The organism is Paenibacillus elgii NBRC 100335 (assembly GCF_004000865.1).
GTDB lineage: Bacteria > Bacillota > Bacilli > Paenibacillales > NBRC-103111 > Paenibacillus_G > Paenibacillus_G elgii.
On sequence record NZ_BIMB01000023.1, the window covers coordinates 1 to 57,671 of the forward strand.

A 57,671-nucleotide genomic window follows, 5' to 3' on the forward strand; every position below is an offset into this window, starting at 1 on the left:
TAGCTGCGCTTCGCCTACGGCTTCCGCCGCTAGCTGCTCTGCGCCTACTGCGCCTTCGGACAGATGCCGGCTTCGCACAGCCCCTTCCGCAAGGTGCAGGGACATCACCGCGTCGGTTGCAAGATGTCGGCTTCGCACCGACTCCTCCGCAAGGTGCAGAGGCGTCACCGCTCCTTCCGCTAGCTTCTCCGACGTCACCGCTTGTGCTTGCAATTGCGCTTCGCCTACGGATTCAACCGCTAGCTGCTCCGCACCCACCACGCCTTCGGCCAAATGCCGGCTGTGAACCGCTCCTTCGGCTAGGTGCTGCTCCGTCACCGTGCCTTCTGCAAGATGCCGGCCGTGTACCGCTCCTTCGGACAGGTGCTGATCCGTCACCGCGCCTTCTGCAAGCTTCTCTGACGTCACAGACTCCGCCTGCAAGTGCGCTTCGCCTACGGCTTCCGCCGCCAGCTGTTCCACGCCTACTATGCCTGCGGCCAGATGCCGGTCGTGTACCGCTCCGTCGCGGAGGTGCTGCTCCGTCACTGCGCCTTCCGCCAGCTTCTCCGACGTTACGGACTCCGCTTGCAAGTGCGCTTCGCCTACGGCTTCCGCCGCCAGCTGTTCTGCGCCCACCGCGCCTTCGGACAGATGGCGGCCGTAAACTGCTCCTTCAGCTAGGTGCTGATCCGTCACCGATCCTTCCGCCAGCTTCTCCGTCGTCACCGCTTGCGCCTGCAAGTGAGCTTCGCCTACGGCTTCCGCCGCTAGCTGTTCCACGCCTACCGCGCCTTCGGCCAAATGCCGGCCGTGAACCGCGCCGTCAGCCAGGTGCTGCTCCGTCACCGCTCCTTCTGCAAGCTTCTCCGACGTCACGGACTCCGCTTGCAAGTGCGCTTCGCCTACGGCCTCCGCCGCCAGCTGTTCTGCGCCCACCGCGCCTTCCGACAGATGCCGTCGGTGGATCGCTCCTTCGGCCAAGTGCTGCTCCGTCACCGATCCTTCCGCCAGCTTCTCCGACGTCACCGCCTGCGCCTGCAGCTGCGATTCGCCTACGGCTTCCGCCGCCAGTTGTTCCGTGCCTACCGCGCCTTCGGCCAGCTTCTCCGACGTCACCGCCTCCGCCTGCAATTGCACTGTACCTACGGCCTCCGCCGCGAGCTGCTCCATGCCCACCGCGCCTTCGGCCAGATGTCGGCCATAAACCGCGCCTTCGGCCAAGTGCAGCTCCGTCACTGCTCCTTCCGCAAGCTTCTCCGACGTCACGGACTCTGCCTGCAACTGTACTGCACCTACGGCTTCCGCCGCAAGCTGCTCCGCGCCCACCGCGCCTTCGGCCAGATGCCGGCCGTAAACCGCTCCTTCGGACAGGTGCAGCTCCGTTACCGCGCCTTCCGCAAGCTTCTCCGACGTCACGGACTCCGCTTGCAACTGCACTGCACCTACGGCTTCCGCTGCAAGCTGCTCCGAGCCTACCGCGTTTTCGGCCAAATGCCGGCCGTGTACCGCTCCTTCAGCTAGATGCAGCTCCGTCACCGCGCCTTCCGCCAGCTTCTCCGACGTTACGGCTTGCGCCTGTAGTTGGGCTTCGCCTACGGATTCCTCCGCCAACTGTTCCGAGCCTACCGTGCCCTCGGCCAGATGCTGGCTGCGTATGGCCCCTTCCGCAATGTGCAAGGCCATCACCACGCCTCCTGCAATATGCCGGCTTCGCACCGACTCTTCCGTAAGGTGCAGAGGCGTCACCGTGTTTTCCGCCAAGCGGCTGCCGTCCACGGCCCCTTCGGCAAGGTTCTGCGTCGTGACCGCACCTTCCGCCAGATGCCAGTCGTGAACCGCACCGACCGCGAGGTGCGGCGCCATTACCGCGCCTTCCGCCAGCTTCTCCGACGTCACCGACTCCGCCTGCAGCTGTGCCGGGCCTACGGCTTCCGCCGCCAACTGCTCCACACCCACCGCGCCGGGTGCCAGATGCGCCGTGGTCACGGAGCCCTCCGCCAAGCGGCTCCCGTCGACGACGCCCTCTGCGAGGTGCTCCGTGGTAACCGCTCCTTCCGCCAAATGCCAGCCGCGCACGGCCCTTTCTTCGAGGTGTATCGCCGTCACTGCGCCCTCGGCCAGATGCCGACCGCCAACCGCCTCTTCCGCAAGGTGAAATGCCGTCACTGCGCCTTCCGCCAGCTTTTCCGACGTTACGGCCTCCGCCTGCAATTGCGCTTCGCCTACGGCTTCCGCCGCAAGCTGCTCCGCGCCTACCGCACCTGAGGCCAGATGCGCCGTCGTTACGGCTTCCTCCGCCAGGCTACTTGCGCCTACGGCTCCCGCTGCGAGGTGCCTTGCCGTTACCGCGCCTTCCGCCAGCTTTTCTGACGTTACGGCCTCCGGCTGCAACTGCGCTTCGCCTACGGCCCCCGCCGCCAACTGCTCCGTGCCCACCGATCCCGGCGTTAGATGCGCCGTCGTTACCGATCCGTCCGCCAATCGGCTGCCGTCGACCGCTCCCTCTGCGAGGTGCCTCGTTGTCACTGCGTTTTCTGCCAGCTTTTCTGACGTCACCGCCTGTACTTGCAGCTGCGTTTCGCCCACCGCTTCCGCCGCCAGATGCTCCGTGCCCACCGATCCCGGCGCCAGATGCTGCGACTTCACCGACTCCGCTGCCAGTTTTCCCGACGTCACCGCCTGTGCTTGCAGGTGCGCTTCGCCCACCGCTTCCGCTGCCAGATTCTCCGCGCCCACCGATCCCGGCGTTAGATGCCCCATCGTCACGGAGCCCTCCGCCAAGCGGCTTCCGTCGACCGCGTTTTTTGCGAGATGCTGCGTCATGACTGCGCCTTCTGCCAGCTTTTCCGACGTTACCGCCTGCGCCTGCAGCTGCGTTTCGCCAACGGACTCCGCCGCCAACTGTTCCGAGCCGACGGCGCTCGGCTTCAGATGCAACGACGTCACCGAACGCAGCGCCAGCTTTCCCGACGTCACCGCCTGCGCCTGCAGGTGTGCTTCCCCCACGGCCTCCGCCGCAAGCTGCTCCTCGCCGACAGCGCCCGCCGCGAGATGCAGCGACGTTACGGACTCCTCCGCCAAACGGCTGCCGTCGACCGTACCTTCTGCCAGATGTCGGCCGCGTACTGATCCATCGACAAGGTGTAGCGCCGTCACCGCACCTTCCGCCAGTTTCTCCGACGTCACCACGGCCGCCGCTAAGTGTCTGCCGCTTATTGCGCCATCCGCCACATGCGGACCGTACACCGAGCCTTCCACCAGATGCTGCGTCATGACTGCGCCTTCCGCCAGCTTCTCCGACGTGACCGACTGCGCCTGCAGGTGGTCTTCGCCTACGGCTTCCGCCATCAGATGCTGCGTGCCGATCACATTCGGCGTCAGATGCCAAGTCGTCACAGACCCTGCCGCCAAGCGGCTGCCGTCGACCGCGCTTTCCGCCAAGTGCAGCCCGCGCACCGATCCCTTAGCCAGATGATGGGCCGCGACTGCGCCTTCCGCCAGCTTCTCCGACGTTACCGACTGCGTCTGCAGTTGCGCTTCGCCTACGGCTCCGGTCCGCAAATTCTCCACACCGACCGCACCGGGCGTCAAGTGCACCGTCGTCACGGACCCATCCGCCAGATGGCTGCCGCTCACCGCCCCTTCTGCCAAATGCGGCCCCCGCACCGCTCCTTCCGTCAGATGCAGCGATGTCACCGCGCCAGGTGCCAAATGCTTCGCCGTCACCACACTTGCCGCCAAACGACTGCCGTCGACCGCTCCCTCTATCAAATGAGGACCACGTACCGAACCTTCCGTCAGGTGAAGCGCCGTCACCGCGTTTTCCGCCAGCTTCTCCGACGTTATCGCGCCGTCTTCCAATTTATCGCGGGTGACGGCGCCGGTAGCCAGCTGGTGCGTCTTCACAGACGCTTTGCCGAGATGCGCATGTTGAATTGCACCCAAGGCCACATGCTCCGCCTGTACCGATTCCTTGCCCAGCTTCTCCGATGTTACGCTTGCGGAAGCCAGCTTCGCCGTCGTTACGGCCAAATTGGTCAGCTTGTCGGTCGACACCGATTCACCGGACAGCTTGGAGGTGGTGACACTGTGCTTCGCCAGATGCGTGGTTTGTACCGCCCCCTCCTGCAAATGCTGGGCCTGCACCGCTCCCCCGGCCAGCTTATCGGAGGTGACAGCGCGGTCCTGCAGCTTCTCCGTCGCGATCGAGCGCTCCTGCAGATGATCGGTACCGACCGCCAACGATGCAATGTGCGCGGCTTGCACGGCTTTGTCAGCCAGATGCGACGAATTTATGGCATCTTCCGTCAAATGCTCGCCGGATACCGATTTTTTCGCCAGCTTCCGCGAGGTAACGGCTTGCTCGCCCAATTTCTCGGAGGTGACGGAGGAATCCGCCATCTGCTGCGTGCTGACGCAATAAAGCGCCAATTTATCCGCTGTCACCGCGTGGGCGGACAAGTGACGGCCTTCCACCGCTCCTTGCTGCATATGCCGGCTTTCAATCGCTCTTTCCTGCAGATGGAGCCCCTGTACCGCTTCCTTGGACAATTTGCCGGAAGTCACGGCTCCGTCCTTCAGATGAACGGTCTGCACCGCATCTTCCGTCAGATGGCTGGCGTCGATCTGCTTTGGCGAAATGTTAACGCCCCGGACCAGCCCGGCCGTCAGGTGATCGTGCAGCACCGAATTCAGCTTCAAATGCTCGGAAGCCACACTCCAAGGCGCCAGCTTATCCTCCGTAACCGACTGGGGAGCCAGCTTCTCGGCGCCAATTTCTCCATCGGCCAGTTTGGTGGAGGTTACTGAAAAATCGCGCAGCTTTTCCGTCGTTACCGCGCCTTCCAACAGCTTTGACGAATTGACCACGCCGTTGGCCAAATGAATCGAATGAATGGCGCCGCTTCGGATTTTTTCCGACGTGATCGACTGATGCTGAATCAGCTCGCCGGTAATCGCTTCGTCGGCAAAATGCTTCGTATAAATCGATTTTTCGGCGATTTTCATTCCATCGATCGTCTTATCCGCCAGCTTCTCCGAAGTAATGCTGTTGTCCTGAAGCTTCTCCCCGCTGATCGCCCGATCTTGAATTTTTTCTGTCGAGACCGAGGCCTTGGCAAGATGCTCCGCCGTCACCGACTGTAAAGCGAGCTTTTGCGTCGTGACGCTCCGGTCCGCCAGCTTGGCGCTGTCGACCGCGTAGTCGGTCAGATTGTCCCGACCGACGCTATTGCGTTTGATCCGGGTGCCGTCGACGGCATAACGCGCGATTTTCTCCGTCGTAACAGACTCTTCGGCCAAGTCGTCCGTATACACGGTGGTTCCCTGCGTAAACCGCGGTCTGACCGGCTCTTCAACGGACCGGGTAACCGGTTTTTCAACTGTCCGGGCAACCGGCTCTTCAACGGGCCGGGTGACCGGCTTTTCAACTTCCCGAGTGACCGGCTCTTCAACGGGTCGGGGAGTGTCCGGAACTACATGCGATTCGGCAGCTTCTTGTTCTTCATCTCCTTCCTCAAGCTCTAGATGACCAATGCCGATATCATCATCAAAGTCGGCTTGCGGCTTAAAAATTCGCGGCTTGTCATCCAGCCACTTAAGCTCATTAACGTACGAGTCCATGCGCTTGCTGCGCACCGGTCGTCGCGTACCGGAACCCCGGCGGTTTTCTCGTTTCATGCTAGGTCCTCCCATATGGTGTAGTGCCTAGTTGGCCATGCTGGAAATGATTGCAAGTAGACACTTTTAACATATGCATTTACCCAGGAGGTGGTCATTCGCCCGGTCAAAAATGGGCATACGCACAAGAAAGCCGAAACCGTTTTTCCGTCGAACCGCAAAACGCAAAAAAACAGGCGGTCTCGTTCACCGCCCGTCGTAATACGTAAGCCACCGCTCCGCCATCCGTTCCCATGTAAATAGCCGTTGTACCCGCTCCACGCTTCGTTTCCCCATGCAGTGGGCTACGTCCTCATTTTGCAGCAGGTAGATTATCGCCGGCGCAAGGTTGCTCTCCAGAGCGTCCGGCTCCACGGTCAGTCCGGTAACGCCCTCCTCCACAATTTCCGGCATTCCTCCAGCGCGGGTGGCGACGACCGGGACGCCTGCAGCCATCGCTTCCACGTTGACGAGACCGAACGCCTCGCGGCGGGCGGACGGAACGACGAGGACATCGGCCAAGCGAAACCAATCGTCCACTTCGCCGTGCGGAACATACGGAACGAAGCGCACATGGTTTCTCAGCGGCGCGCTCATTCTCCGAAGCCGTCTCACGTAGGGGGTAAGCCGCTTCGAGCCGTAAAAGGCTCCCCCTACCACAAGCAGCAGCGCTTCCGGCACCTTGCCCACAATTTCGGGCATCGCCGCCAGCAAATGATGCACGCCCTTGATCGGAATCAGGCGGCCGACATACAGAATGATTTTACGGTCCTGCAGGCCAAGTCTGTGGAGCAGCGCCTCCCGCATGGCTGCCCCTTCCGGAGACCATCGGGAAATAAAACGGTCCGGATCGGCCCCAAGATGATTAACGATAATTTTGGCCTCGACACGCGGGTCCCTGCGTACCATTTCGTCCTTCAGGTAATGGCTGTTTACCACGATCCGGTCAACCGCAGCGAGACAACGCTTCAGCTCGGGCCGCTGGATATGGGGCTTGGAGACGAATGTAACGGAATGCAGCGACAACCACACCTGCGCCTCCGGATGCCTTCGCTTGAGAAAGCGGGCGAAGCGCGGGCGGTTCTCCACCTGAATGACCTTCGGCCGCAGCTTTCTCAGCTTGCGACTGACACCCTCCACGTAGCGGCGGGGCGAAGCGGCGGACACGCGTTCGTAGAGGACACCTTGGCGAATTTCGGTCCGGCGGAGCGTCCGGCCCTGCCGCCCGATCACCGCCAGCCGGACGTGCTTCTGCAGGCGGCGGACGACTTGTTCCACGACCAGTTCGACGGAGCTGCTCTTGCCTGAAGGGATGACGAACGAACCCGGCGTCACGAAGACGACATCATGCTCTTTCATGGAGCTGCCTCCCCGCGATCTTTTTTGCATTATATTCTTGGCGCAGCGGATGTGGATAGGCTATAGTTGTCCGGGCCGTAGTTTGGGCCGTTTGAATTTTGTCTTGCAGGGCCTCATAATAAAAGAACAAACTTACGATATCCCGAAAGGAAGTGCAGACCGTGAGCCGATTGGAAACGTATATCGAACATTATGCGGAGCTCGCCGTGAAGGTGGGTGTCAACGTGCAGCAGGGGCAGACGCTTATGGTAACCTCGCCCGTATCGGCTGCGGATTTCGTCCGCATCATCGCGCGCAAAGCGTACGAGGCCGGGGCGAAGCACGTCTATGTCGAATGGGACGACGACGAGCTGAAACGGCTGAAGTACGAGCAGGCCCCCGACGAAGCGTTCCATGAATATCCGCAATGGAAAGCGGACGGCTTCCGTCAATTGGCGGAAGAAGGGGCTGCGTTCCTGCAAGTACACTCCCCGGCGCCCGATTTGCTCAAACGGGCGAAGCCCGAACGGATCGCTGCGGCAAGCAAAGCTTACGGCACCGCCATGCTGGAATACCGCCGCATGCTGCAAGCCGGCCGGTTCAGTTGGACGATCGTATCCGTTCCCTCGGCGGCTTGGGCGTCCAAAGTGTTTCCGGAGGCAAACGAAGAAGAGGCGATTCGTTCGCTGTGGGAACGAATCGTTCAAGCGGCGCGAGCCGACCGGGACCGGCCTGTGGAAGCTTGGCGGGAGCATCTGGCAGCGCTGCGCGCGAAGGTGGAGCGGATGAATGCGAAGAAGTACGCCCGACTGATCTACCGCGCACCGGGAACGGAGCTGAACGTGGAGCTGCCCCCGGAGCATCAGTGGGTCGCAGGCGGGATACATAACGCCCAAGGCGTGTTTTTCGTGCCGAACATTCCGACGGAAGAGATGTTCACGCTGCCTCGCGCCGACGGTGTCAACGGAACCGTACGCAGCACGATGCCGCTGAATTGGAACGGGACGCTGATCGACGGCTTCAGCTTGACGTTCGAGAACGGGAAAGTTGTGAAGTGTACGGCGGAGCAAGGACAAGAGCCGCTGCAGCGGCTCATCGCGACCGACGAGGGCGCGGCCCGGCTTGGCGAAGTGGCACTAGTGCCGCAGAACTCGCCGATTGCCGAGATGAACGTGCTGTTTTACAATACGGGGCTCGACGAGAACGCCTCCTGCCACCTGGCATTAGGCAATGCGTATCCGCTTTGTCTGGAAGGCGGCACCGCCATGACCCGGGAGCAGTTGGCGCAGCACGGAGCCAACCACAGTTTGGTGCACGTCGACTTCATGATCGGGTCGGACGAGCTCGATATCGACGGAGAGCTGCCGGACGGGACGATGGAGCCGGTGTTCCGGCGGGGCTGCTGGGCGGATTAATCCGCCCGGGCTCCGGAAAGCTCTGCAAACCGGAAGCAATCGACCGTATGGTCCATCACCATGCCGGTCGCCTGCATAAACGCATAACAGATCGTCGAGCCGACAAACGTGAAACCGCGCTTCTTCAGCGCTTTGCTCATCGCATCCGATTCCGGCGTGCTGGCCGGCACTTCCTTCAGGCTCTGCCAGCGGTTGCGGATCGTATCGCCGCCGACGAACTGCCAAATGTAGCGGTCGAAGCTGCCGAATTCCTCCTGCACCGCGAGAAAAGCCTTCGCGTTCGTCACGGCGGCGCGCATTTTGAGCCGGTTGCGGATCAGGCCCGGATCACTAAGCAGCTCGTCCAATTTGGCATCGTCGTAAGCGGCTACCGCCTTAGGATCGAAGCCGTCGAACGCCTCCCGGTACCGGTCTCTTTTTTTGAGCACCGTATACCAGCTTAGTCCCGCTTGCGCCCCTTCCAGGATCAGCATCTCGAACAACATCCGGTCGTCATGAACGGGAACTCCCCATTCCTTATCGTGATAGTCGATATATAAAGGGTCTTCGTTACACCAGCCACAGCGGCATTCCATAGGACGCATCCTCTCCTTTTTTCCCTACTATACCACATTATTGCGACACCATTTGTCACTGTTTTACATTTTGACGGATTGAAATCTTTTCGATGCCGGCACGTATCAAGTATAATAGCGGATAATACGCGAGCACAGACGCTTCGCGCAGGCCTATCCGAACCCGGCACTGTCGAGCCGAACGATTCCAAACATCAGGCGGGGATTTTATGAATCATTCATTTACGGTATACGAGCAGCAGATCCGGAAGCAGCTGATCGGGTGGGAAAAGGAACTGTTCAAGCCGCCCGGCATGTTCGAAAAAACGTCCAGAGCGCTGCAAACGCGTATCAACCAAGCCATACCCGAGAAAGTACATACGGCCATTACCGCAGCGGTCAAAGGCATTGTTCAGACAGCGTTGTTCAGCCTGGACTATATTCCGAAAAGCGAACCGCTCCAAGACATGAGCTTGGCGTCGCGCGATCACAAGGCCGAGGAGCTGATCGACTTTTACAAAAAGCTGGCGGCGGCGGAAGGCGCGGGGACGGGAGCCGGAGGAATACTGCTTGGGCTCGCGGATTTTCCGATCCTGATCGGCATCAAGATGAAGTTCTTGTTCGAGCTCGCCCACATTTACGGGCATTCGACGCTCGATTATCGCGAACGTTTGTACATTTTGCATGTATTTCAAGTCGCTTTCTCCAGCCAGAACAAAAAGCCCGAGCTGTACCGCGCCGTCGTGAATTGGCCGCAAACCGCCAAAACGCTGCCTTCTGCGGACTCGTACGCCCAGCATATCGATTGGAGGCAGCTGCAGCAGGAATACCGCGATACGATCGATTTCCGCAAACTGCTGCAGCTTGTCCCCGGCATCGGAGCCGTCGTCGGGGCGTGGGCCAACTACGGCCTGCTTGAGGAGCTGGGGCAAGCCGGCATGAACTGCTACCGCCGGCGCTGGCTGGATGAGGCGGAGGAGAAAAGCGAGACAACTTAAGTCGAGGGAGAGGAACCGTAACCATGAAAATCAGCAAAGCGAATGCACCGCATTATATTTGGGGCGACCAATGCGACGGCTGGCATCTGGTTCAGCAGCCTGAGCTGAGCGTCATTCACGAGCGGATGCCCCCGCATACGGCCGAGGTCCGGCATTACCATGAGCAGGCGCGCCAATTGTTTTTCGTGTTGACGGGAACGGCGGAGCTGGAGGTGGACGGCGAGCTCCATACCCTCGGTCCGCAGGAAGGCTGCGAGGTGCCGCCGGGTGTGCCGCATCAGATGAAGAACGTTTCCTCCGGGGACGTCGAGTTCCTTGTCGTCTCGCACCCTCAGACCCGGGGAGACCGGGTGGAAGCGCCGCCCTTGACGGAGCCGAAGCGGGACTAGCCCACGGCCCACTCTGCGCTTCCCCGTATCACTGCCGGAGGCGCCGGAATACACTATACGACCGATTCCAACATTAGGAGCATGTCGTATGACCATCGCTTCCAACCGGGCCATCCAGTTGGCCGCTATCGTGTATCAGGCCATCCGGCAGTATAACAATAACGGAAAGTTCGAGCTGCCCCCCGGATATAAGCTGGCCGCCGTCCTGGGCAGCAAGGAGGTTCCATACCTCGGATTCATTCTCGAGTCCAGGAACTCGATCATCATCGCGCTCCGCGGCACGGCGGCCGTATCCGAATTGAAGAGAGATTTGCAGTTCGATCAAATTCCGTTCCCTTTTGTCCGCAACGCCGGACTAACGCACCGCGGTTTCACGGAGCTGTACGCATCCGCGCTCCGCGAGCCGATTATGAGCTATTTGAACAAAGCTTCCCCAAAAAAAAGACTGTATTTGGCCGGCCACAGCATCGGCGGCTCGCTCGTTACACTCTGCGCGCTCGACCTCGTCTATCATACGCCCTTCAAGCAGCCCGTAGTCTACACGTTCGGAGCTCCGAAGGTCGGTAATCCTGATTTCGTCCGTCGGTTTAACAGACGAATTAAACACAGCACCCACATTGCCAACCGGTATGATCTCGTGCCGCTGCTGCCCCCCTCCTTCGACAAAACCGTATACCGGCATGTCCGGTACCGCTACGTGATCCGCTTCCAAAACAAAGGCCTAAAGGGAAGCCATTCGATCAAAAGCTATTACAAAGAGCTCGTGCGCCGACGCGCAGGCCGCAGCCGTCCATATTACAACGGCAGTCCGAAAGGCCTTTATTTGGCAGACGCATTAAATAGTTTAGCCCTGTCTTTATCAATCGACTCCAAAACTTGTCGCGGCGTCGAGCCTCCCAGCATCATGTCCTGAATGTATTTGCCGACCGTCGTGTTATCCCAGTACAACACCCCGTACTCCATATCCATGCCGTCACCTCCAGGTGCGTTTTCAAGGAGCGTTTTTCCACTCATTGTCGGTTTGGCCGGCACATCTACGAATGAAGGTGCAGGCTGAATATCAGGTCGCGCATCGTAATACTTTTTCAAATTATCCGGTCTTGCCAGGAAATCAAAAAATGCTTTCACGCTCTCCAAATTTTTGGAATCTTTATACGCTACGCGCATATTGCCGCCTGCAGAATGAGAGAAAATATTGTTTCCCGTCATAGGGATAGGGAACATTCTCCAATCGGTTGCTTTTGAATCCGCAAACTTTTCAGCGACTTCATTTTGATAGGAAGTGTAGCTCAGGAATGTCGCTGCCTGCTCGTTACCCATTGCCTCGTAGCTGGAATCCCAAGTATGCGAAATCGGATTTTCCCCAAAATATTGTTTGTCGTACATTTTCTTAAATTGTGTAAGGAAGGTTTCAAACTCCTTTACCTCCGCAAACTTGATCTGATTCGAATTCAGCTTCTCGTACAGGCCGGGATTGCGTTTTGCAGCAATAGGTCCCATTTGCGATAACCAAATGCCCCAGTGCCAAGATTCTTTTCCTGCTTCGTAAACAGGCGTAATGTTGTTGGCTTTTAAAGTGTCCAACGTTTTCGTAAATTCATCAAAGGTCTTGGGTACCGTTAAGTTATACTTTTCAAACATTTTCGTATTGTAAAGTATCCCCCATCCATCTACGGACCAGGTCATAAAGCCCATTACCTTGCCGTTGATCGTACTGCCTGTTTTGGCATAGGGCACATATCTGGATACCCACTTCTCGTTCGACAAATCTGCAAAGTACTTATCCGGCAGAAATTTTTGCGCGCCTGCTCCGGCGTGGACCATAAAAATATCCGGCGCCTCTCCCGAAGCAAGCTTCGTTTTCAAAATGTTCGCATATTGATCGTCCGGAACGACTTGCATATTTACTTTAATGCCCGTTTCTCTCGTAAAAGCCTCATTCAGCTCCGAATCGATCTTGGACCCTTTGTTTAACCAGTTTTGTGAACCTACGTAGGTGATCGTTTTATCCTTAGCAGCGCCTTGTCCCTTGTTTTCCCTTTCGGTTGTTAGATCCTTTTGTGCAGAGCAGCCGATCAATCCCGAAATGCCGAGGAGTGACATCATACTAACTGCCAATACTTTTTGCCAATTTAGCTGACGCATAAACGAACCCCTTAATTCATATTGTATTTTTTGAGATACACCCTTATTATTAAGGTTATACAAAAATTAGTAAATAAAGGAATCTATTATTGAATGTGTATGAAATTTACTTCCAAGGCAACTCGATCGGATGATCGAAGGAAATGAAACAGATCAGAACGGTGCAATCTAAACTTTTTTTGGTATACGCCAGCCTCATTACCCTGCTTATTGTCATTTTTGTAACTTCATTTTATTTATACGTTTCTAGCGCGTTAGAGAAAAAAGCCTCCGAATCCATTCATCAGCTGTCTCTTAACATTTCGGATAAATTTGATGTTGAGTTAAAAGGCATGGATGCCATTGCCGGGAGAATCATTACATCTGATAGTTTAAGAACCTATTTTTTCGAAAGCACTGACAGCCCTTATAAGGAACTGAATAACGGAAGGAATATATCCAACACTTTATTTTCCATTACCGGTTATCCATTTGAATTTTATCAAATTAATATTTTTCGGACCAACGGCAAGCTTATACAATTTGGCAAAAACTTCAATATGTCTCAACTGTCTCCCTATACGATACAGAGCCAGGTATGGGTCAACCTTACACTCAAAGAGGACGGGCGGAAAACCGTCATTCCTCCGCGCATTAACGACTGGGATCAATCAAATACGATTGTCCTTTCCGTCAGCAGGGCTTTCTCAGAGGTTTTGGGCAAACAGCTTGATAGCATCGTGGAGGTCCAGCAGGATTTCAGCGTTTTTCAAAATTTAGTCAATCGATCGATTACGATTCCTGGCGAAGAAATCTCTCAACCGACCAAGGTATACGTTTATGACAAGAACGGCGCGTTGATTTATCCGTTTTCCGAAGGCATCCCCCCAGACGAGACCTATTGGAATGACGTGAAGGGTCTTGCCAATCCGAGCGGTATTGTGAAGCCGGACGATCCCTGGATTATGCCGGGGAATTCCACCAGGCCTTCGGAAATCATCGCCTATTCGCGATCCGAATTCAGCGGCTGGACCGTGCTGCTCGTCGAATCCGAACCCGCTTTATTGCAGCCGGTAAAAGCATTCCGGAATCAAATCGTTTTGATCGGGATCGCCGCACTTCTGATCACGATGATTTTGACCTACTATATGTCCAAAGGCCTGACCATCCCACTTCAAGCCATACGCAAGTCCATAGCCAACCTGAGCCTGCAAACGTTGCCGCCAGCAACAATGCCTGCCCCTCCCTCCGATCTGAACGAACTGGAGGAACTGAACGCAGCTTTTGTGCAAATGTGTAAAAGACTCGAAGAGTCGCTTCACGAGGCCGTTGAGGCCAGGTCACAGGAAATAAAAGCTCGAATGCTTGCCCTGCAAGCCCAGATGAATCCGCATTTTCTATATAACACGTTAACTATCATTAGTATCAAAGCGGAAAACAATCGTCAAACGGAAATTGTAAAAATGTGTAGCGATCTATCCGGCATGTTAAGATATATTGCTATCGATGGCTCAATTCCCGTCACGATGGAGCAGGAATTGGACTATACCGTGAAGTATCTGGATTTGATGAGGACCCGTCATATCCATCAGTTTTCATGCAGCATCGAAATACCGGCGGAAATGAACCAAGTGCGCGTACCGCGTCTTATCCTGCAGCCCATCGTCGAAAACTGCTTTAAACACGCTTTCAATAAAAGACCTCCTTGGCATATTCAAATTAAGGGTAAAATGTGCGACAACGGCTGGGAAATTATCGTTTCGGATAACGGTATCGGATTTGACGACCAGGTTTTAACAAGTATTTTAACAAAAATCAACAATGCTGAGCCGGGAATTGAAGTTGATGATGATTTTCCTCATATCGGGTTGCTGAATATTTTTCATCGCTTGAAGTTATTTTATGGGGACAAGGCCTTCTTTCAGTTATTAAATAAAACTGAGGAGGGTGCGGAAGTTAAGATTGGGGTATCCGATCCAAGGGAGAATATTTATGCCTAGTGGCTACACATTCAAAGTACTGGTTGCTGAAGACGAGCAAACGATTCTTGAACACATTGTTGAAAAAATAGGATATACCGACCCCAGCTTTCATGTCATTGCCACAGCTACGAACGGGGAAGACGCGCTGGAGCTTGTGGAACAACATAGACCGGATGTATTATTTACTGATGTGAAAATGCCGCTAATGGATGGGATTGAATTAATACGCCTTGTGAAAAAGCTTTTCCCTGAAATTCATGTCGTCATCTTAAGCGGCTTCGACAATTTCACCTTCGTGCAGCAGGCCCTTAAATTGGGAGTGTCTGATTATCTGCTGAAACCGATAATATCGGAAAACCTGCGGGATACGCTGCATGAGATCAAGGGCAAACTTGAACAACGCAATATGATTCTCGAAAGAGCGATCATCACGCAAGATTTGAACGGAATTCACCCGGTTCATTCGGAACATTCCGCCTTGCAAAACGAGATGTTTGTGCTGCACCTTATTTGTCTGGGCAATCTGTACAGGTATGCAGCCAATGAATTGGATACGCATAGCCTAAGCAAAATTTGGGGCATGTTGGAGTGGTCACAGCTACTGAATGACGATCGTCGGTCAACAACAAAATGGTGGGTCATTGACGAGAAAAATGATAACGTCAAGTTCCTTATTACGACGACAAATCCTAACCAAAGCGAATCGACAGTGAATAAGACGCTGGAAATTCAAAAAGGAATCTCTCGATTCATGAAGGACGCTTTTTCGGTAACTTTGTGTACCCATCTTATTCCTGTTCCATTCGGTGAATTGTGGGAAATGTCCCAGTCCCTCAGAAAATGCCTGGGCAAATTTCTTGTGCCTTGCCAATCGTCGATTATTACGTTTGGAGACTTGCCGCAGCATCAAGATATGAACAGTTACCTGGATCAGGTAACTTTGAACGCCATCCAAATGCTTGTTAAACAGCGAAAGTTTGATCAACTCGTACAGGAGCTGGCGCGGCTTTTTGAAGGATGGAAGCAAAACAATTTGACGCAGGAAACATTAGAAAGGGCGTTAGTTCAGATCGTTAGGTTCATTTTTCTGCATTTGGAGGAACATAATCAAACCGCGGTCGAGATTGAAGCGAGGATTTACAGTATTGTGGCGACCACCAATCATATCGACACGTTATACCAAGACATTCTGCAATTGATCGGAGAACACCTGCCTGTACACCAAAAACTTGATTCAGCCAAAGAATTGTACATGCGGCTTGAAGAATATATTCGTCTTAACTTCACCAAGCCAATTAACGTAGAGCATTTAGCCAACAAATTCCAATTCAACGCCTCATACATTAGCCGGGTATTCAAGAAATATCAAGGAGTGCCTCCTTTGCAGCACCTCATTTCAATGCGCATTCAAGAGGCCAAACGTTTAATCAAAGAAAAGCCCGAACTGGATTTTAAAGATATATCCGAAATTATTGGCTTTAACAATCAGCATTACTTCAGCAAAGTATTTCGAAGCCGGGTAGGACTAAATCCGTCCGAGTATCGGGATTTGATGAAAAGCAATAGACCGTGATGCCAAAAAGACAAAGAGCCCCTCATGGAGCGCTTTGTCTTTGTCTTTCTTCATTACTTGATTAACTTCGCTTCCGCCCAATCCGCATGATCATTCGTGATACCGTCTCCGTTGTCGGTTACCACAAGTCTCAACGTATTTTTTCCAGTAACGTTCACAGTGATATTTACCGGTGTATCACCGCTTTTCATCGCTGCTGTGTTCTCAAAAGCCGGCGTGGTATTATTGTCAAGAAAGACTTGGAACTTGACGGTACCATAACCAGTAGCCACTTCATCGTCAACCCCTACGGTTGCAGTAAATGTAGTATACTCCCCATTTAAGTTGTAGCGGATTTCACTATTCGCATGGGTTCCGATTCCTTTGGCATACGTCTTGTTTTTCAGCTTCAAAATATGATTGTCGATACTTCGGTCCAAATTCATTTTTCCATTAACGATTGTCGGATTCATATCACTTAAGTAGTAAGGCGCTTCTACAGTAACACTCGTACCTGCTGGAACCGAAATCGTTACATAAGATACATTCTTACCATTCAAATCTTTATGACCTGCCGCTTGTGTACTGGTTGTCGTACCGTTGATAACTTCCAAATGACTGGAATTCACATAGAATTGAGCCTCCCAGTTAATAGCAGCACCAGAATTGTTTGTTAATGTCGTTTTGTAATTTCCGTCATGACGTACTTTCAGGTCGTTGCCACCGATGCGAACATGATTCGCTTGCACCCAAGGAACTTCACTCGTAAGCCTCGGCACGGTAGCCACTTTTTGATTTGGCGCATCAGGTTGAACGCCCATCATACCGGTGATTGTGTTCGAAACGAACGTGAATGAAACTTCCGGATACGGATTCCGGTCTTGCATGAGATTTTTCATCCATTTCCAAGCCAAATCATTTTTTCCATGTAAGTAGAACATCTCGGGAATATACGTTTTCGCCTCGACATTTAGTTGCTTTGCCGTAATCGATTGATCGATGAAGTTCAAATAAGAATCCGTTCTTGCTCCCTGATCGGTAATCAACTTCAACGGCATAAAGAAGCTGTTTTCGTGACCAAAATCTGTTTTGGGGGTACCGTTTATGGTGAAGCCCCGAACATACCTTTGATCGGTGTTGGAGTACCAGTTGTTTGCGAAATGAGAGCGCAGATTGTTAGCTTTGGTCAAGTAAGTTGTGGCGCCTGTTGCATCTCCGCGCGCCTCCAAAATTTTGGAATAAGCAAGCAGAGCTTGATATTGGCTGCCAATGCCGTCTCCGGATTCAAACAATTTGTCGGGGCCTTGAGGATCAAACTCGTGATAAGTGGCTAGCTGCTTCGTTTCGTCTGCAACGCCGTTATGATTTTGATCCTGATTATTCATAAAATTTGTAAGTGTGTTGGTATAATAAGTGTATAGCTCACTATTGGGGTCTACCGTACCATCGTCTTTAAGTCCTATCCATTTCTTTTGACCTGTCCATAAATACTGCTCGTAGCCTTTCTGTACGATCTCAAAAGGAAAAGGCAGCTCGCGATATTCCTTATCCATATAATAGCCATTGCCGAAGAAGTCGAATGACCAATAGGGCCAATATGGATTTGACGTATTGCTCTTGGTTGATTTGGCAAATGCATTAAACATAGAATAGTTTTGATTATCCATGTTCAGTAAATGTCCTGCTGCTGATTGATGTGCGATATCTCGGACGCAAAAGGCCTCTCTGAAATGAGTAATAGAGTCAGCATAAGATCCCCAGTAGGCAGGAATGAGCGGCGGGGTGTAATTTGCTTTATATACTCCGGCATTCACCCAATCCGCATGATCGTAGTCGATACCGTCTCCGGCATCGGTCACTCTCAACTTCAATACATTTACACCGGTGACGTTTACATCTACTGGTTTCGCTGCATCGCCGCCGATCATCTTACCGCTATCGAAAGCCGGGGTCGTAGCATTGTCGAGAAACACCTGAAAATGGACGGATCCCTTGCCAGCGCCCACTTCATTGTCTACACCTACGTTTGCCGTAAATCTGGTATATTGTCCATTCAAATTGTAAACAATGTCGCCGTTTGCATGGGTCCCGAGACCTTTTCTGACAGCTGGAAATGTAACGCCATTTAACTTCAATTCATTATTTTCCACACTTCTATCTTTACGAACTTCACCCCAACCGCTCCTTGTTGCGTCTTTTACCCAATCTAAATCACTTAGATACACGAAGCCTATGTATAAATTTTTGACTCGGGGATCTTCACATCCATCGGTTGTTGTACAACCGACGCTTTGCCGGGCTGCTTTGATATTATCCAGCGTAGCATCGAGACTAAGAGCTCGGGCTTTCGCCCAATTAAAATAGTCATTCAAGCTTGTGTTACCGGACGTCAGCGTCAAATCACTACTGGCTGCTTGGGCAGGGACAGGAGCTACATTTGACAGCATGCCTGTCACCATCGATGCAATCAAGACAACCTTTTTCACTTCTCTTGCTTTTCGTAACATTAAAACTCCTCCTCGTAATATGAATTTAAGCTGAGTCGTTGAATTCCAGCATGCACCCCCTTTCAATCTTCCACAATTTGGTTATTAATGGTATATAGATCATTTTCAGGAATCATTAAGTTAAGTATAGTAGCAAAACATTCGCTGTTAAATGTCGTTTCTTGACTACTTTATTTATACTTTTTTTACTTGTGCATTTTTGAGCTCTTGAGGTACAAGGATTTCTGAACATTAAAAAGAGACTTCCCCCGACTTGGAGAAGTCTTCAAGCGAACAAACCTGAAAACAACCAAGCAAGTGAAGTCAATTGAATCGTAGATGTATTGAATGGGGGATTGATAAAACGGAAATGTAAAGCCGATATGGCTTAACGATTGCAAATCAAGTAAAGAAGATTGCCATCAGGATCACTGAAGTGCGCCAGTCGGGTTCCATTGTTTTCCATAATATGTTGAAATTCAACACCACGAGATTTCAGCACCCCGATTGCCGACTCTAACTCTTGTACTTCAAATCCAATAGAAATGCTTTCTGACTTTCCCTGTTGAAAACCTTGTTCTCCGGCAGGATACAGTAGCCCAATTGTCAATCCCGGCACTTCAACCTGTGCAAAATGCCCCTCCACCTGGTGTTGTAATTGTAATCCAAGTGTCTCTACGTAAAATTGTACTGCTTTATTAAAATCAGATACCATTACAGTTACGTTTCCACTCTTGAACATGGTTATTCCCTCCATATGAAAATAAATCTTATGTTAATTATTCAATCCCAGACTTCGTTTATATGCGAGGATCTCCTCGACGGCTCGACGGTACCCACCCGCAGTACGGAACGAATCGCCAATTTCAGCGCAAGCCTTTCGAATGGACGCATCCTTGAGCACGCGTTCCGCCGCCTCTCTGAGATCTTCGGCGGTTAATCCTTCTTGATTCAGGTGGAGGCCTGCACCGATTTCAGTCACACGTCGCGCTATCATAGGTTGGTCAGCGCTTTGGGGAAGTACAATCAGCGGTACACCATAATAAAGACCTTCACTGGTACTATTCATGCCCCCGTGAGTGATAAATAACTTCGCGCGTTGAAGTACTTCGAGTTGCGGCACGTAGTTGCGGACGATAAAATTCGCTGGAATGTCTCCCAATTCCGCAACCCGGGTTTGCCTGCCAACAGATAAAATCACGGTGTACTCCGTTTCGGCGAACGCCGCAAAGCATAGCTTGTAAAAATCCAATGCTTGATTGAAAACTGTGCCGAATGAAATGTAAATCAGGCGATCCGTGTCCACATGAGAGAAATCAAAATCATCATCCGAGCGCGACACGACAGACGGCCCTACGAACTTGTACGTCTCATCGAAGCTTTCTCCACCGGGTTGGAAGTGTTTCGACGTGTAGACGATGGTCAATGGCGCTGGATTGCAGAAAACCTCGTAGGCAGAGCCCAATTGTACCTTGTATTTCGCTTGCACGCTCCTGACCAGCTGTTGAAACTCCTGTTGTGCACGTTCATTCACATCCACCGGAAAATGGAGCGAGAGGTGATCTTGCATTCTGTCGAAGCTGTTTTGTTGAATGGCAAAGCTCGTACACGAGTTGATTGCCGGTACGTCAAATATTTGCGCGAGCAAGCGCCCGCAGCCGAACATCGAGTCATGAATGATGTAATCGAAACGTTCTCCTTTTGTTTGCTCCAGAACACTGGGAATGACGATGTCGGCCGTGCGCAGCAGTCCGCCCACTCGTCCCCAAGGACTTCTTCCACCGGCAAGGAACGCCTCCACAAATTTGCCGCCATCGAACGTGATCACCTCTGCACCCGTCTGCTCGACGCGATCACGAAATTGATCCATTATAAAGTAAACTACCTCTTCGCCACGACGGATAAGTTCTTGAACAACACCGAGGGTTGGATTGATATGTCCTTCGGAACCTCCGTTGATAAATAAAACGCGTGCCATATTCATCACCTTTCGTCATGAAGTACCCTGCTCCAAGCGCTAGCCGTCGGTTAGACTATCCCAAATTCACTCACGCTCAATCCCTTCTCCGTTCATTCGAAGATTATTGATTAACTGCAGAACCCATTTTTCGTCATAACGGAGTTTGTCCAAGCGATGCCGGAACCAGATCAGATTGTATTGTCGTTCCTCATCGGGCATCATTTCGTCTTTGCTCACATACTCCACCCGTTCTTCCTCATGGCGGAGTTCAAATCGCAGGTAATCCTTGTACTGGTGCAAAATCAAAAACTGCAGCTCTCTGCTGATCATGTCAAAATTCGAAAACTTGGAGTAAAATTGCAGCTCATAATCCGGAGAATATGGAATCGGTTCTTCCATCAGCCGAAAAAAGCGGCGTCTGCCATCCTCCGTTATTCTGTACATTTTTTTCTTTTTTCCTCTTCCCTGCCGTTCACCTTCCTGTTGTTCATCGGGAACCTGCTCGATCAACCCATCTGCAAGCAGGCTATGAATGAGCGGATAAAGCACCCCCCAGCTGATTTTTCGCGTAGGTCCAATAATTCCGTTCAAGATCGTGTGCAGCAAATAGCCATGCATCGGCGCTCCTGTCAATTCGCCGAGAATAAACAATTCAAGCATAAGTCCTCCCTAAAAGGTTTATTTGATTTTATTATATCGAAAAGATATATTAAATCAATATATTTATTCGTTATAAAAATAAACAACCTGAATTGTAATCCGTGTAAAGCTTTCCTTGACAATCATCTTAAAAAGTATTATCTTAAATTTAAGACAAAATAATAACTATCGACGGAGGTCCTCCCTATGAACGACTTTACAGCTCTGCTAAAATCGCGAAGATCGGCAACCAAATTCATCCCGAATACGGACATCCCCGACAAAGAGCTTGAAGAGATGTTCGGGCTGGTCAAATTCGCCCCTTCTGCTTTCAACTTGCAGCATGCACATTACGTTGTCGTCAAAGACCCGGAGTTAAAAACGAAAGTGCACGAAGCGGCGAGCAAGCAATACAAAGTGCTGACGGCTTCTGCGGCCATTCTGGTGCTGGGCGATACGGAGGCGTACAAAGACGCGGCGAAAATCAACGAAGGCTTCCTCCATCTCGGCGTGATGAGCAAGCAGGAATACGACCAAACGGTCGAATACGTCAATGCTTTCTATGAAAACCGGGGCGAGACGTTCAAGCGCGAAGAAGCGATCCGTAACGCCAGCCTGTCGGCCATGCTGTTCATGCTGATCGCCAAAGACCGCGGCTGGGATACATGCCCGATGATCGGTTTCGATCCGGATGCGATGCGCGCAGTCCTGAACATTCCGGACCGTTACGTGCCCGCTATGTTGATTACGATCGGCAAAGAGGATATGTCCGGACAACGGCCGCGCGGTTACCGCAAGCCGACCGGGGAATTTGTCACTTATAACCAATTCTAAAATATATTCTAGCTCAGGAACGTATTGCCGCTTAGGAATGAGGAATACTGATTGCAGACTCATCGTGCGGCAGCGAAAGGAGTTGCGAACGTTGAACGCAGAGAACAACCGGGACGAATCGCTGCATTTGTTCATTGTGCTTTCCCGGGCATGTGAATGGGTCACGGCCCACGCCCATCGGGACATCCGCCGGTACGGTCTGAATCCGACCGAGTATGCGGTGCTGGAGCTTCTGTATCATAAGGGCTCTCAGCCTTTGCAGCAGATCGGCGGCAAAATTTTGATGACCAGCGGCAACATCACCTATGTCGTAGACAAGCTGGAGCAAAAAGGGCTTGTCGTACGGAAGCCGTGCCCGGAAGACCGCCGGGTCAGCTTCGCCGAAATTACGGAGAAAGGCACGGCGTTTCTGGACGAGGCGTTCCCGCAGCACCGCCAAGCGATCGAAGCCGCAGTCGCCGGCTTGACCGCCGAGGAGAAGCGTCAGGCGATCGGCCTGCTGAAGAAGCTCGGGGTCGCGGCGCAGCAAAGCTTCAAATAGCGGGTCGCCTTCGGCGAACCCGCAGCTCATATCTTAATATTGAGATTTTTTCCAAAACCAAACTATGCTTATTCAGGAGGTTATTTTGATGCAAATCATGATCTATCCCCCCACGATGCAAGGAACCGGAGCCTTCGACGGAGGCCGGATTACGGAGCAGAAGCCGATCGGATTTCCCGGCGAACGGTCGGTAGTTAAGCGGGTCGGTCCGCTGTTTTATTGGGCATGGGCTTTCGCCGCGGAGGAAGGCTATATCGGGTCTCACCCCCACCAAGCGTTCGAGATCATGACGTATGTTCTTGCCGGCAAAGCGGAGCATGGCGACTCGCTCGGTACGCGAAGCGTCGTCGGGCCCGGCGGCGCGCAGGTGATGCAGACCGGATCTGGCGTATCCCACGAAGAGCGGTTTATCGGCCCGGACATGGAAGGCTTCCAAATCTGGTTCGAGCCGGAGCTGAATGAAGCGCTGCAACGAACGCCGACTTATCGTCAGTTCGAACATGAGGAGTTTCCGGAGGAATCCGGAGAAGGCTTCGTACGCAAAACGGTCATCGGCGACGGCTCGTCGGTCGAGCTCGTCGCAGACGCCAAAGTGTGGGACTTGACGCTGGAGCCCGGCGCCGTCTACCGGCACATGATTCCGGCAGGCCGTACGTTAACGGCGCTCGCTGTCCGCGGACACGGAGCCTGGACGAACGCTTCGGCCGAAGACGCGGTCACTCCGTTCCGGCACAAAGATTTCATGCTGCTCGGGGCAGCCGCCGACACGAACGTGTCGCTTCAAGCCGCGGACGGCGAAACGCTGCGGATGATGCTGATCGAGGTTCCTACCACCGTCGACTATCCGCTTTACCCGAAACGATAACTGCACGTTAAGCCCCGCGGATAACCGCGGGGCTTTTTACACGCAAAAAAAAGGGCCTCCGCCGGCCCATGGCCCGTATCGGAGGCAAAAGAGAGAAAATGGAGGAATAGAGTATCGAATATTACCAGGTCTTGAATCCTTTCGAGCCAACGCTGGCATTCGAAATAATATCCATGACCGGTACGGAGTAAGCTACAAGAATAAGGACAACCAGCACGCCGACCCATACGCCCCAGCGCTCGAAGATGGCCGGCGCTTTTTCCGCCGCTTCGTTCGCTTCCGCGATCGGGAACTCGGTTTCCCCTTTCGGAGCGCTGAGCAGCATGACGATGTTAATGATCATCATGACGACGCCGATGAACAAGATCGTGCCGCCGATGGCCATCGCCACATGGTATGGCATCCAGCCTACCGCATCCGCGCTGTCCTGATACGTGGTAAAGGCGGTCCGGCGGGGCGATCCGAGCAGACCGACCGTATGCATCGCGCCTGACATGAAGAACATGCCGACCATCCATACGATCGTTTGGATAATCCCCATCCGGTGCATGAGCGGAGTCATTTCCCGCCCCAGCATCGCCGGAATCAGCCAATAAGTAATGCCGAAGAAAGTCAGCGCCACGCTCGTTGCCACTGTCAGATGGAAGTGGCCGGTTACCCACAGCGTGTTGTGAACGATAGCGTTCAGCTCATGGCTCGCATTAATCAATCCCCCGGCTCCGGCCGGGATGAAGATCAGCATCCCCATGAACGGAGCGAAGAAGCGGACGTCCTTCCAAGGCAGCTTCTTCAGCCAGCCGAACAGTCCTTTCGCGCCGACGGAGCGGCCGTGCATCTCAAAGGAAGCAAACAGCGAGAACGCCGTCATCAGCGACGGAATAACGACCATGAACGTCAGAACGACCTGCACGAATTTCCAGACGTTCGAGATCCCCGGCTCCATAAGCTGATGGTGGAAGCCGACCGGAATCGAGAAGAGCAGGAACATGATGAACGACAAGCGGGCAAGCGCATCACTGAACATTTTGCCGCCGATCACCTTCGGAATGACAACATACCAGCACATATAAGCAGGCAATAGCCAGAAGTAAACAAGCGGATGGCCGAAATACCAGAATAGCGTCCGGCTCAACACGACGTTGACGGTATCGACCCAACCAAGCGACCACGGGATAAGCTGGAACAATACCTCGATCGCGACGCCCAGCGTTGCGATAATCCACATCAGCATCGTCACGACGGCCATATACGTAAAGATCGGGGTCGTCTCTCCGCGGTGCGTTTTTTTCCAATAGCGGTAATTAATGAAGATGCCGAAGCCGCTCATCCAGCTCCCGACAACAACGAACACCAACGCGATGTAAAACGCGGGCGATGCTTTAAGCGGAGCATAGAACGTGTACAGCACCGTCGCCCGGTTCAGCAAAATCTCAACCGTGGCGATCGCCGTTCCGAGCGTCATCAGGCCGAAGCCGAGCCAACCCAGATTGCGGGCAATCGGCAGCAGACGGCCACCGAGCGTACGGGCAACCCCCGCATACAAAAATCCGATGATGAAGTAGGTGGTGAAGATGAGCGCCATCAAGACGCCGTGCGCCGTCAGCAACTGGTAATAGCCGATGCCCATCGGCAGCGCAAGCATTCCCCCGCGGACGAGCCCTTGCATGACGCCGGCAATACCGCCGAGAAACAGCGCGAAGAAAGCGAACAAAATATGGGCGAGCACCAGGGCCGAATCGCGCCGATCGAAACTTTTCAGATTTTGAATCATAGGGAATACGCTCCTTTAATTGCGGACCGGGCAAGACATTCCGACGAAGGAATCGGCTCGCTTCCGCCTTCACGAATTGTGATATTTTTCACAATATTAGATGTTACGGTTCTCTCTACGACCGTGCGCGCCTATTTTACGATGATTTTCATCATCATGACTTCGTGCGCCGCGCCGCAGTATTCGTTACACAGCACCAGGTACTCCCCCGGCTTATCGAACGTATACGAGAAATGGTTCACCTCGCCCGGCACGGCCATCATGTTGATCGTCGTTCCGTTCACCTGAAACCCGTGCACGACATCAGAGCTGGTCAATTGAAAGCGAACCTTCGACCCCGCCGGAATTTCTAATTTATCCGGATTGTACCCGAAGGCAAAAGCAACCAAAATCGCCTCGTACTCTTTGTCGCCAATTTGGTGAAGCCCCGGCTTATCGAACGGCGGTGTCGTAGTCAGCGTATCCGGATTTACCGTATGCCGGTGATCGCCAGGCGGCTCCATCCCCAATGCAAACGCTCCCACACCGACGACCGTCAAAAACAAGACTAACATGGAAATCCCGAAAATAAGCCAAATTTTCTCCAAACGATGAATATGCATGCTTCTTCAACTCCTTCAATCTCTGTTCCGTTCCCGTTACCCGTCTACGGTTTACCCCCTGACTATGAACAATACGAAGACCCCGAACCAACTCAGCAGCAGAAACAATCCGAGCAGCATGACGGAAGCGAAAGTGCCTCTCAAGCCTTCCTCTTCTTTCTTTTGTTTGACAACCGGCGTTTCCCCTTGATGCATTTGGGATGCGGCGTTGTGCGGCTTAGCCATCTTATTCCCTCCCCTTGTGCGGGACATCTTATGTCCTTATTGTAGAGGTCTGGGACCAAAAGCCTCTATGATTTAAGTCACATCGAAAGTCAAGGATTCTTGAACGTTTTATGGACGAAAAAGACGAAAAATGTCGAATTCACTTTTGGCTGTGACGAAATTCGATGACGGTATATTTTTGTTTATTTCTGCGCAACTTGTAAGGATAAGGGAGGATTCGCGTACGGAAGCACAGGAGGTCAAAGCGACATGCCCGATATTTCGAAATCGATGGCCGAAAATTTGGATACCCTTTACCGTACCTTCAGCCATACGCCCGATCTGATCACCCGTTATTTCCAGATGAAGCCGGGAGCGCATGCGCTGCTGGTTTATTTCGACGGGTTGACGGACAAGCCCGCCGTCAGCAATCATATTCTGCACCCGCTGATTCACGAACTGGATTCGGTCGATGAGCTCGCGAACGCCTCGGCGATTACCGGACAGACCCAGACGGTTACCCGGTGGGCCGATGTCGAAATGTCGCTTTTCCGCGGAAACAGCGTACTCTTCATCGACGGCCTGTCGTATTCCTACGTCTTTCCGACGCAGGGAGGCCCGGAAAGAGCGATCAAGGAGCCCGATGCGGAAAAAACCTTGAAAGGGGCGCATCTCGGCTTCGTGGAAGCGGACGGTCAGAACATCGCGCTCATCCGCCGCTATTTGCCGAACCGCGAATTGAAGATCAAGCAGCTTATCATTGGCTCAAGAGGGAAGACCAAGGTTTCGATTCTGTATCTGGAAGATATCGCAAAGCCCGACACGCTGGAGGAAATCGAAAATCGTATTCGACAGATCGATACGGACCATGTCTTGAATACGGGGGAATTGGAGGAGTACATCGAGGATCATCCGGCCAGTCTATTGCCGCAATTCATCATTACGGAGCGGCCCGATTCGACCGTCTCTCATTTGCTGCAAGGCCGCATTGCGATTCTTGTCGACAATTCGCCGGGAGCGCTCATCGGTCCCGTCACCTTCCTGACGTTCTTTCAAACGATCGAGGATTATAGCAGCCGCTGGCTCGTGGCATCCTTTATCCGGCTGCTGCGCTTTGTCGCCTTTTTTATTACGATTTGCCTGCCGGCGGTTTATATAGCCATTATTTCCTTTCATTACGAAGTGCTTCCGCTGCGGCTGCTGATCTCCATCGGGGAGTCTAGAGCCAAAGTCCCCTTTCCTCCGATCATCGAAGCGCTTGTCATGGAAATCTCCATCGAAATGCTGCGGGAAGCGGGCCTCCGTCTGCCGGGCCCTCTCGGGCAAACAATCGGCGTCGTCGGCGGTATCATCATCGGGCAGGCCGCCGTTCAAGCTGGCATCGTCAGCAATATTATGGTCATTATCGTAGCTATCACGGCCGTTTCGTCGTTCATTATTCCCGATTACGACATGGCTTCGGCTTTGCGTCTGATCCGGTTTCCGATGATGGTGCTGGCCATGATGTTCGGGATGGTCGGCATCGTGATCGGGCTTGCGATCTTTGTGCTGCATCTGATCGCGATGGAATCGGTCGGCATTCCGTACGGAAGCCCGGTAGCCCCCATCCGAATTGTCGATTGGAAAGATATCTGGATACGCATGCCCCTGTGGAAAATGAACAAGCGACCGTTCTCCGCGAATCCGGCTCAAATGAAACGGCAGGGCCCCAGCCGGGAAGGGGACGATCAGAAAAGGTGACGGCCGGTCATGAAAAAATATACGATCAACGAAATCAACCTGAAGCAGTTCATCTTCACGATCTACAAAACCCAGATCGGGATCGGCGTGCTGTCCCTCCCGCGCGATTTGGCCGAGACGGCCGGGACGGACGGCTGGCTGGCGATTGTGCTCGGGTGGCTGCTCGCCATCCTGTTCAGCGTCATCATCATCAAAGTGATGGAGAAGCATCCTAACGATTCGCTGTTCGATCTGTTTCCCAAACTTTTCGGGCGATGGCTCGGCGGCTTGTTTTCCATACTGTGGATTTTGTATGCTTCCTTTTCCGCCATTGTCGCCATGATCTCTTCGATTCACATTATCCAGGTATGGATTTTGCCCAATGCCAAAGAATACGTGCTCATGCCGCTGTTCATCATTCCCGTCTACATGGCGGCCAAGCAAGGGGTGCGGGTCATCGGCCGTTTTGCGGAATTTGTGTATATGTTTACCCTGTGGATGCCGTTGATCCTGTTCTTAACCTTGCAAGAGAGCAACTGGCTGAATCTTTTTCCGATCGGCCAGAGAGGGTGGATGCCTGTTCTGACGACCGTCAAAGCGACCGTGCTCTCTTTCCTTGGCTTTGAAGTCGCGTTTATGCTGTACCCTTTCCTGCAGGACAAAAAATCGGCGGTCAAAGGCGTCTTTATCGCCAATACGATGTCTATGCTTATTTTTATGCTGATCACGGTCTTCAGCTACGTCCGCTTCAGCCAAGATGTAGTTCTGGAATACGTCTACCCCACATTGAACCTGCTGAAGCTCATCCGCCTTCCGATCTTGGAGCGGTTTGAAATTATTTTTCTTCCGTTCTATTTGTTTATTTTGTTTATGACGGTGATCCCTTATCTGTACATGTCCGTATTTGGCATCAGCCGGATGCTCGGCAAGCCGGATCACCGTCCCTATTTGCGTCTGGTCATGCTGGGTTGGCTGTTGCTGCCCTTCTTTTTTACTCCATCCTTTTCCGAAATTACCGGGCTGGGAAGACTATGGGGCAATTTCGGGTTGTGCGCGGCCGTTCTGTTCCCCATCTTCCTATGGGTGTACCAAGGTGTATTCCATAAGCTGAGGAAGGGAGCTCTGCCATGAAAAGACTCCTGATCGCCATCTTGACGCTCTCCCTGCTGCTCGCCGCTCCCGGGTGCGGTCGAAAAATGTATTTGGAGAACCGCCAAATTATTTTGATGACGGGCGCCGATCTCGACAGCGACCAGCATCTGACCGTCTTCACGTCTACCCCGGTATTTAGTGTGGAAGCCAAGCAAAAATACAATATATCGGAAACGACCGCCGATACGCTCAGACAGGCCAGATCGAAGCTCGATACGATGAGCACCGGCCCGCTCGCTTCCGGGAAAATTCAGACGATATTGGTCGGGAAAAAGCTGCTGCAGCACGCGAATATGCTGTATTATCTGGATGTGTTCATGCGCGATCCGAAAAGCGAGATCAACGCGAACGTCGTGGCTGTGGACGGCTCTGTCAAAGAGATTATGTATGCGAATATGGCGGATAAAGGACGGCCTGGCGTCGTCATTAAAGAACAGACGGAGGCGGCGTTCACCAGCCGAACGGCCGTAAAAACGATTATGCAGGAATTTCATCAGCAGCTCCTCGATCCGCGAAGAACGCCTTCCTTGACGGAGGTTAAGCTGCATGACAAGGAAATCGTCGTGTCGGGAACGGCTCTTTTGTCCAAAGAAGGCACATACGTTACTTCGCTGAACAACGAGGAGAGCACGCTATTCATGCTTTTACAGCAAAAAAAAGGGCAGCCCTTCCCTTTTACGCTGCACGTTCCACCGGAGAAAATAAAGGCGAAGCAGCGAATGGCCTACGTCAGCTTGGAGATCGGACATGTGAAGTACGACGTCAAGTCCAAGCATGAGAATAACCGGTTTGCCTTCGACATCCGAATGGACATTGATGTGAATTTGACGGAACGGCTGTTCGAATACAATCTTGAAAAAGATAAGCAGCGGTTAGAGCAATCTCTCGAACAGGAGCTGCAAAAAAAGTGCGGCGCCTTGATCGTGAAAATTCAGAAGCACCGCATTGATCCGATCGGATTGGGCGTATACGCCAAAGCGTTCCATTACGATCAATGGAAAAAAGTCGAGAACGATTGGGGTCGGGCGTTAGCCGAAGCCAAGATCCGCGTGATGCCAAAGGTTACGATCAAAAGCTCGGGGGTCGCGAAGTAGCCTACCTTACGGTCGGCTTCGTTAATGGACAATCCGGGATTTCGAAGACGGAGATATTGAAGTTCGCCAGTTTGCGCAAAAAATAACACGTTTCCGGAAGATGGTGCTCCAGAAAACGAAGCGTCGCCCGGTTCAAAATCTGGGAGTTCCGGTACAAGCCGAGGATATGCTCGATCAGATGGTAGAAGACCACGACGGTCTCGGATACTTCCTTGGCAAACAACCGTTGCAGCGGAAACAGCGGCGGGGTAAATCGCAAATAGCCTTTGATCGCTTTGTTTTTGATGATGTGCGCTTGAAATTCCTGCTCGATTTGATGTACCTTCAAAGATAAGGGAATTTCGACCGGGTCTAAGGCGTTGCGTGCCAGCACGGCATGCCCCAGCTGATCCTCCAGCCACAGGTCCAACAAATCGACAAGCGAAAGCTCCGGGGGCCGCTCCGCCCGCACAGCATACAGGAGAAGCCGCAAGTATTCCTGATTCTCATTCAGCGTCCCGTTCAGAAACGTCGGCGACAAGTTCAAATTCACGCGGTTTTGCACCCGCAAATGCTGCATGTGCCCTTCGAATTGAAAATAACCGACGGTTACCGAGTAGCTGGCCTTGGCGAACTCCGCCATCTCGGGAGATTCGTAAGGCAAGTCCCGGTCAACGGCGTACAAGCGCTCCCGCAATCCGTGGAACGCAACGATATATTCCTTCGCCGTATCGACCCATTGTTCTTCGGCCGGCGACAAATAATCGCGCATGAAATAAGCGTGATCCTCCAATATTTCAAGCCAGAACCGATGTTCGTCCCAGGCGGTCATCTGGGAATATCTCATGGCCATCCCTCCAAGACGTTGTCAACTTATCCTATGTCTTGACCGGGAGCGATTAGTACCGGAAAAGCGAACCGGCCCGGTATCGAGGGATGGTTACGCCGAGAGGCAAACGATTATGCAAAGGAGGGAGAGGATGCCTGTTACGTCGGCATTGGACACCATTACAGACCTGTTTAAAGAAGAGCTGAACGAGAACCTCGCGGGCATTTATTTGCACGGTTCTCTGGCCATGGGATGCTTTAATCCCGACAAAAGCGATATCGACCTGCTGGTTGTTGCCAAACGCAAGGTGACAGCGGAGACATCCAGGCGGATCGCCAATAAGCTTCTTGCCATCGACGACGAGCTGCCGAACAAGGGCGGAATCGAGCTGAGCGTCGTCTTGGAAAGCATTCTGGGGCAGTTCGTTTATCCTACGCCTTTTGAATTTCATTACTCCCCTTTGCACAGGGACAAGTATCGGACGGACCGGAATTATATGTGCGGAGGCGGGGAAGATCCGGACTTGGCGGCACACCTTACAGTCGCTTATCACCGGGGTATCACTTTCTACGGAAAGCCGCTGCGCGAGGTGATGCAGCCTGTCGACAAGCGGTTTTACGTGGAATCCATTCTTCACGATGCGGAGGACGCGCCCCAAGGCATCCTGGAGGCGCCCGAGTATTATGTCTTAAATTTATGCAGAGTGTTATATTTTCTCAAGGAAGGCGTCGTTGCTTCGAAGCGAGAAGGCGGCGAATGGGGGTTAAGAGCGCTGCCTGCGGAGTACGGGGAGACCGTACGTCTATGCTTGGAGCGGTATGGCGGCAGTCCGGCCCCCATGGAGCCGGACAAGCGGCTGCTATCCGATTTCGCCAGCTATATGCTGGGCGAAATTCGGCGGTCAGTTGAATTAGCCCGGCAGGCATGAAAAAGGCGCACAGCCGTATTTCGGCGGTGCGCCTGAGCTTGTTGAGAAAGTGGACTTTAACAAAAAAGAGATGCATACGGAGGTGGGGTATCCACTGGAGAAGCGATAGCGGCCGCCTTTGTCTTCGGGAAATATCCGCTGATAAGCGGCTTCAATAAAAATTTCCCGATGACAACAGCGGTCGGAAGTGGATACCCCACCCCTTCGTAACCTCTATTAAGGATTATAAAACCGGCCATGTCTCCTTGCGGTAAGCCATGTCCCAGAACATGTATTCATACCGGCTGCTGAGAATGAAATGATTCTGCATCCGCTGCCGGCCCTGAGCCGTCGCCTGCTCCGCCAACTCATCCAGCCGGGCGATCTGCTCTTCGACCAGCACCCGGAACCATTCGCCGCCGTAGGCTGCGATCCATTCGCGGTAGATCGGCTCTTCCGGCGTGCAGCCCGCCAGCCGTTCGCCGATTTCGTAATACAGCCAATAGCACGGCAGGATCGCCGCGATGATGTCGCCGAGCTGACCGGTGTAGGCCGCACGGATCATATGCGAAGTATAAGCATACGAAGTGGGAGCAGGCTCAAACGCCGCTTTTTCCTCCTCGGTGACGCCGAGCAGCTTGCTGAATTTCTCGTGCAAGGACAGCTCCGCCTCATAGGTGCCTTGCGCATGATGCGCCATGCGGTTAACAGTTGCCAAATCGTTCGCTTTAGCCGCGCCAAGCGCTTGCACGCGGGCGAATTGGGACAAATAGTACGCGTCGTTCAGGACGTAATGCCGGAAGCAATCGAGCGGCAGCGTTCCGTCGCCGATGCCTTTAACAAACGGATGCTCGAAGCTGGCTTGCCAGCTTGCGTCCGCCGCTTGACGTACTTGTTCGGAAAATTTCATAACGAATCTGCCTCCTTGAAATTCGGTAAGCCAACCATTGTCGGAAAATTATCGCACGTCGCCGACCGGAAAATACGGAAACTGCCAGCCGATCAGCAAAGCGGCTGCCCAGACCGTCAACGTAACGGCCAGCAGCAGGCCGTCGCTGCCCGACCATCCGATGCGGTAATAATACGTACGCTTCGTGGCGGACGAGAAGCGCTTCGCTTCCATCGCGACCGCGATCCGCTGCGCGCGGCGGATGCTCTGCGCCAGCAGCGGAATCGAATGCCGCTTCAGCGTATCGACCCAGCCGCGGACGCCCTTTCTCGTCTTGACCCCGCGCACTTTGAGCGCCATCTGCAGCGTGCGGTATTCCGTCGCCACCATCGGCATAAGCCGCAAAGCGGCCATGAAGCTGTAGGCGTATTTCGCCGGGAGCCGGCACTGCTGCATGAGCGAATAAAACAAGCCTACCGGACTGGTGGTCAAACCGAACAGCAGACCGATTAGCGCCGCATTTACGGTTTTCAGCCCGATGGATAGCCCGCGGAAGAAGCTTTCCTCCGTGATATGCACGAGCCCCCAACGCACCCACGTCGTGTCTCCTTTGCCGAAAAACACCATCGAGGTGGAGGAAGAAACGAACATCAGCGCAAACGGCAGAGACAGCAGCAGCAGTCTGCGCCACGGGTGTCCGGCGGCGGCAAAGAGCAGCACCAGATACATCCACGTCATATTGGCAAGCACGTTGATATCGTGCGTGAACAGAACAAGCAGGAACAGGCTTACCGATACGAGCAGCTTAAAGCTCGGATTGACGCGGTGCAGCCATGTTTCCCGATACGACCAGGCCAATGGCACGTCTCGTCAACTCCCTACCTCTTCGAATGTCGCCCTCCGCTCCGGGCGCAACCGCGCCTCGTAAGCTTCGGGGCTCATGTCCGCGGCAAGGACGCCTTGCCGAACCTCCCACACCCGGGTGGCGAAGCGGCTGACAATGTCGGGGTCATGCGTCACCATGACAATGGCCGTTCCTTCCCGACGCCACGCTTCGAGCTTCTCCAGAAGCGCAAACGTATTCGCCGCGTCCTGGCCGAACGTCGGCTCATCCAGCAGCAGCAGCCGCTGCGCTTTGACGGTTGCGGCCGCCACGCTCAACCGGCGCTTCTGCCCGAGCGAGAGCTGGTACGGATGCAGGCTGCGGTGGCCCTCAAGGCCGAACCACGCCAGCAGCTCCTCTGTTTTCGTACGGACCGCAGGCTCCGGCTCACCGTCCCGGCGAAAATTAAACGCCACTTCGTCGTATACCGTATGCGCGACAAACTGCATCTCCGGATTTTGAAAGACGTAAGCCGCCATGTCGGCGACATCGTCGAATTCCCTAACCGTACTGCCGCCCAGCTCGTAGCTTCCTTCCGTCCGCAGAAGCTGCATCAGCGATTGAAGCAGCGTGCTTTTGCCTGCGCCGTTCTCGCCGACGACGGCGATCCAGTCGCCGGCGTGCAATTCGGCCGCAGCCGCTTCGATTTTCTTTACCGGGCCGTAATAGCCGGCGAAACGGTCCAGCCGGAGCAGCGGCTCCTTCGCCGCCGCCGGCTCAATCCGCTCCCGCTGCGCAGCGACATTGCGCCTGTCGTAGTCCTCCCATACGCCGGGGTACCAGATGCCGTACTCCTGCAGCTCGCGCTTATGCGCTTTGAATACCGACTCCGGCTTCCCATCGGCCAGAATACACGCCTGCGAATCGAACAGCACGACCCGATCGACGAAATCGACGATCTCGTCGATCTTATGCTCCACGATGAGCACCGTCTTGTCCCGGGTGACCTGCTTGACGGTTTCCCATACTTCGGTCGTGCCTTCCGGGTCGAGCAGCGACGTCGGTTCGTCGAGGAACCAGACGTCCGGCTCCAGCGCCAGGAGCGACGCGATGGCAAGCCGCTGCTTCATGCCTCCCGATAGCGCGGCGATGGGGGTGTGCAGCTCCTCAAGCCGCAGGCCGACCTGCTCCAGGCAGCTTCGAATCCGCAGCTGCATCTGCTCGCGCGGCACCTGAAGATTTTCGAGCACGAACGCAATCTCTTCGTCTGCATACGGCATGCAGAACTGCGCGTCGGGGTCTTGGAACAAGTAGCCCCAGGACGGCGGAATGCCAATGCTGTCATATTTGACCGGCACGTCGACCGCCTGCGGGATCAAGCCGCTCAACACCTGCAGCAGCGTCGATTTGCCGCAGCCGCTCGGCCCGAGCAGCAGCACCTTCTGCCCTGCGTCAGCGCCGAAGCTCAAGTCGTCGAACAGCAGCGACGAACTGCCGGGAAATTTCAAGCGCAGACCCGATACGTGCGCGATCCGGTCCGCGCCGCTCATTTCCGGTCCAGCGCCTTATAATCGTCGAGGCTTGCCGGGCGGACAAGCTGCGTGACGCCGGTCTTCTCCAGCGCTTTAACCAAAGCGTATGCGAGCGGACCGGTAATCAGGAACGAACCGACGAAGCGGAGCACGATATACAAGGAAAGGTTCCACGGCTGCAATTCGGTCAAGTAGCTCTTGAAATAGTCGAATACGAGCGCCCCTGCGCCGGACGCCATTCCGGCCAGACCGGCAACGGCCGCGGTATACCGCTTGTAGCCGAACGCTGCGAAGACGAGCTCCGCGCACAGCCCTTGCGCGATCCCATACGTCAGCGAGCTGACGGAGAATTGCGAGCCGAGCAGCATTTCCGCCAGCGCTGCGGCCACTTCCGCCAAGAAGGCGACGCCCGGCTTGCGGATGATCAAGAAGGCGGCGGTCGATGCCATAAACCACATGCCGTATACGAATTGCTCCAATTGGATGCCCGGCACCGACGCCAGGTTGTACACGTCTCCCCATACCCGGTAGACGATACCGAAGACGACGGCGATGACGACGGTGACCAGAATGTCGGTCAGCTTCAAACCTTTTTTCATCTGTTTCCTCTCCTTCGAAGAACTAAAAGTGTTGTCCGGGACATAGCAACCAACGCATCAACTAAAAAAGCCGCCCCCGTATATGACGGAAGCGGCTCTTGTAAGCACAATTTGATGCAAGCGTGCTGACGCTCTCCACTTCCCTACGCTGGTATCAACCAGATCAGGTTCAGAGGGTCTAGGATCTATCGATCCAATCTCAGCCCAAGCGGCTCCCCTAGTGACACACCTATATTACCACGGTTCACCAAATTGTCAATAACAAAAGCTTCTTATCGAAGCATTTTCAGGAAGATACATTCGTGTCTTAGAGGAGGCGGCAATCCACGGGATCAACTTCGGATTTAGCCCCTTTGTACTGCATTCATGTCGAAATTTGAAGAACAACTAGGAGAAATTTACCTTATGATGAAGAAAAATCGCAATCCATTTTGGGAAACGGTTACGAACTATGGCCTTCTTTGTCGGATTCTGCTAAAATAAAGGATACTTGGTACTACCCGGAACCTTTGTACCCTGCGAACCCCGTATGCAGGATGCAAGCGATGGAAGCGCTGTCTTCAACGGAGGAAAGGAGCCTTACTATGGACGAACTGCTTCGATCGCAGCTTGGGACGGAATCGATCACGACCGACATGGTGAAGCATTGTTCTTATTGCGTCATGATTTCGCCCGATCCGCTGCACCGAACTCCCGTCTACTGCATTAAATATTCCGGGTCAAACACCCCGATCCTGGTTAATTTGGCGACGTGTCTGACCTGCGGCGATTTCAAGAAGTGCGGACTGGGCTTCGAGCAGCCGTGACCGCGCCGCAACGAAAGTTTTTACGGATAAAGCTTTAATGCCCTGACCGTCTGAACGGAAGGCTCCTTCGGGAGCTTTTCTTGCTTTTTCGGCCCCGTTTGGCTGTTGCTTTGTCCTTTGTTCTATGTCAAGATAAGCGTTGTACCGCATTTCCATATTAAAAGGAACAGGTGAACCATAACCCTATGAAGATTTCGTTTTTTCGGCTGCTGACCGAGCTCTCCTCCCGCAAAACGGTGTCGAGGCTAACAGGAGCTTTTGCCAAATCCCGTGCCAGCCGCGGACTGATTCCCCGCTTCGCGAAAACGTACGGCATCCGTGTGCAGGACGCGGAAAAGGCGGTTCACGAATACGGATCGCTGAACGAGTTTTTTTCCCGCCGGCTCAAAAGCGGACTTCGTCCAATCGACGCGGCGCCGGACACGCTGGTCAGCCCGGTGGATGCCATGATTACCGGCATCGGGCCGATTCATGAGGGACTGATCGTCAATGTCAAAGGACAGGACTATACCATTCAGGAGCTGCTTAACGAGAGCCCCCGGATGATCAATTATACGAACGGCTACTATTGCGTGCTCTACTTGAGCCCGACCGACTACCACCGGATTCATTCGCCCGTCACAGGCGACATTCTTGAGAAGGAGCACGTCCCCGGCAAGGTGTATCCGGTCAACGAGTTCGGTCTCCGTCACATGCGGCGCGTGCTCAGCCGCAACGAGCGGCTCATCACCTACATGCAGCACGACGCGGGAGAAATCGCCGTGGTCAAAGTCGGCGCGCTGAACGTCAGCAGCATCCAATACGTCGTCCCGCTGCCGGACCGGCTGGAGCGCGGCGACGAGCTGGCTTATTTCGAATTCGGTTCGACCGTCGTCCTTCTGATGGAGAACGGCACGTTCGAGCCGCGGACCGCTCTGGAAGTCGGCAGCAAGGTGAAAGTCGGAGAAGCGCTCGGAACGTTTAAGCGCCGCGATTAGCGCATACTGACAGACGGAAGGAGTCTTTTCTCATGAAAGTCCAAACCGGTCCGGCGCCTGCGGTCCAGCAGGCAGCGCGGACGGACGTCAAGCCGACGGTTTTTCGCATTCTGCTCGCCATTAGTCTGGTGCATTTGTTCAACGATACGATACAAGCGGTGATTCCGGCAATCCTGCCGATTCTCAAGGACAATATGAGTCTCAGCTACATGCAGTCCGGCGTCATCGTATTCGCCTTGAATATGACCGCTTCGGTCATGCAGCCGGTTGTCGGCTTGTATTCGGACCGCAAGCCGATGCCGTACATGCTGCCGATCGGCATGGGCTTTACTTTTCTCGGCGTCTTGGGGCTGTCGCTCGCACCGAACTACGGACTCATTCTGCTGTCCGTTCTGCTGATCGGAATCGGCTCCGCCATCTTTCACCCGGAAGGCTCGCGCGTCGCTTACATGGCCGGAGGCTCCCGCCGCGGCTTGGCCCAGTCGATCTTTCAGGTGGGCGGCAACTCCGGGCAATCGCTCGCTTCGGTGATGACGGCGCTCGTGTTCGCTCCGCTGGGGCAGCTCGGCGCCTTATGGTTTACGGTCGTGGCCGGGGCAGGCGTCCTCGTCCAGCTGTATATCTCCCGCTGGTATCAGGGATATATGGCGGCCAACCCGCCGCAGGCCCGGAAAAGCGGCTCCCGCGCCATGAGCCCGGCCCGCAAGAAGCAGATCGCATTTGCCGTATGCATGCTGATCTTTCTCGTGTTTGCCCGTTCCTGGTACCATGCGGGCATTACGATTTATTATCCGTTTTACCTGATGGACAAATTCGGCATCAGTCTGGAGCGCGCGCAGATGTACATTTTCCTGTTCGCTGCCGCAGGCGCGCTCGGCACGTTTATGGGCGGCCCGCTGTCCGACAAGATCGGACGCCGGAACGTTATTTTTCTGGCGATGCTCGGCGCGGCTCCACTGGCTCTGGCGCTGCCTTATGCCGATGCGTTCTGGACTTACGTCATCCTGCTGGTGAACGGCTTCATCATCCTGTCGAGCTTCTCCGTCACCGTCGTCTATGCGCAGGAGCTGATGCCCGGCAAGGTCGGCACGGTATCCGGTCTGATCACGGGCCTCGCCTTCGGACTCGGGGCGCTCGGCGCGGTGGGCCTTGGCAGCTTGATCGATACCTTCCATCTGCCGATCGTCATGCAGTTGGTCAGCTTCCTGCCACTCATCGGCCTGCTGACGTTCTTCCTGCCGAGCGACCGTACGCTGAAGCAATGGGCGCAAGAGGCGGAATAATACGCGTAATTACGAAAAGGCTGTTTCGGATTGATTCCGAAGCAGCCTTTGGTCGTTTGATGGAAATTATCCGGAGTAACCGGTCCAAGAAATATCGTCTACGGTGATCTGCGCACCGTTGGCGCCGTTCGTCGGAGCGCCGACATGTTTGATTTTGAGGTCAAAGCTCCCCGGGATATTTAAATTGTTAACCGTAAAAGTTTCCATCGTATCCAGTGTCAGGGTATACGTTCCTTTGGATACGTTGTTAATGAACAGCTCTACTTTACGTTCCCCGGCTCCCGTGAAGCCTTTCAGCAATTTTACCGAGAAGCTTCCGATTCCGCCCGGAATATTAGAAGCGCCGATTTCTCCGGCAGCCGCCGCTCCCGAACCGGTACGTTCCGCTTTCAGCATAACGCCTTTTCCGTCAATGACGTAAGTCGACAAATCGGTCCGTGCCGATACGTAGTTCCAAGCGATCGAATTCATCCCAGCTACCGTACCGGAAGCATATGAGCTGGAAGGAGCTCCGATGCCGTCCAGTTTCTCGATGTTCCAACCGGAGGCATTGGCTGTGATCACATCCACCGCATTGGAATCTCCGTTGTACGGTCCGCCCGTCACGTTCAACTTGAACTTGTACGCCGTTCCCGGTATCAATCCGTACACGGTTGCTGTTACGGAACTTGCGCCTAGCGCTCCTTGCGTGTCTGCTTCCGTCCATGCCGCTCCCCCATTGGCGGACTGCATCATTTTAACGGATGCGGCGCCGGCCGGGGCCGTAAAGTGAAGCGTCACGCTTGTGGAAGATTTCGCTCCGTACACCAGGTCCGTAATCGTCATGCCGCCGGGAACGGTAATATCCGCGGAATCCTTCACTTTTACTTGAGCGCTCTCGTTAAACCGGCTGGATGCGCCGATGACGTCTACGGTGTCCCCGTTTCGATAACGGAACTGATCGTACGTCAGGCCGATCCGGTTATCGACCCGTACCCGTACCTGCTCGGAAGCTTTTACCGCATCGAATTCAAATGTGCCGTAATCGTTAATCTTCGTTAAATTGGCAATCGTGACGCCGCTCAGCTTGACGAGCTGCCCGGCGTTGGCAGGGCCGACCTGGGCAGGCGTAACGTTAAGCGGAGAGGGAACCGCTTCGGTTGCGGATTTGACAACTCCGTTTTTATCCGCATTGACCTGAAGCTCTCCATTGTATTTGCCGATCAGACCGGTGACGGTTACATGGTCCCCGGGATTGAGTTCGATGCCGCTTTGAAAAATGTATATGCCGCCGGTAGCATCTTGGAGATAAAAGCCTTTGCTTCCCCAAATGCCCGATTTCGATGTAGCCACGCCTTCGACCGTTACTTTGCTGTTGTCAGCCGCCGCGCGTGCTTGCCGGATCGTAACTTTACCCAAATCCGGGCCCGGCTCAGGCGCTTTCGCTTTGGCGATTCGCCCGTCTCGGACGTACGCGATGTCGCCTTTGTAATTCCGTACGAAGGCAACCGTGGCCTCCAAATCTTCCGGACCGGTGACGGGATCTTTGCCAAGCTGACCGATCGGAGCGTATTTTGCTCCTGTGGACGTATACATAAAGTTGTTCACCACAAGCGTATACGTCTTGTTGTTGTCAATCGGCGAGCCGTCCGGCAATGTTTTTTTGGTGATTTTGCCCGTGGCTGCATCATATTCATACCGGAAGCCGCTGATGCTGTAGTCCGGGCCGAATGTAGAGGAAATCTGGGCATTGACGATGGCGTCCAGATCTTTCCCTTTAATTTCCACTTTCATCAATACGTTATTGAACGGCTGGATATTGAACAGCTCTCCCCACGTGATAGGCCCGGCGTTCAGGTTATCGCGGATTCCGCCGCCGTTCATCATCGCAAAATCGGCATTCATCGACCCTCTCATGCCGTCCGCAAGCAAATTACCCAGCGCATTGTCGCCGTCGTTTGCGTAGCCACCCGTCATCGGAATGGTTGCATTGCCTACAACTTCGTTGATCATCGGAGCGATTCGATTTTCATACTTCTTAATGATGTTACTTATTTCAGCATCCGGCTGAATGGCGTCTTGTCTCGTATATACGATCTCCGCTTTTTTTCTTACGATATCCTGAGTCACCGGATCGATTTCCAGATCGATGTCGGCCATTGCCTTGCCATACTCCCAAGCCTGTACGATCAGCTTGTTGTTCACCGTTCCGTTTACAACCACATGATTGTGCGCCGCCACAATAACGTCCACTTCCGGATCGATATTTTTTGCCAGCGTCGCGGACGCTCCGGTAACGGTGCCGTTCGCTCCTTGCGTTGCGTCCATATGGGCCAGAACGACCATCGCTTTAACGCCTTGGCTTTTCAGCTCCGCTGCCGCCTTGTTGACCGCCTGAGCTTCGTCTGTGAACTGAATGTCTTGAATGCCTGCCGGCATCACCATACCGGCTGCCGATGTCGTAACCACGCCGATAAAGCCGACTTTTACCCCGGCCACTTCCACGACCGCATACGGAGGCAGGACGGTTTTGCCCGTATCTTTATACACGATATTGGCTGCAAGCAGCGGGAATTTGGTACCCTTGTAGTTTTCGGTGCCCTTCGGATGCGTTCCGCCGTTCACCATGCGCAGCATTTCCGCGGTACCTTCGTCAAATTCGTGATTGCCGACCGTTCCGACATGGAAACCCATCGTTTCCGCCACTTCAATGGTCGGCTCGTCTTGAAGCAGGGCCGATACCGGAGAGCTGCCTCCCCACAGGTCGCCCGACTCGACAAGCAGCGTATTCGGCTGTGCCGCCCGGCGCTGCTTCATGTAGGCCGCGACGTAGTCCATCCGGCCGACATAAGTGCTCTCGGTGACCGAAGGATTCGCCAGCGTCGGCACGTTTTTCTCGTAGTACGTTTGATCGATTTTTCCGTGAAGATCATTGATGCTCAGCAGCTGTACCGGGATATTGCCTGAAGCGAGCGTCGTCGTCTCCAATGCTGCCGGCTCGGATTTGGTTCCGTTACTGCCGATCGCCGATACGCTTACTCTGTACGCCATTCCTTTTTCCAGTCCGATAAAAGAATAAAAGGAGTTCCGTGTGGTGGCTTCCGAACCGACCTGCTTGCCGTCTTTCGTAAACAAGCTGACGCTGTACCCGGTCACCTTGCTGTCGGCAGTTGCTTTCCATCTGGCCGTCAGGCCGTACATTCCCGTCGAAAGAGTCAGGCCTGCCGGCGGCGCGGGTCTGACAGCATCATCGTCGCTGCTTCCGCTTCCCGACGAGCCACCCCCTACCGGGGACCCTGCCCCATTCGAGCCCGTGATTTTCTTGTCGCCGACTTTCGTTTCGACGTTGGCAGCCAGTTCGAGCTTCTTAGGCTCCTTTTCAAACGTGCTGCCGTTTTTGTTGACAATCGCCTTCTCAATGGTTCCGCTGCCTTTGACTGTGCTCGCCGCATTAAGCGTCAACATTTTTACTGTAGCTTGTTCCCCTACCTGAATAGAGCTGTTGTCCGCTTTCTCGTTGACTTTCAACTGCTCGACGACGCCTCCGTTTAAGGCGACATTCGCCGCAGCGTCCAGTGTCAAAGCGTTTACCGTTCCGCCTTGCACATTCAGGCTCGAACCTTTTCCTTGCTCGCGAACCGTAAATGCTTTAAGGTTCCCGTTCACGAATAGGACCGTGACGTTCGATGCGTTCACGGACACCTCATCGAAGGTTCCGGCCAGCGTAGCCGTAGAGCCGGCAGGCATGCGAGGGGTAAGATCCACCTTGCCGAAGGTCGCGCCCGACGAGCCGTTCGTTTCGAGCTTTGCTCCCGAATTCAGGCGTACTTCACCTACCGTTGTCGTTCCCTTGGCGAGCAGACGGACTTGTCCGTTCGTTTTGCTCACCGTCACTTGACCGAGCTTGGAATCTTCGATGACGATGCTGTTCGGACCGCCGCCGCGCACGATAGTACGGCCTTTCACCGTCACGTTTTTCAAATCGGTATTGCCTTCGCCGATGCCTTCGGACAAAATCAAATCGCCGTCGATAGCCATGTTCTCCAGCTTCACACCGGCCGAACGGACAATGACATGACCCTCGGCGCGGCCATGGTATGTACCCGCCTGATCGTAAGAAGCGGTTTTGAAAGCGAGCGGGTTGGCGCGATTCAGCGTCATAACCGCCTCGGCCCGGGTAATCGACCGCGCGGGCTGATAGGTACGATCCGGATATCCTCCCATATACCCCAGAGCGGCAACCGTTCGCACGGCTTCCCGGCTCCAGCCGGGGATGTCGGCGGCATCCTGAAACGCAGGACCGGACTGATCCGATGCGGAGAGCTTCAGCAGCCCTTGGAGCATGACCGCCACTTCCTGACGGCTCACCGGTTGATTCGGCTTGAAGCTTCCGTCCTCGTAACCGTTGATGTAGCCTGCTGCTTTCGCGGCCGACACTTCATCGCTGTACCAATCTGCAGATTTTACATCCGAGAAACCGGAGGCAGCTTTCTGCGTCAAGCCGAACGCCCGGTTTACAAGCGCAACGAATTCCGCTCTCGTAATGGAGGCATCGGGTTTGAACGAACCGTCCTCGTAACCGTTTACCAGTTCAAGGTCGGTCCAATTGCGGATTTCTTTTTCCGCCCAATGACGGACGTAATCCCCGCCGGAAGCGGCTGCCGATACTGGCGAGACAGAAGGCAGTTGACCCGCGAAGAGCATAGTGAAAGACAATAAAATGCCGGCGGATTTCTTTAACGTTTTTCTTAATATCAATTCCCGATCCCCCTCTTAAAATAAAAAATGGGACGACACCCATGTCGAACCATGTCCAGTATACATTTTTTGTGTAAATCGCACGTAAAGTGCAGCATAAGGTTTTATTAAGGAGGATCAAAAAAAGCGGTTGAGCAAAATTTCCACTCAACCGCTTTTTCATACCTTACTTGCCGTAGGAACCGCTTGAAAACGTGCTCGGATCCCACCATTTGTAGCCCGGCGATGGAGCGGCCCAAGGCTCAGGTTGAGGCTCAATCGTTTGCTCGGGAATTTCATTCTCCGCCCCGCTCGTCAGCAGCGGAGTAACGGGGTCCAGTTCCAAGCCCTGCACCTCGTCGAGCGTCCGGTAATTTTCCTTCTTGCTGAGCCACTGGACAACATTGACAAGCAGCGCGCCGTCGTCGACTTCTTTGAAGCCGTCGTACGTTTTTTTGGATTGGTCGTTTTCTTCGCGCTTGTATTTTGGTGTCGCGTCTTCCACGGGAGAGGAGTCGCCGATAAAGGCGGCCTTGCCCAGTCCTACCTTCGCCACGGCGACAAACGGGCCTTCGGCCAAGCCGCCGCCGGCGTATACACCCTTGTCCACGGCATTGTTCCATCTTGCCGCAGTGGACGGCAGATAGACGATGCCTTTGGCTTTCTTCGGATCGACAATCGCGATCGTACTGCCTGCGTGCATCGCTACCGCTTTGACACCTTTGGTAATGCCGAACGCTTGGGCCGGTTTGACGATCGTCGTGGCGTTAAGGTCGCCAAGCGCATTATAGCGGAAGCGGACGCCGAAGTTTTGGCCAAGCCAGTCGGAGCTCTGCACGCCCTGCATGGCCGCCGAGTTCGCTTCTTCGGCGCTCATCCCTTTGGCCGGATTGCTCCAGGCCCCGCGGCGGTAGCCGTTGAACACCTCGGAGGCGTCCCAGCGGTTTTTGTTCCGGTCGGCATTGTAATGGTCGGATATGAAAAAGATGCTGCCGCCCTTCTGCACGTATTCGAGCATAGCCGCCTGCTCCGTCGTTTTGTACGGGATATTGGCTTCCGGGATGACGAAGACGTCGTAATCCTTCAGGTCGCCGTACGTAATAGGCTCCGACTTGCGCAGCTCCTTCACGTAGTATCCACTCTTGGCGATGCCATTAGCAAAATCCGAAAACCCGCCGTCGATGACCCAGTCTGCGGCGCCGGCCGTTTGGGCATGCGTATTGTCGAACAATACCTTCATTCCGTTGGCCGGACCGGCCGGTTGAAGGAAAGGCGCCGGATCGGAAGGGCCTTCGGCGAACGCCGCGCCCGTTCCGGTCAAATAATGGCCGAGCGGAAGCGCAATTGCGAAGGCCAGCAGCGCCTTGAGCGCTTTTTTACGAAAATCGATCATGGGTGGCTTCTCCTCCTTTTACAGCTCTTCGATCACAATATCGTCGATGTTGATTTGGGCGGACACTCCCGACCCCGTAGGACGGGCAAGGTACATAAAAAATTGATTCGTGCTCTGCACACCGTTGAATGTCCATTGCAGCGTCGTCCATTCCGTCTGGACCTCGGCCGTAAAATCTTTGTACTGCGTTTTGGCCGAATAGTTCTCGATATCGGAATTGCTTCCGAAGCCGACCACAAATTTGTGGGTCGCTCCCGTATCGTTCGAAAGCTTGGCCTGCAAGGTGACCCGGTATTGCTTCTGCGGATTCATCGGGAAGGCGTCGGCAAACAAATACAGTTTGTTCGGCGTATTTTGATTCGTCCGCCATTTCAAGGAACCCGTTCCGGATACTTTGACGGCCGTATCCTTTTTGACGTTCGTGCCTGCGTTGTTAAATGCGAGCTTGTTGGTCCAATTCGTAAACGTATCGGAAGATCCCAAAGTCCCGTTCACCGACTCGAATCCGCCGTTCGCGAGCAAATTGACCGTTCCGGTACCGCCGTCGGCCGCTGTCGTCACATTCGGCTTCGTGCCATTCAGCGACAACGTTTTGTTCCCCGCTCCGTCGACCGCGACGACGCCGACGTACACGTTCTCTCCGGCATTCCAAGCGAAGGTCGCGGTCTGTACGCCGCGCGCGATGCGGGTCTGGCCGTATACGGTATCCGCAACCGTAGGAGCGGAGCCGGTCTTGGCGACAATCTCGTAATGATCCACATCCGAGGAGGCCGAATCCGTCCATGTAATCGTCACGCTGCTTTTGCCGTTGCCGTTCACGCCGTCATCCGCCGAAGTCGGCTCGTTAACGGCAAAAGCATCCGGGGCGGTCATATCCGACTCGCTGACGGTCAGCGTCAGTTGGACCTTCGGCGCATAGCCCGAAACGATGCCTTCGAAAAGATAGGTGCCGATAACGCTGGTATCGGCGGCCGCCGGATTCCACACGACATTCACCGGCTTCGTGCTGCCGTCGCTCATTTTCGCCTGGACTTGGGCCGGCAAGCTGTACGCTGCACCCCGGGCAACCGTGGCTGCGATCGGATCGATGCTCTGAATTTCGATAAAAGTAACAGCCAAATTGTTTTTCACCGCACCGTTGACTTTGGAGGCGTCTCCGCCGGTAAATGCCGTGTTCGCAAACGTAAACGCCAGGTTGCTGATGCTGTCCGCCGCACGATGGGCGGACGCCTTGCCGTTCACTTGAACCGTAAGCTGCGTGGCGCTTGTACGGACAGCCGATACGGCGAGCCCCGCCGGCAGCGATCCGATCTGCAGCTTGCCGGCAGCAACGAACTCTTCTCCCGCCGCGCCCGTGAACGTATCGTTGGCCAGCGTGACGATGAGAGGAGCATTATTATCAATGCTGCCGTCGTCGGCAACGGCTTCCTTAAATACGCTCAAAGAATAAGACAATTGAGCCTGCTGCGGCGCGCCTCCGTCGACGAACTCCATGGACGTATACGTGTCGGCGAATCCTTTTTGACTCATATAAGCATTATCGGTAATCATTCCGGCAATCCGAATCTTCTTGCCTGCTGCCTGCGCCCGGCTGAACACGCCGTCGCGGTCGGCTTTATTAAACTTGACGATGATCGTATTCGCTTTGTCCGTGCCCGGCGCATCCGCCAGCAAAATGCCGTACCCCGAGAAACTCGGGTTCGCATCGGCGTCGACGATGTATCCTTCGACTGTCGCACTCGAACCGGTAGCCAGCGCCAATGCCGCCGAAACCGTAAGCGCCGCCGGTATATCGCGGACCGTCAAGGTCAGCGCCGCTTTGCCCGCATAGCCGGAGACGGTGCCTTCGAACAGAAACGTTCCTGCAACCGACGTGTCCGCTGCGGCCGGAGTCCAGGTCACGTTCACCTGCTGCGTCGTACCGTCGCTCATGTTCGCCGTCACCTGCGCCGGAAGCGTATAGGCCGCGTTCTTGTCCACGGCCGCTTGAACCGGCGCAAGGCTTTCGATCTGCAGCGGCTTCGTCTGCGCCTTCACCAGCAGCTGGAACGTTTTCGTATCCGTGGCGTTTCCGCGGCTAATTGCAGCCGTCAGCTTGACGGAAGCGTCGTTCTCGCCCATCACGGGGCGCTTGACGGTACCGCCCGCGGTAACAACCGCTTCGTTGTCCGAGGTCCATGCGATGGAAGTCCCGTTCAATCCGGTTCCCGGCAGCTTGAGCGCCGTCGTCACTTGATTTACGTCCGGATTTCCGTTCAAAATAACGGCGTCCGTCAGCGCATTTTTCGCTGCGGCGACGGCCTGCGCGTCGGTCATCGCGCCCGCTTCCACCACGAGCACATAAGCGGCGCCGACCGCTTGCGAAGATAAAACCTCAAGCACCGTTCCTTCCGGTTGAGGCGCAATGGCAACGGTAAACTCTCCGGTGACCGCGTCGGCTTGGGCCGTACCCAGCATCTGCGGCCCCGTTCTGACCGTCACCGCCGCTCCCGGTTCGGCCGTACCTGTTACGATGGCGTCCGAAGCCGTTACCGAATTCACGGCAGGCTTCACCTGCGGCATTTTGACCGCCAGCGTGAATTCTTTAGCCGCTTGCGCATCGCCCCGGCGAATCGTTGCGATCAGTACGACATTCACGTCATTCGTCAGCCCGCTGCGCGTGACTTTGCCGGTGCCCGGGTCGATTACCCCGGCTTGGCCGGCGTCTTTCAGCGACCATACGACGGTCGTGCCCTCGGCTCCGTTTGCCGGAAGCGCCAAGGTGGTGCCATATCCGTTATAAGTCAGGGCTAAAGCCTCTTTCGCCTTGCCCACGGCTTCCGCATCCGTCATCGCGCCGGAGGACAGTGCCTTTACGGTCACGTTGAACGTTTTGATCTGCTGTGCCGCGCCTTTGCGGACCGTCGCTGTCAGCACGACTTGTCCGTCTGGCATGCCTGCGGCCGGGCGCGTCACTTTGCCTGCAGCAGAGACGAGTGCAGCGTTGCTCGTTGCCCATGTCACCGCACTTCCGTGAGGTCCTGCCGACGGCAGCGTCAAATCCGCCGTCACGGCGCTCGTATCGCCGAGCGTCAGTGCTTCGGCATCCCGTGCGGCCGCTTCGGCATCGCCGTTCGGAGCCGGAACGACGGTCGCGAGGAAGGACGTCTGCGCGGTACCGCCTTTATTGTCGTAGACGCTCACCGTGACGGTCGCGCTGCCGACGGAAATCGGGGCAACCGTAAGCTCGGAGCCGTTGACGGACGTGCGAACAACGGGTTCGGAGGAAGATGACGCTTGATACGTCAGCGCATCGCCGTCCGGGTCCGTGAAGGTCGAAGCTACGGAGATCGTCCGGCTTCCGCCCGCAAGCGTCAGCGTCAGATCGTCCAGCGCCTTCGCGAGCACGGGCACGCGATTGGCCTGCGGCTCAAGCGGCTGCTTGGACAGCGAGGCTTTACCCGATTCGTTGCCGCTCGTATCGAAGGCCGACAGCTCGAAGAGGTACGGTTTGCCATAAGTCAGTCCCGTTACGGTGTACGTTGTTGCCGTCACGGAAGCGGTATGTATTTTGACCCCGTCCCGATAGATGTAATAGCCTTTCAAATCCGTTTCCGTATTGGCTTTCCAGCCCAGCTCCACCGCACCGATCAATGCCGTAGCGCGAAAATCGCTCGGCTTGGCCGGAGCCGTCCGGTCGGACGAATCCCCGGAGCCGGAGCCCGAATCGGAAGAAGAGCTGCCCGAACCGGAAGAGCCGGAACCCCCGCTTCCTCCGCCGTTGATCGTGCCGATATTGGAGCTGTTGATGTTCTTGCCCGCAACGACGACCGTTACGTCTTTGCCCAGCTCAAGATGCTTCGGCGCCTTATCGAGCGAGGCTCCGTTCACGTTGACGACCGCGTTCTCGATCGTACCGCTGCCTCTAACGGCTACCGGCGCGTTAATCGTCAGGCGCTTAACTACCGCCGTTCCGTCGATACGCACGGCGTCGCGCCCTGCTCCCGGCTCGACCGTCAACCGGTCGACAGTGCCGCCGCGAAGCTCTAGCTTCGTATTGGGGCCGATGCTCAGTTCGCTTACCGCGCCTTCGCTCACGACAATCGTCGTAACGGCACCGACGATGCGAGTCGATACGCGCGTGGAGGACCCTTTTTCCAATTCGACCGATACGCCGGCGGCAAGCACCTGCACGTCTCCGAATTGGCCGGCCAGCTTAATTGCCGAACCGGCCGGCGTCGGCGTATCCACGATCACTTGACCGAATGCTTTCCCCGCCGCTTTGCCCGTCCGGTCTTCCAGCTTGCCGCCGGATTTCAGACGCACTTCGCCCATCTCGGTGCCGCCGCCCGCCACCAGCCGGACATTGCCGCCCTTCTTGTCCACGACGACCGTTCCCAAGGAGGAATCGTCGATGAGAACGCTGTTCGGACCGCCGCCCTTGATCAGCGTCGTCCCTTTTACGTTGACATGCTTGAGCGACACGTTTCCTTCGCCGACGCCTTGCGTCAGCACGAGGTCCCCGGCAATCGTCATGTTCTCCAGCTTCACGTCGGGAGAAGACACAATCACCGAGCCGTCCGCCGCCTCCCGGTACGTCCCCGCTCGATCGTAGCGAACGAGCTTGTCCGAAATGTGCTTGGCGCGGTCCAGCGTGACGACAGCTTCCGCACGGGTGATCGGACGATCCGGCATATAGCTGCCGTCGGGGTAGCCGTTCATGTACCCTTGAGAGGCCACGGCTTCAATCGCCGCCTTGCTCCAAGACGGAATCGTCCCCGCGTCCTTAAACTTGGCGACGGCCGAATTTTGCGCCGAAGCTTTCGCCTGAAACAGCCCTTGCAGCACGACAGCCGCTTCCTGACGGGTAATCGGCACGTTCGGACGCAAGGTGCCGTCCTCGTATCCGCTCACAACCCCTGCCGCACGCGCTTTTGCGAACTCGTCATAATGCCAGTCTCCCGTCTTCACGTCGCTGAAGTCGACGGACGCCTTATCCTTTAAGCGGAAAACGCGGTTGACCAGCGCCACAAACTCGGCGCGCGTGATGCTGGCGTCAGGACGAAACGTGCCGTCCGGATAGCCTTCGCTTAAATCGAGATCCTGCCAATTGGCGATTTCTTTCTTCGCCCAATGGCCGGCTGCATCCGCCGCCGCCCGAGCTGTTTCCGGGCCCGGCAGTGCCGTCGAAACTGGAAAAGCAAGCGATGCGACCAAGACCCACTTTGCCGCTTTCTTGAACAGCATAACCATCCTCCTGCTAAAAAAATTGGAAATGTTGATGACCAAAATAGTCATACTGTCCTAGCTTAGCAAAGTTTTGTTAAGGGATGATATAGCACCATATGAAGATTTTGTTAATTATAAGGTCTTGAGACTCATCCCTTCCATACCCTGTCTGAGCTGCTCCTCGGACAAATGCGGAAAATTGAAGTACGCCCCGTATTTTACTCCCGCTTCCGTCTCGACCCGCGCTTCCGACCAACGGACGCCGCGGGTCTCGCAGGCTGCCCGGTAATCCAGGTATTCGCTTTCCGTCCCTAGCCACCAGCCGAAAATATGAAGTCCCGCGTCGCTTTCGACAAACCGGAACCGATCCGACAATTCGTTTGTGAGCATGTGCATGAACAAGGCAAACTTGCGGCTGTAGATCCGCTTCATCCGCCGCAGATGCCGCTCATACTCCCCGGAAGCCATAAAAGCGGCCAGCGCTTTTTGCTCCAGCAGGTTGGCCGGGTGCGGCTCATACAGCGCCTGAGCGCGGACGAAAGGCTGCACGAGCGAAGGCGGCAGCACCGCATAGCCGATGCGGACGTCAGGAAGCAGCGTTTTGGTGAAGCTGCCGACGTAGACGACGCGCTCCTCGCGGTCAAGCGTCTTGAGCGGCTCCAGGCTTTTGCCGCGGTGGCGGAACTCGCTGTCGTAATCGTCTTCGACGATGACGGCTTCGCGCTCATACGCCCACCGCAGCAGCGCCTGCCGCCGCTCCAGGCTCAGCACCGCCCCCGTCGGAAACTGCCGCGTCGGCGTCACGAACAGCGCCCGCGCCTCCCAGTCCGCGGGCACGATGCCCTGTGCATCGACCGCTGCGTCGATGCACTGTCCTCCGGCGGCCCGGATGGCCCGGCGGATGCCAGCGTAGCCCGGCGTCTCGGCGACAGCCGGTTCGCCCGGTTCGACCAGCAGCTGCGCGAGCAGCGCAAGCGCCTGCATCGAGCCGCCCGTGACGGCGATATGCCCGGCCTCTACGGCGATGCCGCGGGCACGGCGCAGATAGCGGGCGATGCCTTCGCGCAGCGGCGCATAGCCTTGCGGCGGGCAGTCCCCGCGGCCCGCGCCGGAGGCGGTCAGCTCGCGCACCGCGGCGTACAGGCAGCGGTTCCACGCCTCGCGGGGAAAAGCGTCAAGGTCCGGCGCGAAGCAGTCGAAATCGACGACCGCCCGCGGCACCATGCGTCCGCGGGGCGAAGCCGATTCGAGCCGCTCCCCCCAAGCCGACAAGCGGTACGACGCTTCCGGACGGGCCGCTCCCGCGCCGCCCTGCTCCTCCTTGCGGAAAGCGACGTAGGTGCCGCTTCCGGTCCGGCATTGGAGATAGCCTTCAGAGGCCAGCATCTCGTACACCTGATTGACCGTCCCGCGCGAGAGCCCGTACAGCCCGGCCAGCTCCCGGGTCGACGGAAGCCGCAGCCCGTAGGCGAGAACCCCTCCGGTTACCCCGTCGTGCAGCGCATGGTAGAGCGCCAAAAGCTTCGTTGGATATCTCTCAAGATAGGCATGGTAAGCGATGTGAAAGTGCATTTCGGATATCATCCTTTCAAGCCGGAAGGTTCGTCTTCCTTAAGTGGACCAATAAAAAAAGTCTAAATGGATGATTTTGCATTGTCAATGTAACAAAAAGAAACGGCCGGGCTCCTATGCCCGCCGTCTCTGTACTGCGTCTCCCTTGCCTTACAATTGTCCCAATATATAAACCCGAATCCCGCCTATGCGATCAGCTCAAAGTCAACGTGCCATCCCAATCGGCAGGCGCCCCGTTCTGGAAGTAGTCGTCGCACAGGTAAAAATACAGCCGGGCCGCTTGATCCCAGCGGTTGCGCCTGATGATTTGGAGGAACGCCTCGCGGGCATCGTAAAATCGCCCGTTCTGATACCATTCAACGGCCGCTTCAAAGGCAGCCCGGGTCTCCTCCTTCAACTTCCGCACCTCGGCCCGGTCCCCTTCATAAACATCGTAGAGCCGTACCGCGCGATCCTCGCCGTACGGAAGCACCCGCCCGAGCGAGCGGATGGAAAATTCCGCGGGATCTGCAAGCTGCTTGTAAAACGCCTCCGTGATCAGGACGGACACCCCGAGCTTGTCGGTCAGAGCTTCGAGCTGCTCCGTCCGGTTCACATGCTCGGAAATGACTCCTCCCTCCATCCGCTTTTCCTCCCCGATGACCCCTAGCATCACCGGGCCGTGATGAATGGCGACTCCCATATCGATCGGCGCTTTGCCGGCGCTTGTCCGCTCGTCGTTATATTGTTCGAGCGCCTTTCTCATCTCCGTCGCCGCTTTCAAGGCCCGATCGGCTTGCGCCGGAAACAACGCCAGAAAGCCGGCGCCCAAATATTTGCTGACGAAGCCCTCCTGATGGCGGATAACCGGACCGAATCTTTTCAAATAAGCATTAATCAGGTTGAAATTTTGCTCCGGCGTCAGATCGCGCGAAAACCGGTAAAAGTCCCGCATATTCGAAACCAGAATGCACATCTCCTGCTGCACCTGATCGCCCAGATGCACGTCCACAATGCTCTTTTTGCCGATAAACTTCAGAAACTGCTGCGGGACAAAGCGGTAGTAAGCCTCGCTGAAGCTGGTGATTTCACCGATGTAATTCCGGATATGGATCGCCATCATGTTGAAGCGGTCACCCAAGTCCGCAAGCTCGTCCCGCGAACGGATATCGACGGTCGCCTCCCATTTCCCGCCCGCAATCTCGTTGACACTGGCACGCAATCGGCGGATCGAGATCGAGATCGACAAGGCGATCGCGCTGAATAAAAGCAAAATAACCAGCGTGATCAGTCCCATATTGCGGATGATGACCAGCTTTAAGTCCTGATTATGCTCCCTGAGGCCGTTCGCGTCCTTGCCCGTTTCATACACCCCGACCATTTTCCCGGAGGAGTTGTACACGGGACTGAGCGCATAAATCCAATACCCTCTGGAGTCGTCCGTCGAGCCGGTAACCGCCTTCCCCGTCTCGATGACCTGCCGGTAATCCGGCGTCAGCTCCATCGGCCGGAACATCGGCACGCTGCTGTCATCATCCATGACGATAAACAGCTCCCCATTCTCCAGCTTGTATAAGGTCGTATACTGCCCCTCGCGTTTGCCGCCCAAGGACCCGAACAGGGCCGATAAACTGCTGCGAATCGTGCGGTAATCGCCGTTCATATAATCCAGCGGAGAGTTCAGCTTCTCCAATTCGTCACCTTTGACGAAATAATTGCTTCCGGCGGCAACGAGCAGGAAGTTATTTTCTACCTCATGCTCCAGCTTCTCCGACACTCTCTGGTAAACCGCCTCCGACAGCCAGAGCATGGAAACGACGACAATCGGCACAAAGGCGATCAGGAACTTGAGCATCAGCGGCACCTTCCGGTCCAGCATATGAACGTAAACGAACCGGTGCAGCCAAATGACCAGCGCCAGCTCCACCAGCGCAAGGAACCAGAATAAGTAGCCCAAGGCTGTGTCTCCCGCCGTATTGGCAAAGGATGAAAAAGACTGCGTGATCGACCCGTTCCGGTCCCTCTTCACGAACTGGTTCTCGGTCGCGGCAAAAATGCCGCCGTTAGGCGATGCATAGACGTGCAGCAGCGTTCCCAGCTTGCCATAACCGGCTTTGTCAAAAAGCTGCTGGTTCAGCAGCGATTCTACGATGTACGGCTCCTGCGGATCAAGCCGGCTGATATCGTTCAACTGCTCGTTGATAAACACAAGACGGTGCTGCGGATCGACCCGCAAGGACAAGGCAATGTCGCGGGCCGTTCTGTCCATTCCCGGCAGCGGATACACCAAGCGGGAGTCTCCATTCGGTAGAACCTGGAATATCCGGTCTTTTTTCGTCGAGTAAAATCGGCCCTCCGGACTTATGCCCGCCGCATCGGCCGACAATTCGCCCGCCGGCAGCGTCGTACGGAATACTTCCTCGCCGGTGCCGCCGTTCAAAGGCAGCGCATGCAGAATGACGGAATTGTCGTTCAAAATGTAGTAGTACAGCCGGTTGTCCTGCACCGTCAACGACCGGATCTTCCCGACGCGAAGCATCGGTTCGGAAAGGGTGTCGTAGCGGTATTCGGCCAATGTGCGGACACTGCTTCCATCCGCGCTGATTTTGACGATGTTCTCCCCGGTCACGTACAGGCCGTACGGATCGAGCCGTGTATTCAGCACATAGACATTGCCTTCGTCGTCGGCCGCCAAGCCGTTATATTGGTTCATTCCGCCCGATACGTTCTTGCTTACCGAGTGGGTGTACAAAATGCTGCCGTCCTTGTCCGTTTTAATAATCGTGCGCTTGGATTTGCCGATAAAATACAAACGGTCTGCCGAATCCGCGGTCACCTTGAAGATGCCTTCGAACGCCAAGGAGCGGTCCCAAGGAAGCAGAGCGACGCCTTGCCCCGCCGTGCGGTATAGCCCCCAGCCCGTCAATACAATGGCTGCGGAAAGCAGTAAAAGAATGAATTTCTTGTTCATCCGCTATCGTTTCTCCTCTATTCGCCGAAGCCGTCGATCCGAATGGTCGCAGACGGCTCATGCCAAGTCACGCCAAGCCCCAGACCTTCGGCTACAAATCGCAGAGGAACCATCGTTCTTCCTTCGACGAGCCGCGGAGGGGAATCAAGCGTTACGGGCGTTCCGTTAAGATAAGCTTCCGGTCGGTCCACACGGCAGAACAGAACCGCTCCGGCTTTACTGATCGTGACCGTCTGGTCTTCGTCGTTCCAGACCACGAGCGCGCCGAACGCCTCGGATACGGGGCGGATATGGATATAAGCGGCCCCGCCGATCCGTACGGGCGGCATCTCAAACTTCAGGGACACGGTATCCGTCAATAGGTTTTCCAGCGGCAGAGGGACGACTTGACCGACCGACGCCGTGCTAATCTGCTCTGCCAACTGCTCCAACGCCTTGTATTCGTCCGCGGTATACAGGCTTTTCTCCAAAGCCTTCAGCTCGGTGATCAGCTCCGAAGCGACCTTACCCGCCGCTTCTCCTGTGACGGATTCGACGAGATTCAATTGAAGAAGCAGCTCCCGTTTCTTCGCGCCGGTCCACTGCTTCCGCAACGTCGCCAGCGTCGCTTCCAGCTCCTGCTTCGCTGTCCCGTTCTGACCGCTCACGGCGGTTTCCAGCTTCGCCATCGCTTCTTCCAACGACTCCCGCTTTTCCGCCAGTCCGCTGTCGATCGCTTTCCGCTGCGCCTCCACGCCGGCCCACTGCGCCAGCAGCTTCGCTTCCGAGGCAGTATCCTTGGCAGCCGACGCCTCGGTCAGCTGCTTCGCCAGTGCAGCGGCCTGCTTGGTCAGCTCCGCTGTCGACAGTGCTTTTAGCTCCCGCTTCTCCGCCTCCAAGGCCGCTTGATTGGCCGCAGCCTGCGCCTGCAGCTCCGCGGTCAGCTTCGCATTGCCGGACTTCGCGGCCGCTCCGGCCAACTGCTCCAGCTCCGCCTGCTTCGCCTTAAGCGCTTCAAGCGCGACGGCGGCGGCCGCAGCATCCTTAGGCTGCCCGAGGGGACCTGCGGCGGCCTCCGAAGCTTTCAGCTTCGCTTGCAGCTCCTCCGCGAGCTTCGTGTCCCCTGCCGCCTCCGCCTGCTTCAGCTGCACCTCCAGCTTCTTCCGCTCCTCGCCGAGCGTGTCCCCCAACGCGCTGGCTTTTGTCTGCAGGTCGGCCAGCGCCTCCAGAGGATCGCCCATTCGTCCAAGCAGCTTGCTCGCTTCCTCCTGATTTCCGCCGGCCAGCGCCTCGAGAAAAGCTGCGCCCGCTTCGAGGCGGTTCTGCTCCAGCGACTGCTGCGTCGCGGCGTTCGGCTTGTTGTCCTCTACGGCGGTCTGGCTGTCCTTCTTCAGCTTGTCCGCCTCCTTCTTCAGCTGTTCGACCCGCTTGGAGAGCTCGTCTGCCGGCAGCAGGCTGTGTATTTCGCCTTGACCGTCGATCCAGATCTCCAGCTTAAGCTGCTCGATCAAGGCGGCCGATACCGCCTTCTTCCCCTTCGGGTCGGCGATGTCCCGGAATTCCACGCTGCGGGACAAGTCGAACCATGCCCCGTCCGCAAACTCCGACTTGTAATACGTCCCTTGCCCGGACGCCTTCATCGTCGTCTTCGCGGCCGCGAAAGTTTGCTTCGTCAGCGCATCTTTATGGATGAGATACGTTCCGACGATCAGATACCCCGGCTTGTCCGCCGCTTCCGGCGGCAGCTTGGCGTCTGCCGGCAAAGCCCCTCCGGTCAGCGCGACCGCAAGCGCGAATGCGGCGGCAATCCATGTTGTGCCGTTTGGACCGCGCATGGCTACTCCCCTTTTCCTTTAAGCGTGACCGGCAGCGCCCCCGAAGAACCGTACCCGTCCGGAACGGCTTCCGCGATCACCTCGGCATCTTTGTAGAACTGCACCTTCAACCCGCTCATATCGGCAAAGACGACATTCAAATGCACCAGCTTTCCGTCCAGTGGAACTTTGCCGCCGATCGGACGACCGTCCTTCGTGAGCAGCGCAAACGCGGTTGCGCCCAGCTCCTTCGGCACTTGGACGGTCAACTCTCCGGTGACGCCTTCGACCGCGTCTTTCACGGTCCATTTTCCGCTAAAGGTACGTCCTCCGCCCGGTTCGGACGGCTGCTCCTTGATCGGCTCCAGGCCGTCGTCAATAGCCAGATAAGGAAGCGTGCCCGGCTTCCAGGCCGAATCGAGCGCGCCTGCGGAAACGACGTTCAGCGCCGACAAGGCGCTCTTGTAAGCGTAGTACCCAGCTATCGCTGCCTTCTGCGCTTCTTCCGAAGCCTGGCTCGCTTTCTCGAATTCGTCATCCTTGATCCAGCCAACGGCGTGTTTTTTGCTTGCCGCTTCCAGCTCGGTTTTTCGCGTGTCAACCAGCTTTAACGCCTGCGCGTAAGCTTCCTCGGCCGTCTTGGCGTCGAGGTACGACTTTTTCACTTTGTTGATCAGCTTTTTGCGGGTGTCCTGCTCCTTCAGCCGGGCTTTGTCCGCCTCCAGCATCGACACCGGAAGCGAGTACGGCTCGTCGTCGAAATAACGAAGCCCATCATATTCCCCTTGCAGCACGACTTTCGGTATAGGCAATATGATCGGAACAATAGGAACCGGGATCAGGAAAATCCCCTCCCACTTCCGCTTGATCTCTCCGAGCAGGCTGTCGTAGTTCGCCATAAACAGCTCGTAATCCATCGCCGGAGTAGAGTACATCGCTTCGATCAGCCGCATGTCCTTCTCACCGAATTTGGCGGAGTACAGCTTGCGCGTCAGATGGACCTTTTCCTCGGCCATTTTGCGGGTTTCCGTATCTTTATACAGCTCGAAATCAAGCTTCTCCGCATGAGCGACAAACTTCCATAGTTGCTCCTGCGTAAGCACGACGTAATCGGGCTTCGACGCCGCCGTGAACGCCGATTCGGGATCGATGCCCAGCTTCTCCCCGAGCTGCAGCTTGGCCGATTTGAGCGCCAACCGGGCGACCTTCAGCTCGGATTGCGCGCGATCCAGAGCTTCCTTCTGCTTATCCGCCTCTTCTTGTCCGGCAGCTCCGAACTTCAGCTTCGTCTCCAGCGTGGTCAACCGTTTTTGGGCCTGCGCCCACTTTTGCTCCAGCAGCGCTGCGTTATCCGCCGCCTGAAGCATCGTGAAAAACAGCTTCTCCACCTCCGAGCGCAGCTGCAGCTCCTTGCTCGACAGCTCCCGCTTGGCCTCGCCCAGCACCTTGCGCGCTTCCGGAACCTTAAGACCGATGCCCAAATCTTGGGATAAGCTGTGCGGCTTAGCAAGCAGGCTGCTGTCTTTTTCGCTCTGATTCGTTACGGCACCCTGCGC

General features: G+C 55.3%; 38 protein-coding genes, 1 pseudogene and 1 riboswitch (1 of these 40 running past the window's edge). Of the genes and pseudogenes, 16 read left to right on the forward strand and 23 right to left on the reverse strand.

The features are described 5' to 3' along the window. Nucleotides 1-5,661: hypothetical protein (locus tag PEL01S_RS17955; RefSeq protein WP_127461280.1), on the reverse strand; the 5,661-nt coding region annotated here is incomplete at its 3' end. 186 nt (nt 5,662-5,847) lie between these two features. Then, nucleotides 5,848-6,999 carry a glycosyltransferase family 4 protein gene (locus PEL01S_RS17960; RefSeq protein ID WP_127461281.1) on the reverse strand — a complete coding sequence of 384 codons (1,152 nt, stop codon included), beginning with the start codon at nt 6,997-6,999 and terminating at the stop codon, nt 5,848-5,850. A gap of 161 nt (nt 7,000-7,160) precedes the next feature. Between PEL01S_RS17960 and PEL01S_RS17965 the strand changes: the two genes are divergently transcribed. Further along, nucleotides 7,161-8,393, forward strand: coding sequence for an aminopeptidase (locus PEL01S_RS17965; protein WP_127461282.1), 1,233 nt, complete (start codon nt 7,161-7,163; stop codon nt 8,391-8,393). On the opposite strand, the gene PEL01S_RS17970 is transcribed toward PEL01S_RS17965, so the two are convergent. Next, nucleotides 8,390-8,968, reverse strand: coding sequence for a DNA-3-methyladenine glycosylase I (locus PEL01S_RS17970; protein WP_063184094.1), 579 nt, complete (start codon nt 8,966-8,968; stop codon nt 8,390-8,392). The genes PEL01S_RS17965 and PEL01S_RS17970 overlap by 4 nt on opposite strands. A gap of 209 nt (nt 8,969-9,177) precedes the next feature. Here PEL01S_RS17970 and PEL01S_RS17975 point away from each other — a divergent pair, with 209 nt between their 5' ends. The 3 genes from PEL01S_RS17975 to PEL01S_RS17985 all read left to right on the forward strand — a co-directional run bounded on the left by PEL01S_RS17975 (nt 9,178) and on the right by PEL01S_RS17985 (nt 11,247). Then, nucleotides 9,178-9,945 carry an EcsC family protein gene (locus PEL01S_RS17975; RefSeq protein WP_127461283.1) on the forward strand — a complete coding sequence of 256 codons (768 nt, stop codon included), beginning with the start codon at nt 9,178-9,180 and terminating at the stop codon, nt 9,943-9,945. Nucleotides 9,946-9,968: 23 nt separating this feature from the next. After that, nucleotides 9,969-10,334, forward strand: a complete 366-nt coding sequence (locus PEL01S_RS17980) for a cupin domain-containing protein (RefSeq protein ID WP_127461284.1) — start codon at nt 9,969-9,971, stop codon at nt 10,332-10,334. Nucleotides 10,335-10,422: 88 nt separating this feature from the next. After that, the gene (locus PEL01S_RS17985; RefSeq protein WP_127461285.1) at nt 10,423-11,247 is read left to right on the forward strand and encodes a lipase family protein; all 825 of its coding nucleotides are present in this window, start codon (nt 10,423-10,425) and stop codon (nt 11,245-11,247) included. Here the strand turns inward: PEL01S_RS17985 and PEL01S_RS17990 are convergent. Beyond that, nucleotides 11,154-12,479, reverse strand: a complete 1,326-nt coding sequence (locus PEL01S_RS17990) for an ABC transporter substrate-binding protein (protein ID WP_127461286.1) — start codon at nt 12,477-12,479, stop codon at nt 11,154-11,156. The two genes, PEL01S_RS17985 and PEL01S_RS17990, sit on opposite strands and share 94 nt — an antisense overlap. 143 nt (nt 12,480-12,622) lie before the next feature. On the opposite strand from PEL01S_RS17990, the gene PEL01S_RS17995 reads away from it, so the two are divergent. Both PEL01S_RS17995 and PEL01S_RS18000 read left to right on the forward strand, forming a co-directional pair. Next, on the forward strand, nt 12,623-14,458 hold the full coding sequence (locus tag PEL01S_RS17995) for a cache domain-containing sensor histidine kinase (protein ID WP_127461287.1): 1,836 nt from the start codon (nt 12,623-12,625) through the stop codon (nt 14,456-14,458). Next, nucleotides 14,451-16,013: a response regulator transcription factor gene (locus tag PEL01S_RS18000; protein ID WP_127461288.1), complete on the forward strand. Its 1,563-nt coding sequence runs from the start codon at nt 14,451-14,453 to the stop codon at nt 16,011-16,013. The genes PEL01S_RS17995 and PEL01S_RS18000 overlap by 8 nt, the downstream gene beginning before the upstream one ends. A 53-nt stretch (nt 16,014-16,066) precedes the next feature. Here the strand turns inward: PEL01S_RS18000 and PEL01S_RS18005 are convergent, their stop codons facing one another. The 4 genes from PEL01S_RS18005 to PEL01S_RS18020 form a co-directional block, all read right to left on the reverse strand. After that, a complete protein-coding gene (locus tag PEL01S_RS18005) occupies nt 16,067-18,499 on the reverse strand; it encodes an NPCBM/NEW2 domain-containing protein (RefSeq protein ID WP_127461289.1) in 2,433 nt (810 codons plus the stop codon). 367 nt (nt 18,500-18,866) lie between these two features. Further along, on the reverse strand, nt 18,867-19,220 hold the full coding sequence (locus PEL01S_RS18010) for a VOC family protein (protein ID WP_127461290.1): 354 nt from the start codon (nt 19,218-19,220) through the stop codon (nt 18,867-18,869). Nucleotides 19,221-19,253: 33 nt separating this feature from the next. Then, nucleotides 19,254-20,456: a macrolide family glycosyltransferase gene (locus tag PEL01S_RS18015; RefSeq protein ID WP_127461291.1), complete on the reverse strand. Its 1,203-nt coding sequence runs from the start codon at nt 20,454-20,456 to the stop codon at nt 19,254-19,256. A gap of 66 nt (nt 20,457-20,522) precedes the next feature. Further along, nucleotides 20,523-21,098 (reverse strand): PadR family transcriptional regulator, encoded by a 576-nt coding sequence (locus PEL01S_RS18020; protein ID WP_108533366.1) that lies wholly within the window; start codon nt 21,096-21,098, stop codon nt 20,523-20,525. Nucleotides 21,099-21,284: 186 nt separating this feature from the next. Between PEL01S_RS18020 and PEL01S_RS18025 the strand changes: the two genes are divergently transcribed. The 3 genes from PEL01S_RS18025 to PEL01S_RS18035 all read left to right on the forward strand — a co-directional run bounded on the left by PEL01S_RS18025 (nt 21,285) and on the right by PEL01S_RS18035 (nt 23,317). After that, nucleotides 21,285-21,911: a nitroreductase family protein gene (locus tag PEL01S_RS18025; RefSeq protein WP_108533367.1), complete on the forward strand. Its 627-nt coding sequence runs from the start codon at nt 21,285-21,287 to the stop codon at nt 21,909-21,911. A 91-nt stretch (nt 21,912-22,002) separates the two neighbouring features. Then, complete coding sequence (locus tag PEL01S_RS18030) at nt 22,003-22,452, forward strand: MarR family winged helix-turn-helix transcriptional regulator (RefSeq protein ID WP_063184102.1); 450 nt, start codon at nt 22,003-22,005, stop codon at nt 22,450-22,452. Nucleotides 22,453-22,540: 88 nt separating this feature from the next. Further along, nucleotides 22,541-23,317, forward strand: a complete 777-nt coding sequence (locus PEL01S_RS18035) for a pirin family protein (protein WP_127461292.1) — start codon at nt 22,541-22,543, stop codon at nt 23,315-23,317. 121 nt (nt 23,318-23,438) lie between these two features. On the opposite strand, the gene PEL01S_RS18040 is transcribed toward PEL01S_RS18035, so the two are convergent. From PEL01S_RS18040 to PEL01S_RS18050, 3 genes are all read right to left on the reverse strand, one after another. Next, on the reverse strand, nt 23,439-25,088 hold the full coding sequence (locus tag PEL01S_RS18040; RefSeq protein ID WP_063184104.1) for a b(o/a)3-type cytochrome-c oxidase subunit 1: 1,650 nt from the start codon (nt 25,086-25,088) through the stop codon (nt 23,439-23,441). A 131-nt stretch (nt 25,089-25,219) separates the two neighbouring features. After that, nucleotides 25,220-25,690 carry a cytochrome c oxidase subunit II gene (locus PEL01S_RS18045; RefSeq protein ID WP_108533369.1) on the reverse strand — a complete coding sequence of 157 codons (471 nt, stop codon included), beginning with the start codon at nt 25,688-25,690 and terminating at the stop codon, nt 25,220-25,222. Nucleotides 25,691-25,741: 51 nt separating this feature from the next. Further along, nucleotides 25,742-25,915: a cytochrome c oxidase subunit 2A gene (locus tag PEL01S_RS18050; RefSeq protein ID WP_010501279.1), complete on the reverse strand. Its 174-nt coding sequence runs from the start codon at nt 25,913-25,915 to the stop codon at nt 25,742-25,744. Between the two features lie 249 nt (nt 25,916-26,164). On the opposite strand from PEL01S_RS18050, the gene PEL01S_RS18055 reads away from it, so the two are divergent. From PEL01S_RS18055 to PEL01S_RS18065, 3 genes are read left to right on the forward strand one after another with little or no spacing between them, the layout of a single operon-like run. Then, complete coding sequence (locus PEL01S_RS18055; protein ID WP_255320123.1) at nt 26,165-27,634, forward strand: spore germination protein; 1,470 nt, start codon at nt 26,165-26,167, stop codon at nt 27,632-27,634. 9 nt (nt 27,635-27,643) lie between these two features. Beyond that, complete coding sequence (locus PEL01S_RS18060) at nt 27,644-28,744, forward strand: GerAB/ArcD/ProY family transporter (protein ID WP_127461293.1); 1,101 nt, start codon at nt 27,644-27,646, stop codon at nt 28,742-28,744. Beyond that, nucleotides 28,741-29,859 (forward strand): Ger(x)C family spore germination protein, encoded by a 1,119-nt coding sequence (locus tag PEL01S_RS18065; protein WP_127461294.1) that lies wholly within the window; start codon nt 28,741-28,743, stop codon nt 29,857-29,859. The genes PEL01S_RS18060 and PEL01S_RS18065 overlap by 4 nt, the downstream gene beginning before the upstream one ends. A 1-nt stretch (nt 29,860) precedes the next feature. On the opposite strand, the gene PEL01S_RS18070 is transcribed toward PEL01S_RS18065, so the two are convergent. Beyond that, entirely contained in the window at nt 29,861-30,685 is an 825-nt protein-coding gene (locus tag PEL01S_RS18070; RefSeq protein ID WP_063184108.1) for a DUF2935 domain-containing protein, read from the reverse strand. Nucleotides 30,686-30,818: 133 nt separating this feature from the next. Here PEL01S_RS18070 and PEL01S_RS18075 point away from each other — a divergent pair, with 133 nt between their 5' ends. After that, a complete protein-coding gene (locus tag PEL01S_RS18075) occupies nt 30,819-31,595 on the forward strand; it encodes an aminoglycoside adenylyltransferase domain-containing protein (protein ID WP_127461295.1) in 777 nt (258 codons plus the stop codon). Nucleotides 31,596-31,818: 223 nt separating this feature from the next. Here PEL01S_RS18075 and tenA read toward each other — a convergent pair whose 3' ends face one another. From tenA to PEL01S_RS18095, 4 genes are read right to left on the reverse strand one after another with little or no spacing between them, the layout of a single operon-like run. Beyond that, nucleotides 31,819-32,484 carry a thiaminase II gene (gene tenA, locus PEL01S_RS18080; RefSeq protein ID WP_127461296.1) on the reverse strand — a complete coding sequence of 222 codons (666 nt, stop codon included), beginning with the start codon at nt 32,482-32,484 and terminating at the stop codon, nt 31,819-31,821. Between the two features lie 48 nt (nt 32,485-32,532). Beyond that, on the reverse strand, nt 32,533-33,327 hold the full coding sequence (locus tag PEL01S_RS18085) for an energy-coupling factor transporter transmembrane component T family protein (protein WP_127461297.1): 795 nt from the start codon (nt 33,325-33,327) through the stop codon (nt 32,533-32,535). A gap of 6 nt (nt 33,328-33,333) precedes the next feature. Beyond that, complete coding sequence (locus PEL01S_RS18090) at nt 33,334-34,836, reverse strand: ABC transporter ATP-binding protein (RefSeq protein ID WP_127461298.1); 1,503 nt, start codon at nt 34,834-34,836, stop codon at nt 33,334-33,336. Then, entirely contained in the window at nt 34,833-35,417 is a 585-nt protein-coding gene (locus tag PEL01S_RS18095) for an ECF transporter S component (protein WP_108533377.1), read from the reverse strand. Before PEL01S_RS18095 ends, PEL01S_RS18090 begins: the two co-directional genes overlap by 4 nt. A 123-nt stretch (nt 35,418-35,540) precedes the next feature. Next, a riboswitch (TPP riboswitch) is annotated at nt 35,541-35,646 on the reverse strand. Nucleotides 35,647-36,001: 355 nt separating this feature from the next. On the opposite strand from PEL01S_RS18095, the gene PEL01S_RS18100 reads away from it, so the two are divergent. From PEL01S_RS18100 to PEL01S_RS18110, 3 genes are all read left to right on the forward strand, one after another. Next, nucleotides 36,002-36,223, forward strand: coding sequence for a hypothetical protein (locus PEL01S_RS18100; RefSeq protein WP_063184155.1), 222 nt, complete (start codon nt 36,002-36,004; stop codon nt 36,221-36,223). A gap of 185 nt (nt 36,224-36,408) precedes the next feature. Further along, entirely contained in the window at nt 36,409-37,200 is a 792-nt protein-coding gene (asd, locus tag PEL01S_RS18105) for an archaetidylserine decarboxylase (RefSeq protein ID WP_010501309.1), read from the forward strand. 32 nt (nt 37,201-37,232) lie between these two features. Further along, nucleotides 37,233-38,483 carry an MFS transporter gene (locus PEL01S_RS18110; protein ID WP_127461299.1) on the forward strand — a complete coding sequence of 417 codons (1,251 nt, stop codon included), beginning with the start codon at nt 37,233-37,235 and terminating at the stop codon, nt 38,481-38,483. A gap of 66 nt (nt 38,484-38,549) precedes the next feature. On the opposite strand, the gene PEL01S_RS35840 is transcribed toward PEL01S_RS18110, so the two are convergent. The 7 genes and pseudogenes from PEL01S_RS35840 to PEL01S_RS18145 all read right to left on the reverse strand — a co-directional run. Further along, a complete protein-coding gene (locus tag PEL01S_RS35840) occupies nt 38,550-43,220 on the reverse strand; it encodes an S-layer homology domain-containing protein (protein ID WP_127461300.1) in 4,671 nt (1,556 codons plus the stop codon). A gap of 172 nt (nt 43,221-43,392) precedes the next feature. After that, nucleotides 43,393-44,592 (reverse strand): annotated as a pseudogene (locus tag PEL01S_RS18120) (DNA-binding protein); the annotation flags it as partial. Nucleotides 44,593-44,610: 18 nt separating this feature from the next. After that, nucleotides 44,611-49,818: an immunoglobulin-like domain-containing protein gene (locus tag PEL01S_RS18125; protein WP_163768295.1), complete on the reverse strand. Its 5,208-nt coding sequence runs from the start codon at nt 49,816-49,818 to the stop codon at nt 44,611-44,613. A gap of 114 nt (nt 49,819-49,932) precedes the next feature. Beyond that, entirely contained in the window at nt 49,933-51,372 is a 1,440-nt protein-coding gene (gene pdxR, locus PEL01S_RS18130; protein ID WP_127461303.1) for a MocR-like pyridoxine biosynthesis transcription factor PdxR, read from the reverse strand. Between the two features lie 193 nt (nt 51,373-51,565). Then, nucleotides 51,566-54,322: an adenylate/guanylate cyclase domain-containing protein gene (locus PEL01S_RS18135; protein ID WP_127461304.1), complete on the reverse strand. Its 2,757-nt coding sequence runs from the start codon at nt 54,320-54,322 to the stop codon at nt 51,566-51,568. A 17-nt stretch (nt 54,323-54,339) separates the two neighbouring features. After that, nucleotides 54,340-56,136: a copper amine oxidase N-terminal domain-containing protein gene (locus tag PEL01S_RS18140; protein ID WP_063184121.1), complete on the reverse strand. Its 1,797-nt coding sequence runs from the start codon at nt 56,134-56,136 to the stop codon at nt 54,340-54,342. A gap of 2 nt (nt 56,137-56,138) precedes the next feature. Next, nucleotides 56,139-57,671: the 3' portion of a TolC family protein gene (locus PEL01S_RS18145; protein ID WP_127461305.1), read on the reverse strand. 195 nt of this gene lie beyond the right edge of the window; 1,533 of the gene's 1,728 nt are visible here — the last part of the coding sequence; the start codon falls outside the window, past its right edge; it ends in the stop codon at nt 56,139-56,141.

What these genes read in the sequence shown, in the direction of transcription:
- asd (WP_010501309.1), top strand. Translation starts at nt 36,409, where the DNA reads ATGAAGATTTCGTTTTTTCGGCTGCTGACCGAGCTCTCCTCCCGCAAA.
- PEL01S_RS17970 (WP_063184094.1), bottom strand. Translation starts at nt 8,968, where the DNA reads ATGGAATGCCGCTGTGGCTGGTGTAACGAAGACCCTTTATATATCGAC.
- PEL01S_RS17980 (WP_127461284.1), top strand. Translation starts at nt 9,969, where the DNA reads ATGAAAATCAGCAAAGCGAATGCACCGCATTATATTTGGGGCGACCAA.
- PEL01S_RS18110 (WP_127461299.1), top strand. Translation starts at nt 37,233, where the DNA reads ATGAAAGTCCAAACCGGTCCGGCGCCTGCGGTCCAGCAGGCAGCGCGG.
- PEL01S_RS17985 (WP_127461285.1), top strand. Translation starts at nt 10,423, where the DNA reads ATGACCATCGCTTCCAACCGGGCCATCCAGTTGGCCGCTATCGTGTAT.
- PEL01S_RS18135 (WP_127461304.1), bottom strand. Translation starts at nt 54,322, where the DNA reads ATGAACAAGAAATTCATTCTTTTACTGCTTTCCGCAGCCATTGTATTG.
- pdxR (WP_127461303.1), bottom strand. Translation starts at nt 51,372, where the DNA reads ATGCACTTTCACATCGCTTACCATGCCTATCTTGAGAGATATCCAACG.
- PEL01S_RS18050 (WP_010501279.1), bottom strand. Translation starts at nt 25,915, where the DNA reads ATGGCTAAGCCGCACAACGCCGCATCCCAAATGCATCAAGGGGAAACG.
- PEL01S_RS18065 (WP_127461294.1), top strand. Translation starts at nt 28,741, where the DNA reads ATGAAAAGACTCCTGATCGCCATCTTGACGCTCTCCCTGCTGCTCGCC.
- PEL01S_RS18000 (WP_127461288.1), top strand. Translation starts at nt 14,451, where the DNA reads ATGCCTAGTGGCTACACATTCAAAGTACTGGTTGCTGAAGACGAGCAA.
- PEL01S_RS18060 (WP_127461293.1), top strand. Translation starts at nt 27,644, where the DNA reads ATGAAAAAATATACGATCAACGAAATCAACCTGAAGCAGTTCATCTTC.
- PEL01S_RS17995 (WP_127461287.1), top strand. Translation starts at nt 12,623, where the DNA reads ATGAAACAGATCAGAACGGTGCAATCTAAACTTTTTTTGGTATACGCC.
- PEL01S_RS18095 (WP_108533377.1), bottom strand. Translation starts at nt 35,417, where the DNA reads ATGAAAAAAGGTTTGAAGCTGACCGACATTCTGGTCACCGTCGTCATC.
- PEL01S_RS18040 (WP_063184104.1), bottom strand. Translation starts at nt 25,088, where the DNA reads ATGATTCAAAATCTGAAAAGTTTCGATCGGCGCGATTCGGCCCTGGTG.
- PEL01S_RS18010 (WP_127461290.1), bottom strand. Translation starts at nt 19,220, where the DNA reads ATGTTCAAGAGTGGAAACGTAACTGTAATGGTATCTGATTTTAATAAA.
- PEL01S_RS18075 (WP_127461295.1), top strand. Translation starts at nt 30,819, where the DNA reads ATGCCTGTTACGTCGGCATTGGACACCATTACAGACCTGTTTAAAGAA.
- PEL01S_RS18035 (WP_127461292.1), top strand. Translation starts at nt 22,541, where the DNA reads ATGCAAATCATGATCTATCCCCCCACGATGCAAGGAACCGGAGCCTTC.
- PEL01S_RS18100 (WP_063184155.1), top strand. Translation starts at nt 36,002, where the DNA reads ATGGACGAACTGCTTCGATCGCAGCTTGGGACGGAATCGATCACGACC.
- PEL01S_RS18005 (WP_127461289.1), bottom strand. Translation starts at nt 18,499, where the DNA reads ATGTTACGAAAAGCAAGAGAAGTGAAAAAGGTTGTCTTGATTGCATCG.
- PEL01S_RS18090 (WP_127461298.1), bottom strand. Translation starts at nt 34,836, where the DNA reads ATGAGCGGCGCGGACCGGATCGCGCACGTATCGGGTCTGCGCTTGAAA.
- PEL01S_RS18125 (WP_163768295.1), bottom strand. Translation starts at nt 49,818, where the DNA reads ATGCTGTTCAAGAAAGCGGCAAAGTGGGTCTTGGTCGCATCGCTTGCT.
- PEL01S_RS18055 (WP_255320123.1), top strand. Translation starts at nt 26,165, where the DNA reads ATGCCCGATATTTCGAAATCGATGGCCGAAAATTTGGATACCCTTTAC.
- PEL01S_RS18020 (WP_108533366.1), bottom strand. Translation starts at nt 21,098, where the DNA reads ATGCTTGAATTGTTTATTCTCGGCGAATTGACAGGAGCGCCGATGCAT.
- PEL01S_RS18140 (WP_063184121.1), bottom strand. Translation starts at nt 56,136, where the DNA reads ATGCGCGGTCCAAACGGCACAACATGGATTGCCGCCGCATTCGCGCTT.
- PEL01S_RS17975 (WP_127461283.1), top strand. Translation starts at nt 9,178, where the DNA reads ATGAATCATTCATTTACGGTATACGAGCAGCAGATCCGGAAGCAGCTG.
- PEL01S_RS18015 (WP_127461291.1), bottom strand. Translation starts at nt 20,456, where the DNA reads ATGGCACGCGTTTTATTTATCAACGGAGGTTCCGAAGGACATATCAAT.
- PEL01S_RS17960 (WP_127461281.1), bottom strand. Translation starts at nt 6,999, where the DNA reads ATGAAAGAGCATGATGTCGTCTTCGTGACGCCGGGTTCGTTCGTCATC.
- PEL01S_RS18070 (WP_063184108.1), bottom strand. Translation starts at nt 30,685, where the DNA reads ATGAGATATTCCCAGATGACCGCCTGGGACGAACATCGGTTCTGGCTT.
- tenA (WP_127461296.1), bottom strand. Translation starts at nt 32,484, where the DNA reads ATGAAATTTTCCGAACAAGTACGTCAAGCGGCGGACGCAAGCTGGCAA.
- PEL01S_RS18025 (WP_108533367.1), top strand. Translation starts at nt 21,285, where the DNA reads ATGAACGACTTTACAGCTCTGCTAAAATCGCGAAGATCGGCAACCAAA.
- PEL01S_RS18045 (WP_108533369.1), bottom strand. Translation starts at nt 25,690, where the DNA reads ATGCATATTCATCGTTTGGAGAAAATTTGGCTTATTTTCGGGATTTCC.
- PEL01S_RS17990 (WP_127461286.1), bottom strand. Translation starts at nt 12,479, where the DNA reads ATGCGTCAGCTAAATTGGCAAAAAGTATTGGCAGTTAGTATGATGTCA.